Annotated in this window: 53 protein-coding genes (2 of these 53 cut by a window edge); 37 read left to right on the forward strand and 16 right to left on the reverse strand. The window is 34.5% G+C overall.

Annotated features, from left to right (window positions below):
* Positions 1-1,104 carry the 5' portion of an aminomethyl-transferring glycine dehydrogenase gene (gene gcvP / locus GJV76_RS03915; RefSeq protein ID WP_155091335.1) on the reverse strand. It extends 1,746 nt beyond the left edge of the window, so 1,104 of the gene's 2,850 nt are visible here — the first part of the coding sequence; it begins with the start codon at positions 1,102-1,104; the stop codon falls past the left edge of the window.
* A 123-nt stretch (positions 1,105-1,227) separates the two neighbouring features.
* Here gcvP and GJV76_RS03920 point away from each other — a divergent pair, with 123 nt between their 5' ends.
* Positions 1,228-2,058: a UbiA prenyltransferase family protein gene (locus tag GJV76_RS03920; RefSeq protein ID WP_155091336.1), complete on the forward strand. Its 831-nt coding sequence runs from the start codon at positions 1,228-1,230 to the stop codon at positions 2,056-2,058.
* A 23-nt stretch (positions 2,059-2,081) separates the two neighbouring features.
* Here GJV76_RS03920 and GJV76_RS03925 read toward each other — a convergent pair whose 3' ends face one another.
* The gene (locus GJV76_RS03925) at positions 2,082-2,291 is read right to left on the reverse strand and encodes a helix-turn-helix domain-containing protein (RefSeq protein ID WP_006259555.1); all 210 of its coding nucleotides are present in this window, start codon (positions 2,289-2,291) and stop codon (positions 2,082-2,084) included.
* A gap of 10 nt (positions 2,292-2,301) precedes the next feature.
* The gene (locus tag GJV76_RS03930) at positions 2,302-2,928 is read right to left on the reverse strand and encodes a DUF2975 domain-containing protein (RefSeq protein WP_155091337.1); all 627 of its coding nucleotides are present in this window, start codon (positions 2,926-2,928) and stop codon (positions 2,302-2,304) included.
* A gap of 293 nt (positions 2,929-3,221) precedes the next feature.
* Between GJV76_RS03930 and GJV76_RS03935 the strand changes: the two genes are divergently transcribed.
* Positions 3,222-4,613 (forward strand): leucyl aminopeptidase family protein, encoded by a 1,392-nt coding sequence (locus tag GJV76_RS03935; RefSeq protein ID WP_155091338.1) that lies wholly within the window; start codon positions 3,222-3,224, stop codon positions 4,611-4,613.
* Positions 4,614-4,665: 52 nt separating this feature from the next.
* On the opposite strand, the gene GJV76_RS03940 is transcribed toward GJV76_RS03935, so the two are convergent.
* Positions 4,666-5,514 carry an RHS repeat protein gene (locus tag GJV76_RS03940; protein ID WP_160340088.1) on the reverse strand — a complete coding sequence of 283 codons (849 nt, stop codon included), beginning with the start codon at positions 5,512-5,514 and terminating at the stop codon, positions 4,666-4,668.
* Between the two features lie 166 nt (positions 5,515-5,680).
* Here GJV76_RS03940 and GJV76_RS03945 point away from each other — a divergent pair, with 166 nt between their 5' ends.
* The 4 genes from GJV76_RS03945 to GJV76_RS03960 all read left to right on the forward strand — a co-directional run bounded on the left by GJV76_RS03945 (position 5,681) and on the right by GJV76_RS03960 (position 8,180).
* Complete coding sequence (locus GJV76_RS03945) at positions 5,681-6,193, forward strand: GNAT family N-acetyltransferase (RefSeq protein ID WP_155091340.1); 513 nt, start codon at positions 5,681-5,683, stop codon at positions 6,191-6,193.
* A 164-nt stretch (positions 6,194-6,357) separates the two neighbouring features.
* A complete protein-coding gene (locus tag GJV76_RS03950) occupies positions 6,358-6,906 on the forward strand; it encodes a HugZ family pyridoxamine 5'-phosphate oxidase (protein ID WP_155091341.1) in 549 nt (182 codons plus the stop codon).
* 106 nt (positions 6,907-7,012) lie between these two features.
* Positions 7,013-7,327 (forward strand): hypothetical protein, encoded by a 315-nt coding sequence (locus GJV76_RS03955; RefSeq protein ID WP_155091342.1) that lies wholly within the window; start codon positions 7,013-7,015, stop codon positions 7,325-7,327.
* 499 nt (positions 7,328-7,826) lie between these two features.
* Complete coding sequence (locus GJV76_RS03960) at positions 7,827-8,180, forward strand: hypothetical protein (protein WP_155091343.1); 354 nt, start codon at positions 7,827-7,829, stop codon at positions 8,178-8,180.
* Between the two features lie 109 nt (positions 8,181-8,289).
* Here GJV76_RS03960 and GJV76_RS03965 read toward each other — a convergent pair whose 3' ends face one another.
* Positions 8,290-9,192, reverse strand: coding sequence for a DMT family transporter (locus GJV76_RS03965; RefSeq protein WP_155091344.1), 903 nt, complete (start codon positions 9,190-9,192; stop codon positions 8,290-8,292).
* 231 nt (positions 9,193-9,423) lie between these two features.
* Here GJV76_RS03965 and GJV76_RS03970 point away from each other — a divergent pair, with 231 nt between their 5' ends.
* From GJV76_RS03970 to GJV76_RS03995, 6 genes are all read left to right on the forward strand, one after another.
* Positions 9,424-10,125, forward strand: a complete 702-nt coding sequence (locus GJV76_RS03970; RefSeq protein WP_230381496.1) for a hypothetical protein — start codon at positions 9,424-9,426, stop codon at positions 10,123-10,125.
* Between the two features lie 23 nt (positions 10,126-10,148).
* Positions 10,149-10,838, forward strand: coding sequence for a hypothetical protein (locus GJV76_RS03975; protein ID WP_196216215.1), 690 nt, complete (start codon positions 10,149-10,151; stop codon positions 10,836-10,838).
* On the forward strand, positions 10,831-11,493 hold the full coding sequence (locus GJV76_RS03980) for a hypothetical protein (RefSeq protein ID WP_155091346.1): 663 nt from the start codon (positions 10,831-10,833) through the stop codon (positions 11,491-11,493). Before GJV76_RS03975 ends, GJV76_RS03980 begins: the two co-directional genes overlap by 8 nt.
* Before the next feature lie 289 nt (positions 11,494-11,782).
* Positions 11,783-12,463 carry a hypothetical protein gene (locus GJV76_RS03985; protein ID WP_155091347.1) on the forward strand — a complete coding sequence of 227 codons (681 nt, stop codon included), beginning with the start codon at positions 11,783-11,785 and terminating at the stop codon, positions 12,461-12,463.
* A gap of 140 nt (positions 12,464-12,603) precedes the next feature.
* Positions 12,604-14,160 (forward strand): M20/M25/M40 family metallo-hydrolase, encoded by a 1,557-nt coding sequence (locus GJV76_RS03990; protein WP_155091348.1) that lies wholly within the window; start codon positions 12,604-12,606, stop codon positions 14,158-14,160.
* Positions 14,161-14,321: 161 nt separating this feature from the next.
* Positions 14,322-14,711 (forward strand): hypothetical protein, encoded by a 390-nt coding sequence (locus GJV76_RS03995; protein WP_155091349.1) that lies wholly within the window; start codon positions 14,322-14,324, stop codon positions 14,709-14,711.
* Between the two features lie 325 nt (positions 14,712-15,036).
* On the opposite strand, the gene GJV76_RS04000 is transcribed toward GJV76_RS03995, so the two are convergent.
* Positions 15,037-16,020 (reverse strand): alkaline phosphatase family protein, encoded by a 984-nt coding sequence (locus GJV76_RS04000; RefSeq protein ID WP_155091350.1) that lies wholly within the window; start codon positions 16,018-16,020, stop codon positions 15,037-15,039.
* 290 nt (positions 16,021-16,310) lie between these two features.
* Between GJV76_RS04000 and GJV76_RS04005 the strand changes: the two genes are divergently transcribed.
* From GJV76_RS04005 to GJV76_RS04015, 3 genes are all read left to right on the forward strand, one after another.
* On the forward strand, positions 16,311-22,418 hold the full coding sequence (locus GJV76_RS04005; protein WP_155091351.1) for an alpha-2-macroglobulin family protein: 6,108 nt from the start codon (positions 16,311-16,313) through the stop codon (positions 22,416-22,418).
* Between the two features lie 137 nt (positions 22,419-22,555).
* Positions 22,556-23,434 carry a pirin family protein gene (locus GJV76_RS04010; RefSeq protein ID WP_155091352.1) on the forward strand — a complete coding sequence of 293 codons (879 nt, stop codon included), beginning with the start codon at positions 22,556-22,558 and terminating at the stop codon, positions 23,432-23,434.
* A gap of 149 nt (positions 23,435-23,583) precedes the next feature.
* Complete coding sequence (locus GJV76_RS04015) at positions 23,584-24,132, forward strand: hypothetical protein (RefSeq protein WP_155091353.1); 549 nt, start codon at positions 23,584-23,586, stop codon at positions 24,130-24,132.
* A 186-nt stretch (positions 24,133-24,318) separates the two neighbouring features.
* On the opposite strand, the gene GJV76_RS04020 is transcribed toward GJV76_RS04015, so the two are convergent.
* Positions 24,319-26,346, reverse strand: a complete 2,028-nt coding sequence (locus tag GJV76_RS04020; protein WP_155091354.1) for a M3 family metallopeptidase — start codon at positions 26,344-26,346, stop codon at positions 24,319-24,321.
* 265 nt (positions 26,347-26,611) lie between these two features.
* On the opposite strand from GJV76_RS04020, the gene GJV76_RS04025 reads away from it, so the two are divergent.
* Positions 26,612-27,676, forward strand: a complete 1,065-nt coding sequence (locus GJV76_RS04025) for an acyl-CoA dehydrogenase family protein (protein WP_155091355.1) — start codon at positions 26,612-26,614, stop codon at positions 27,674-27,676.
* 273 nt (positions 27,677-27,949) lie between these two features.
* On the opposite strand, the gene GJV76_RS04030 is transcribed toward GJV76_RS04025, so the two are convergent.
* From GJV76_RS04030 to GJV76_RS04040, 3 genes are all read right to left on the reverse strand, one after another.
* On the reverse strand, positions 27,950-28,318 hold the full coding sequence (locus tag GJV76_RS04030) for a four helix bundle protein (RefSeq protein ID WP_155091356.1): 369 nt from the start codon (positions 28,316-28,318) through the stop codon (positions 27,950-27,952).
* A 114-nt stretch (positions 28,319-28,432) separates the two neighbouring features.
* Positions 28,433-28,912: a 5-(carboxyamino)imidazole ribonucleotide mutase gene (gene purE, locus GJV76_RS04035; RefSeq protein WP_155091357.1), complete on the reverse strand. Its 480-nt coding sequence runs from the start codon at positions 28,910-28,912 to the stop codon at positions 28,433-28,435.
* Between the two features lie 5 nt (positions 28,913-28,917).
* Positions 28,918-30,072, reverse strand: a complete 1,155-nt coding sequence (locus GJV76_RS04040; RefSeq protein ID WP_155091358.1) for a 5-(carboxyamino)imidazole ribonucleotide synthase — start codon at positions 30,070-30,072, stop codon at positions 28,918-28,920.
* Between the two features lie 1,476 nt (positions 30,073-31,548).
* Between GJV76_RS04040 and hpt the strand changes: the two genes are divergently transcribed.
* The 13 genes from hpt to GJV76_RS04105 all read left to right on the forward strand — a co-directional run bounded on the left by hpt (position 31,549) and on the right by GJV76_RS04105 (position 45,309).
* On the forward strand, positions 31,549-32,082 hold the full coding sequence (gene hpt / locus GJV76_RS04045) for a hypoxanthine phosphoribosyltransferase (protein ID WP_155091359.1): 534 nt from the start codon (positions 31,549-31,551) through the stop codon (positions 32,080-32,082).
* 29 nt (positions 32,083-32,111) lie between these two features.
* Entirely contained in the window at positions 32,112-32,687 is a 576-nt protein-coding gene (locus GJV76_RS04050) for an adenylate kinase (protein WP_155091360.1), read from the forward strand.
* 82 nt (positions 32,688-32,769) lie between these two features.
* Positions 32,770-33,774 (forward strand): GTPase ObgE, encoded by a 1,005-nt coding sequence (obgE, locus tag GJV76_RS04055; RefSeq protein ID WP_155091361.1) that lies wholly within the window; start codon positions 32,770-32,772, stop codon positions 33,772-33,774.
* A 160-nt stretch (positions 33,775-33,934) separates the two neighbouring features.
* A complete protein-coding gene (mbhE, locus tag GJV76_RS04060; protein ID WP_155091362.1) occupies positions 33,935-36,253 on the forward strand; it encodes a hydrogen gas-evolving membrane-bound hydrogenase subunit E in 2,319 nt (772 codons plus the stop codon).
* Positions 36,231-36,674 carry a Na+/H+ antiporter subunit B gene (locus GJV76_RS04065; protein ID WP_155091363.1) on the forward strand — a complete coding sequence of 148 codons (444 nt, stop codon included), beginning with the start codon at positions 36,231-36,233 and terminating at the stop codon, positions 36,672-36,674. The genes mbhE and GJV76_RS04065 overlap by 23 nt, the downstream gene beginning before the upstream one ends.
* Positions 36,675-36,685: 11 nt before the next feature.
* Complete coding sequence (locus tag GJV76_RS04070) at positions 36,686-37,039, forward strand: Na+/H+ antiporter subunit C (protein ID WP_155091364.1); 354 nt, start codon at positions 36,686-36,688, stop codon at positions 37,037-37,039.
* Entirely contained in the window at positions 37,036-38,547 is a 1,512-nt protein-coding gene (locus GJV76_RS04075) for a proton-conducting transporter transmembrane domain-containing protein (RefSeq protein ID WP_155091365.1), read from the forward strand. Before GJV76_RS04070 ends, GJV76_RS04075 begins: the two co-directional genes overlap by 4 nt.
* Positions 38,548-38,554: 7 nt before the next feature.
* Positions 38,555-39,037: a Na+/H+ antiporter subunit E gene (locus tag GJV76_RS04080; RefSeq protein ID WP_155091366.1), complete on the forward strand. Its 483-nt coding sequence runs from the start codon at positions 38,555-38,557 to the stop codon at positions 39,035-39,037.
* Entirely contained in the window at positions 39,034-39,309 is a 276-nt protein-coding gene (locus tag GJV76_RS04085; protein WP_155091367.1) for a cation:proton antiporter, read from the forward strand. The genes GJV76_RS04080 and GJV76_RS04085 overlap by 4 nt, the downstream gene beginning before the upstream one ends.
* Positions 39,302-39,673, forward strand: a complete 372-nt coding sequence (mnhG, locus tag GJV76_RS04090) for a monovalent cation/H(+) antiporter subunit G (RefSeq protein ID WP_155091368.1) — start codon at positions 39,302-39,304, stop codon at positions 39,671-39,673. Before GJV76_RS04085 ends, mnhG begins: the two co-directional genes overlap by 8 nt.
* Before the next feature lie 94 nt (positions 39,674-39,767).
* Positions 39,768-41,921 (forward strand): S46 family peptidase, encoded by a 2,154-nt coding sequence (locus tag GJV76_RS04095; RefSeq protein ID WP_155091369.1) that lies wholly within the window; start codon positions 39,768-39,770, stop codon positions 41,919-41,921.
* Positions 41,922-42,011: 90 nt separating this feature from the next.
* Entirely contained in the window at positions 42,012-43,025 is a 1,014-nt protein-coding gene (locus GJV76_RS04100; RefSeq protein WP_155091370.1) for a hypothetical protein, read from the forward strand.
* On the forward strand, positions 42,985-45,309 hold the full coding sequence (locus GJV76_RS04105; protein ID WP_155091371.1) for a hypothetical protein: 2,325 nt from the start codon (positions 42,985-42,987) through the stop codon (positions 45,307-45,309). Before GJV76_RS04100 ends, GJV76_RS04105 begins: the two co-directional genes overlap by 41 nt.
* Positions 45,310-45,364: 55 nt before the next feature.
* Here GJV76_RS04105 and GJV76_RS04110 read toward each other — a convergent pair whose 3' ends face one another.
* Both GJV76_RS04110 and GJV76_RS04115 read right to left on the reverse strand, forming a co-directional pair.
* The gene (locus GJV76_RS04110; protein WP_155091372.1) at positions 45,365-45,745 is read right to left on the reverse strand and encodes a hypothetical protein; all 381 of its coding nucleotides are present in this window, start codon (positions 45,743-45,745) and stop codon (positions 45,365-45,367) included.
* Between the two features lie 14 nt (positions 45,746-45,759).
* A complete protein-coding gene (locus tag GJV76_RS04115) occupies positions 45,760-46,194 on the reverse strand; it encodes a DUF4190 domain-containing protein (protein ID WP_155091373.1) in 435 nt (144 codons plus the stop codon).
* Between the two features lie 168 nt (positions 46,195-46,362).
* Between GJV76_RS04115 and GJV76_RS04120 the strand changes: the two genes are divergently transcribed.
* The 3 genes from GJV76_RS04120 (at position 46,363) to GJV76_RS04130 (ending at position 49,298) form a co-directional block, all read left to right on the forward strand.
* The gene (locus tag GJV76_RS04120) at positions 46,363-47,721 is read left to right on the forward strand and encodes a UDP-N-acetylmuramate--L-alanine ligase (RefSeq protein ID WP_155091374.1); all 1,359 of its coding nucleotides are present in this window, start codon (positions 46,363-46,365) and stop codon (positions 47,719-47,721) included.
* A gap of 128 nt (positions 47,722-47,849) precedes the next feature.
* A complete protein-coding gene (gene radC, locus GJV76_RS04125; protein ID WP_155091375.1) occupies positions 47,850-48,542 on the forward strand; it encodes a RadC family protein in 693 nt (230 codons plus the stop codon).
* A gap of 60 nt (positions 48,543-48,602) precedes the next feature.
* The gene (locus GJV76_RS04130; protein WP_155091376.1) at positions 48,603-49,298 is read left to right on the forward strand and encodes a YjjG family noncanonical pyrimidine nucleotidase; all 696 of its coding nucleotides are present in this window, start codon (positions 48,603-48,605) and stop codon (positions 49,296-49,298) included.
* Between the two features lie 25 nt (positions 49,299-49,323).
* Here GJV76_RS04130 and GJV76_RS04135 read toward each other — a convergent pair whose 3' ends face one another.
* Positions 49,324-50,601 (reverse strand): replication-associated recombination protein A, encoded by a 1,278-nt coding sequence (locus tag GJV76_RS04135; protein WP_160338884.1) that lies wholly within the window; start codon positions 50,599-50,601, stop codon positions 49,324-49,326.
* Positions 50,602-50,757: 156 nt separating this feature from the next.
* On the opposite strand from GJV76_RS04135, the gene GJV76_RS04140 reads away from it, so the two are divergent.
* On the forward strand, positions 50,758-51,516 hold the full coding sequence (locus GJV76_RS04140; RefSeq protein ID WP_155091377.1) for a rhomboid family intramembrane serine protease: 759 nt from the start codon (positions 50,758-50,760) through the stop codon (positions 51,514-51,516).
* Positions 51,517-51,526: 10 nt separating this feature from the next.
* Here GJV76_RS04140 and GJV76_RS04145 read toward each other — a convergent pair whose 3' ends face one another.
* The 3 genes from GJV76_RS04145 to GJV76_RS04155 form a co-directional block, all read right to left on the reverse strand.
* Positions 51,527-52,606 carry a hypothetical protein gene (locus GJV76_RS04145; RefSeq protein ID WP_230381497.1) on the reverse strand — a complete coding sequence of 360 codons (1,080 nt, stop codon included), beginning with the start codon at positions 52,604-52,606 and terminating at the stop codon, positions 51,527-51,529.
* A complete protein-coding gene (gene rlmB / locus GJV76_RS04150) occupies positions 52,581-53,315 on the reverse strand; it encodes a 23S rRNA (guanosine(2251)-2'-O)-methyltransferase RlmB (protein ID WP_155091378.1) in 735 nt (244 codons plus the stop codon). The genes GJV76_RS04145 and rlmB overlap by 26 nt, the downstream gene beginning before the upstream one ends.
* A gap of 452 nt (positions 53,316-53,767) precedes the next feature.
* Complete coding sequence (locus GJV76_RS04155; RefSeq protein ID WP_155091379.1) at positions 53,768-54,622, reverse strand: AraC family transcriptional regulator; 855 nt, start codon at positions 54,620-54,622, stop codon at positions 53,768-53,770.
* A gap of 84 nt (positions 54,623-54,706) precedes the next feature.
* On the opposite strand from GJV76_RS04155, the gene GJV76_RS04160 reads away from it, so the two are divergent.
* From GJV76_RS04160 to rpsG, 4 genes are all read left to right on the forward strand, one after another.
* A complete protein-coding gene (locus GJV76_RS04160; RefSeq protein ID WP_155091380.1) occupies positions 54,707-56,089 on the forward strand; it encodes an MFS transporter in 1,383 nt (460 codons plus the stop codon).
* A 2-nt stretch (positions 56,090-56,091) separates the two neighbouring features.
* A complete protein-coding gene (locus GJV76_RS04165; RefSeq protein ID WP_155091381.1) occupies positions 56,092-56,490 on the forward strand; it encodes a hypothetical protein in 399 nt (132 codons plus the stop codon).
* Between the two features lie 399 nt (positions 56,491-56,889).
* A complete protein-coding gene (gene rpsL, locus GJV76_RS04170; RefSeq protein ID WP_002987523.1) occupies positions 56,890-57,270 on the forward strand; it encodes a 30S ribosomal protein S12 in 381 nt (126 codons plus the stop codon).
* A 26-nt stretch (positions 57,271-57,296) separates the two neighbouring features.
* Positions 57,297-57,671: the 5' portion of a 30S ribosomal protein S7 gene (gene rpsG, locus GJV76_RS04175; protein WP_155091382.1), read on the forward strand. The gene runs 102 nt beyond the window's last position; 375 of the gene's 477 nt are visible here — the first part of the coding sequence; the start codon lies at positions 57,297-57,299; the stop codon falls past the right edge of the window.

Genomic DNA, 57,671 nt, shown 5'->3' on the forward strand with positions numbered 1-57,671 from the left:
AGCTACAGTTACTGCTTTTGCATGGATTAAAGAAGCGATGTTAGTCAATCCTTTAGGTCCGTGGTAAACAGCGTAGAAACTAGCCATAACAGCTAATAATACTTGAGCAGTACAGATATTAGATGTAGCCTTCTCACGTTTGATATGTTGTTCACGAGTTTGTAAAGCCATACGCAGTGCGAAGTTGTCATCAGCATCTTTAGATACTCCGATGATACGACCTGGCATGCTGCGCTTATATTCTTCTTTAGTAGCGAAGAAAGCAGCGTGAGGACCTCCGAATCCTAATGGAATACCAAAACGTTGAGTAGTACCTACTACTACGTCAGCACCCATTTCTCCTGGAGGAGTTAATAATACTAAAGACATGATATCAGCAGCTACAGCTACTTTAATGTCTTTTGCTTTTGCTTGGTTTATAAAGTCAGCATAGTCAGCTACGATACCGTGTTTACCAGGGTATTGTAAGATAGCACCGAAGAATTCTTCTGAGAAGTCAAACTCTTCGTGGTTACCTACTACTAACTCTACACCAAATGGAGTAGCACGAGTCTGTAATACTGATAAAGTCTGTGGTAAGATTTCTTCAGAAACGAAGAATTTCACTACGTTATTTTTCTTTTGATCTCTTGTTCTTACGTCGAATAATAAGATCATAGCTTCAGCAGCTGCAGTTGATTCATCTAATAGAGAAGCATTTGCAATCTCCATACCAGAAAGCTCGATAACAGTAGTTTGGAAGTTTAATAAAGCTTCTAAACGACCTTGAGCTACTTCAGCTTGGTAAGGAGTATAAGCTGTATACCATCCTGGGTTTTCAAATACGTTACGGATAATAGCAGCAGGAACTACTGCCTCATTATATCCTAAACCAATGAAAGAACGGAATATTTTATTTTTGTTTCCTAATGCTTGAATGTGAGATAAGTACTCATACTCAGTCATTGCAGGGGCAAGGTTTAAATCTTCTTTAAGACGAATAGCGTCTGGGAAAGTTTCGTTGATTAATTGTTCGATGCTATCAGCTTTCACTGTTTTAAGCATCTCTGCGATATCCTCAGGACGAGGACCAATGTGTCTTAGAGCAAATGCGTTTGTTTTCATTTGGACAATAAATAAAAGTTGTGTTTAATCACACAAAAATAACCATTAATCTGACAATTGTGTCTTTATATCAATTAATTTTGAAAAGTGTATAAGCATAACAGTAGAAGACTGATAAATAATATGGATTTGTTAAAAAATAGAATAGTTGCTCTTTATTTAAACGGAAGTATTCACGTTTCCTTAGCAGTATTTGCTTTGGCACAAATGACATTTTATTTCTGTCACCTTCCATTTGATGCAGTTGTGTCTGTATTGGCTTTTACAGGAACATTGTTTTCGTACAACTTCATTAAATATGCTGAGGTAATCTATAGGCATAAAACTCCATTTACGCTTCGGTTAAAGGTCATTATTGGGATAAGTATTATTGCGTTGCTGATAGGGACTATGGCTTTCTTTATGTTGAAATGGAAGGCACAGTTGGTCACTTTGAGCTTATTGGTGTTGTCAGTTTTATATGCTATACCTATTAGTAGTAATCGAAGTAATCTGCGCAACCTGGCAGGGCTTAAAGTATATATCGTCTGTCTGTGTTGGGCTACTGTAACGCTTATAGTACCGGTGATGAATGCGGATATACCGGTCAGTTGGGATATTGTAGTTAAGTTTATACAGCGTTTTATCTTAGTGTTTATTCTAATCGGGATATTCGAAGTTGTTGACTTACAATACGACGACAAGTATTTAAAGACCTTACCTCAGATGCTTGGAATAGCTAATACCAAGTGGTTGTTGGGATTGTTATTAATTCCTTTTTATGTTATCGAATTTTTTAAGGTAGGGTATCAACCTATACAAGCGTGGAATAACTTATTGATTGTTCTTCTTACGCTGTTCTTTATTTATTATGCATCTCCTAAGCGCACCAAATTCTTTACGCTATTTTGGGTAGAGAGTGTGCCTATTGTTTGGTGGTTAATTGTTGTAGTTCAGGGAAATGCCAGTTTATAAGAATAAGAAAGACCAAGCAGTGCTCAGTCTTCATTTACATATTCTAGTATATCAGCTGGTTGACAATCTAACTCTTTACAGATTGCCTCCAATGTACTAAAGCGTATGGCTTTTGCCTTATTGGTCTTGAGTATGGATAGATTACTCACAGTGATACCTACACGCTCAGCCAACTCATTAAGCGATATCTTTCGCTTAGCCATCATGACATCAAGGTTTACTATTATTGGCATATCGTGGGGGTTATATGGTTAGATCTGCATCTTCTTTTAGACGCAAATGTTGTTTCAATACTTCTACAATCATCAACAAAATTAAGGGAATAAAGAATAATGTGATGTCGTATGCTGTAGTTTTAACAAGTGTTAAGTTATAGAAACTGGCAATACTCTGTTGTTCAAGTTGAGTGAAGTACACGATAGTGTTCCCTATTATAGCGAATGTAATTTGTATATAGGCTAAGAATTTTAGACGTCCTATTTGATCAGCATCTACAATAGTTCCCTTGTATAAATTCTTAAAGAATTTGAATAAAACAATTAATAGCATAGGTATTATAAAGAGACTTATTAGACCTAATAATCCCAATAAAAAGCTTGTCATTGTTGATTTTGTTTCAGAAACTTCAAATGTGATAGTTTCTTCTACAGTTGTCACTTGTGCCGTGATTGATTGGCTGTTTTCTTTACTAACTAACGTTTTGTTTAAATTAGGTGTTTTATCTGATTTCACCACTATAGTGGCATAGTCTTTTCCTTCTTTAAATGCATTATTTCCTTCCTTTAATCCTTCTGTAAAATCTTTGAAGTGAGAGGTAAATGAAAAAATATAGGCAATTAAGAAAAGTACAGTAAGTAGTTTTAGTTTCATAGTATTGATTTTTTAAAATACGATATCAATTACCCATTCACAAAACGCTACTAAAAGTGTCACCCAATAGAATAATAATTTAATCATAGTAGTTTATTTGTTTGGTTTTACAATGCTTCAAAAGTAATAGTTTTTTTTTATAAAACAAGAATAATTTATTGTTATTCGATAAATAGTTATCTTTAAACGTAAAATATATCTATTAGAATATTTATGGATTAGATTAGAGTTTTGCGGAAAGCTCTTTTTTAGTTGTGTCTAAAAATGTATCTTTGTTGTAAATTATAAAAAGGATGATAAAATTAATTAACGAGCTAAAAACAAATAGTAATATTGTTTTTGTTATTGGAAAAGAAACGATTGATACTACAAATTTTCCTGTAGTAATTTTTGATTTTGCAAAAGAGTTTCAAGCAAGCGATAAAGAGGAGGACTTTGCAAAGATTGGTGGTCAGTATTTCTTCTTTGTCAAAGAAAATGAGAACTTAGAAAAGATGCGTTTGGCAGGTTTTAACGTTCGCAAACAGCTTGACAAGAAAGCTAATAATATCACAGTGGTAGGTAATGGCACTGGGACGTTGGCAGTGGTAGAAGGATTAGCTTTATCAAATTATCAATTCTTAAAGTACTTTAAAGAAGCAGCTGAAATGAAGTATGCCTTAGAAACAATTGAGGTTAAAGGGCAGTTTTCAGTTAAGGAAATAGAAGATCTTCAAAACACGATAAAAGCAGTTTATTGGGCTCGTACAATGGTAAATGAACCAGTAAACTTTTTGAATGCTACACAGTTGGCAACTGAAATAGAAGTTTTAGGTAAAGAAGCGGGATTCAGTGTGAAAGTTATGGAGCGCAAAGAAATCGAAGACCTAAAGATGGGTGGTTTATTGGCAGTTAATAGAGGTTCTGTAGAGCAACCTACTTTTACGATTATGGAATATAAGCCTGCTAAACCAGTAAACGCTAAACCGATAGTTTTAGTTGGAAAAGGTGTGGTATATGATACAGGGGGATTGAGTTTGAAACCAACAGCAGGATCAATGGATTCTATGAAGAGTGATATGGGAGGAGCTGCTTGTATGGCAGGTACTATCTATGCTGCTGCTTTGAACAAATTGGACGTACACGTGATTGGGTTAATTCCAGCTACTGATAACCGTCCAGGAGGAGATGCTTATGCACCAGGAGATGTGATCACGATGTACGATGGAACAACAATCGAGGTGTTGAATACAGATGCTGAAGGACGTATGATTTTAGCAGATGCTATTGCTTATGCGACTAAGTATGATCCACAAGTGATTATTGATGCAGCTACACTTACTGGAGCAGCATTAGTAGTGGCTGGAGATACGGCATCTTGTATTATGGGTAACGATGAGCAGATTATCGATGCTATCATCGCTTCAGGATACAATGTACACGAGCGTTTAGCTAAGTTACCTTTCTGGGATGACTATAAAGACTTGTTGAAATCTAACGTAGCAGATATGAAGAATATCGGTGGACGTTTTGCTGGTACTATCACAGCAGGTAAGTTCTTAGAACACTTCGCAAAAGCACCTTATGTACATATCGATATCGCTGGTCCAGCATGGATGGATGCACCAAGAGATTACAAAGGTAATGGTGGTACAGGAAGTGGAGTACGTACTCTAGTTGACTTCTTGACTAACTACAAAGGATAATATCTGATTAGGATATAAAGTAAAAGGCGTTCGAAAGAACGCCTTTTTTTGTTTATTTTTTCACAAGAACTTTAATTGTTTTGTAAGTGTATTTTATCTCCGATACTTTACCTCTATTATTTACTGTGCTTATTACAGTCGAAGTTTCTAGATAATCATCCTTATCATATGTGTTTTGATGAGTAAACTTATCATTGTAAGTTTGGTCTGAAGGCTTATAATCAAAGGTAGTTCCTGTTACGTTGTGAGGACTACGAATTAAAAACTGCTCTTCAGTTTCAAAAAATTCTATTGAATAGGCTTGATCGCTTATATTCATATTAGTATAAGGGGATTTTTTGTCGTCATAAGTGATAAGTTCTATTATTCCATTACTATTAACTTCAATAAGATTTCCTCTATCGTCATATTTGTAAGTCGTTTCTTGATCAGTTTTGTCTGTGGAATTTTTTGTTCGAATTAGCTGTCCTTTTGGATTGTAATAGAATGAGTATAATGATTTATTTCCTTCAGTTTCATTTGTAATTGCATCTGCTTTAACTATTCTATTATTTTCATAAATGTACTGTAAATCCCAATATTCGTATTTTTTATCAGTAGTGTAGGTTTCTAATGTCATAGCAAAAGGGAGATTATTCTCATATGTGTATGTAAGTATTTCTTTTTCTACTTCATTTTTTCCATCAAAGGATTTAGTGATTTCCTCTGTATTATTAACAGTACCATCTTCATTGTAAAAGAATGTAATAGTGATATCTTCAATGTGTTTTTCATTATCATATGAAGAGTATACGAAGTTGTCTATTACTTTTAATTCTTTGATCTCTATACCTGGATCTACTTCTTCTTTGCCTGGTTCTGTAATAGAATTGTCATCAGAGGAACAGTTTACCGCAAACATACCTACTAGGCATAGTGCTAGTATTCTTAAATTGTTTTTCATATTTAAATTTTTTAACAAAATTAACTAAAATATCCTTATTGTCAAAAGAAGGGTAAATTTTGTATCTATAAGCCGAGTTCAGTGTATTTATCATATTTTTGTCATCTTATAAAAAATTATAACAATGATTAACTTAGCAGAAACAACCACGTTTATACCTGTAGATAAAGATAATATACACTTAATTCTTCCTTTAGCAGAGAAGATATGGGAGGATACTTACCTTCATATTATCGGGCAAGAACAGATAGACTATATGCTACCGATGATGTATAGTGACGAGCGTATCTTAGGTGAACTAAAAGAAGGGTACCAATGGGAACTGTTAATGCAAGGGGATGAGTTATTAGGCTACACGAACTATAAGCTTATGGAGGACAATCGTGTGTTTCTTTCTAAGTTGTATACTAATGTGTATAAACAGGAAAAAGGCTTGGGGCATTTTATGTTTCAGCATGTAGTAGACTATGCTAAACGAGAGGGAGCTACTGCTGTATATCTTACAGTAAATAAAAATAACCAACGCGCTATAGATTTCTATATCCGCAATAATATGAAGTGTATAGAGTCTAAGACTTTTGATATCGGTTGTGGATATGTAATGGATGATTATATCTATCAGTTAGATTTATTATAACAAAAAAGGTTAGCCATTGGCTAACCTTTTTCTATTTTACCACTGTTTTATTTGTTTATCGAAAAGAGTTAAAAGGATCTACATGTGATAAAAGATTGTTGGTTTATTATTTTTATTTAGTTTAAATAATTTATTATCTTCGCTTGAAATTAAAACATTAAACTATGAGATCATCAACAATAAATCCTGATTTCGATCAACATAAAGTAAAGCCTAAAGCTCCTAAAATAGAAGAATTAGTAAACTCTGTAAAGTCAGTAATGCTTGCGACGATTAATGAGGATGGTACTCCTTTAGTAAGTACAGCTCCTTATTCAAGAGTTGGCAATGAATTTCAGGTTTTGGTTTCCTTCATGGCCAAACACACTAAGAACTTGAGAGATAGAAAAACGGTATCTATCATGTTCGTTGAAGATGAGAGTACATCTAAGCAGTTGTACGCTCGCCACCGTTTAACAATAGACTCAGAAGCAGTTTTAGTGGAAAAAACAAATCCTCTATATGATAAAGCTATTCAAGATCTTAGAACAAGACATGGTAAAGTAGTAGAAGTCCTTGATAATTTGGAAGACTTTATTATGTTTAATTTTAAGGTAATTAAAGGATCTTATGTGAATGGATTCGGTAGTGCATACTTCGTAGATGAGAATTTAGAAGTGATGGAGCACAGAAGAGGTGCTCATGGTCAACATAATATTGATGTGAAAAAATAGACAATATTTAGTTAGAATATAAAAGGTCTTTATGCGTCTTGTCATAAAGGCCTTTTTTTGTTTTGTCGTAAAATAATGTAGTTTTGAAGGAATTTAAAAAATAAGTATGTCATCAGAAAAAGTTCATATTCGCTGCTCTCATTGTGGAACGTTTAGTGTAAATGCGGAATACTGTACGCATTGTGGACAGGCGCTGAATATTGTAAAACAACGAGAGGAAAGGAGAAAAGATGACGAGAGGGACCGCATTGCTAAAGCCTTAGCGGAGGAGCCTTCTGCAATAGAAAAGTTTTTACTCAAGATGACTAAGCACCCCTGGTTTGTGATACGCGTATTTTTTAAATTGATATATGGGATATGGTTTGTTGTGATGGCTATTGCAATGTTCTTGGCTTGGTTAATCGGTATGATTGTAGCATGAGTGTATTAAAGAGTTGGTTTTTTATCTTGATAGTGCTTATTGGATCTAGTGTATATACTTTACAAAGAATTGGTGTCGTCCTACCAGTGTTTGTAAACAATTACTTGAATGATATACTTTCTATCCCTATTGTTTTATCAATTATTCTCATCGTCGTTAGATTGATTAGAGGCAACTCCTTTCAGTTGTCACTTTGGATGATTATTAGTGTAGTACTTTATTTTAGTTTTTATTTTGAATACTATATTCCCCAATTTAACCCTCGCTACACTGCAGATATTTTAGATGTAGGCTGTTATCTGTTAGGGGGAATTACTTTTTATTTTGCACAGCGTTATTGTATACCTACTTAAATTTATTTTGAGTGCTATTTCTGTTGATTGAAATAAAGAAAATAACAAGTGTATGAACAACAAAAAAAGAAATACCTTTAGCCTTGAAATTTTGACTAAGTCGAGTAGTCAATCTTAAAGTTTAATATCAATAGCTAAAGTGACGTATGATAAAAGTATTTTATACTGATTATTATGAGAATATTGCCGAAGAAAACCTTGAGTTATCTTTAGACGAATGTGTGGAAATATTCGAAGAAACAATTCATCTCGTGGATAATTTTGTTGGAATTCAAGTAGGAAAACACACCATGATGTTTCACCGTGATGAAGAACAAATTTTAGTTGAGGTGCTCAATCCTCCTACTTTGGTAAATCCACAGATGTATGCAAGCAAAGAACAATGTCTTACAATAATTCAAGAGATTTACGCTAAAGAGCAACTCTTTGTTTATCCTCAAATGAAGTTAGTTGATGTTAGAAAAGAGAGTCTAAACGATGTGTTAGAAAGAGGGGAGTAAATAGGGTTTTTATCTTTTCGCAAGGTAATACGCGATTTTAAATAAAAAAATGACAGTTAACAACTTTTATATCATGTAGATATAATTTGTTAACTGTCATTTTTGAATATTAAGCCTGTTGGTTTTTATTGCTTAAGATGACTAAAGTCACGGCTCCAAGAACGAAAAGTAGTCCAGTAGCAGACATCCAGTCGAAGTGCTCTGCGAAGAATAAGGTACCTACTAGTACAGCTACTACTGGTTCCATAGATCCTAAGATAGAGGTAACGGTGCTACCTGCGTGCTTCACTGCTAGTACTAGACATAAGTCAGAAATGAAGGTAGCGAATACTCCTAATAGGATAAGATTAATCCAATCACTCGTTAGTGTCACCGTCTGTATTCCTGTCGTGAAAAGACAGTAGAATAAGAAGATTAAACACCCCATTAACAATACATAGAAGGTCAATGAATCAAAGTTCATCTCTGATATTCTAGATTTATTTAAGCCTACGATATACAGTCCATAAGTGAATATTGTCAGGGCAGAGAGTACTAGACCTGTGATCAGTGAAGGTGAAGCCTCACCGTGTATACACATCATACCCACTCCCACTAGAGATAGAATAGATGCTACCAAGAGTGCGATAGACTTCTTCTCCTTATAGAACATAATCATGACTATACTGACGAATATTGGGTATAAGAAGTGTACAGTAGTGGCTAGTCCACTATCTATATACTCATACGCATCGACTAAGAATTTGGCTGTTGCGGCATACAATAACGCCAAGAAAAAGACGACTGCTAGATCTTTAATAGAAATTTTTAAGCTTGTTTTTTTGTACAAACATACTGCGCCCATAGTCACAGATGAAAATAAGAATCGATAAAATAGAATGGTCGGTATGCCTATAGCAACCACTCCTTCTGGTCGCAAGTTCGGCAGTATCAATGGTAAGGAGAACAAAGGCACCAAACCAAATGTACCCGAAGAAATCAATGCGAATAGAATTCCTTTAAGGTTTTTCATTGTTTTAAAAATCTTTTAATTAAAAATCTGCGCAAAGGTACATTTTCGAGACGGAGTATAAAAGTAGGTGGTATATTATTGTTAATCTCTTGTTTTACTTGGGATAGGACCGTTTATTTTGATAAGAGATTTGGTAGAGAAAAATTAAGATGATAACGTTTTTCGTAATAATTTTAGAATAAGATAATGAAGGAATAGCGTATCTTTAACATAAAATTCGATATGAGGAATATGTTGATATTGGCCTTTATACTTATTTCTGTCTCTTGTTTAGGGCAAATACCTACAGATTGGCAAGTGGATGGGGTAAAGGGAAAGGTGAAGAATATGGAAATAGTTATGAATGGGGTAGGTGAAAGTGCATACTTTAAAGAAGTAAATGTTTATAATGAAGAGGGGTATTATCTATCTAAAAAAATGTCAGTTTCTGATGATAAAGCACCTGATGTTACTATGTTTTTAAATATGATGGAGAACTATGAACCATATAAAGGTAATAAAAGAAGTACGACAAGCTTTTTAGGTGATAAAGTAGAGATAGCTAAGGGGACAGAAGAGTGGCAGTCAGATAGTGTTCGCCTTAATATTAGTAATGGCATTTCGTGGGGAGAAAGTAGTGAAGAAAAAGAAGTTTTGATTAACATAACTACTGAAACATTTAATGAAAAAGGACTTTTAGTAAAAAGTTTGTACGAAGATGAATTTAGAAGTTCAACCGATTTGCCAGGTAAAAGATTAGAGACAGTTAATACGTTCAATACAGAAGGATATTTAATTAGTTTTAGAGTAAATGATTTAAATAAAAATACATCTACAGAGTTGAAAGTGGTAAATGTAGAACTAGATATTAAGGGAAATGTAATAGTACAAAAGCATTACGAGGATGATGTATTAGTGCTTAATAAAACCTTCACCTACGAATATTACGATTAATAAAAAAGGCTAAAGTAAAGGAAATGAAAAAGTGTTTACTGTTTATGCTAGTGTTAGTACTAACGAGTTGTACTAAAGATACCATTACCCCTATACCTGATACGCAGTTAGAAGGGTTAAATGGAAAGGTGAAGAGTAGAGTGGCTAATAGTTTCGTTGCTTTATTAGGAGCAGCAAGTAAGCAAATCACTCTGTATGATGAGCAAGGATATAAGATATCAGAAGAGGTGCTCTTAGATGAGACTAAGACAGGAGAATATTCTTTATTGGCTAGAATGGAATATACATCTTATCAAGATAGTACTAGAATTAGTAAAACGTATGGGGCAGATCATAAGTTATATGATGTGACAACAACTAAGTGGCTTACTAGGGATGAGTATATGACAACGATAGATAATGAAGAAGAAAAAGGACAGATACATAAGGAGGTAGTAAAGACAGATGATAAGGGGAGACAATCCTATAAGGTAGTATTAAGAGAGTATATAGGTAAAAGTCAGGTGGATACTATATCTAGGAATATATTCGAGTATGATGAGAAGGGGTATAAAGTGTTGGAGAAATCAAGTTTTATGACTGAGTCTTATGGTAAGATTAAAGTAACTAATTTAACATTCGATAAGTATGCTAATGTAACAAGACAAAAAATATCTAGTGAGGACATAGATGCTAATTATGAATTAGAGTATACCTATGAATATTATGAATAAGATAGTAACGTTACTGTGTATAATGCTGTTTGCGTCTGCACAGGCACAACCACTCACGGATTGGCAGTTGATGAACCTGAAGGGTAAGGTCAAAAGACTTAAAGTACATACTTATACTGATAGATCAAATATTAAATGGGGTGATGATACAGATTATAACTTTGATGATAAGGGGTATATACAATCTGTAACAGCATATAGTATAGGTGAGAGTACGGGGCTAAAAATTATTAAAAAGAGTTTAGTCTATGGTGCCTATGAGAATCAAAAAAGAGAGATTAAAGGAATTAGCGGTTTTACCAATAGAGATTATCATGAAGTACAGGAATGGTTATACCCTACTGAGTATCGCAGTACTATTTATGCAGTTTTTCCATCGAATAATAATAAAACTATATTGGGCAGATGTGATGCTGAAGGTAGACTGATTTATGAAACGAATAAGACGCATGATATGGGTAGCGAAGAAATGTATGAATATAGTGAAGAAGGACAGCTCGTGTGTATAGTCATTACCACTGATGATTTATTCGTTCAGTATACTGAGGTAGCACAAGGAGCATTAGATGCTATGGGCAATCCTATGGAGACAGTCTATAATCACCGAGATGGTTTTATAACTACGATAACTTATACCTATGAATATTATGAATAAGATAATACCGCTTTTGTGTATACTGGTATGTATAGTTAACAGATATAAGCACAGTACCTATAGACTTACAATTATCAGGTATAAAAGATAAAGTAAAGTCTATGCTATAGTTAAGAATTTTACCAGTGGGTATAAATCACGGCCCCCTAAATCTAAAAAGGGAAATGAAGTGCTAAATCGAAGATATGGAATATATAAGATCTTAGGGGGATTTATTTGTCTATTAAAGTATTTTTTTATTTGGAGTAAAAGTGTTAATTTTCTATGTTAAAAATAATATATAAAAGATATGAAGAAGTTAGTGTTATTGTTGTTGTTAATATCGGTGGCCAGTTGTAAGACGGAAGATAGTAAGGTTCAAAATGATTTACAAGTAGAAGGATTACAAGGGAAAGTCAAAACGTATACAAAAATAACTACAGATTTACAGAAGTTTGAAACTCAAAAAAGTGTTTACCACTTTAATACAGATGGGTTTATTACAAGTGTAGAAGGCTATTTAGTTGTTCAAGAACCAGAGGTTGGAAACGTTGATTTGTCCGTTTCAAAGATTGATTACGAACCATATAAAGGAAACAAAAGAGAACTGAAAGTAAAAGGGATAGAGGGTGTTTCTCCGATTATATCTACAGAGGAATGGAATTCAAATAACCAGTTAATCACCTATCAAAAGAATGGAGATTTTATATCTAATAAAATACATTCTTTCAACGATAAAGGACAATTGCTATCTATTGAAAGTAATGGAACTGTCTCTGATATAGCGTTTAACATAGTGGAAAGTTATTATTATAATGATGATAATACAATCCAGAAAGTGATCAGAGAGGATAGAGATAGTGAACAAAAGCGAGAACAAACCTATAAAGTATGGGGCAAGGATAAAGAGGGGAATCCTGCTGTGTTAGAAAAATCAGTAAAGGATCTTGTCGTATCAAGAGTTCTCTATGAATATGAATATTACGAATAGATATAAGGTGCTTGAAGCACCTTTTTTTATGTGAATTTGTTAAAGATTGTCACTTTTTATAGATAAGTGAGTAGTTCTGTTGTACTTAAGGTACTAATTGTGTATTTTGCTGGCCTATAATTTTATTAAAACTAACCAAAATGAGAATTAACAAGGCTATAAAAGTAGGAGTACTTGGAGTAACTTTATTTTCAAGTTCATTTATTTTTTCGCAAACAACACAAGACCCAATTGTAGAAGCAATTGTCAAAGAAGGGACAGCTAATTCCCAATTAAAGAATTATGCATTTGAACTAATGGACGTCATTGGGCCTCGCTTAGTGGGAACACCACAAATGATGCAAGCACATAATTGGGTAAAAGACCAATATATCGCTATGGGATTAGAAGCTCGTAATGAAGAATATGGAACTTGGAAAGGATGGGAAAGAGGTACTACTCAGATTACGATGACCTCTCCAAGGTTAAAAAGCCTTGAAGGAACGCAGTTAGCATGGAGCCCCGCAACTAAAAAGCAAGGAGTTGAGGCAGAAGTAGTTTTACTTGTGGATGCAAAGAACACTACAGAGTTTAACTCTTGGTTATCTACGATTAAAGGCAAGTTTGTCATGATCTCAATGCATCAGGAGAGTGGAAGACCAGACTATCAGTGGAAGGAGTACGCTACAGAAGAATCTTATACAAAAATGACAGTAGCAAGAACCGCAGCATCAAAGGCATGGTCTCAACGCCTTAAGAATACTGGGTTTACTGAAAAGGAATTACCTAAAGTATTAGAAGATGCAGGTGCTGTAGGAGTAATAAAGTCATCTTGGAGTGGGGTAATGGGAGCGAATAAAATATTCGGAACAGATACTAATAAAATTCCAGTAGTAGATTTGTCATTAGAAGATTATGGACTACTCTACAGATTGGCGGAGAATGGAATTACTCCAAAGGTAAATATCAATGCGCAGTCTAAGGATCTTGGAACTGCCAAAACGTATAATACCATAGCAGAGTTTAAAGGAAGTGAAAAAGCAGATGAATATGTTGTTCTTTCTGCACATTTAGATAGTTGGGATGGTGGAACAGGAGCAACTGATAACGGCACTGGAATTATCACGATGATGGAAGCAGTTCGTATTTTGAAAACAGTTTTGCCGAATCCTAAGCGTACCATTTTGATTGGAAACTGGGGAAGTGAGGAGCAAGGATTGAATGGATCTCGTGCATTTGTTGCAGATCACCCAGAACTGCACGACAAGATTCAAGTAGTTTTTAATCAAGATAATGGTACTGGACGTATTGCAAATATTTCGGGACAGGGATTCTTACATGCTTATCAATATCTATCAGATTGGTTATATGCAGTACCTACTTCGTTTAAGCAAGATCTTAAAACACATTTTCCTGGTTCTCCTTCTGGAGGAGGGTCTGATCACGTTTCATTTGTGAGTAAAGACATACCAGGTTTTATGTTGAGTTCATTGAGTTGGGGATACGGACAATATACTTGGCATACCAATAGAGATACTGCAGATAAAATCGTGTATGACGATATACAAAATAATGCTATCTTGATAGCTATATTAGCCTATAAGGCGAGCGAACAAGAAGAATTAGTTTCAAGAGAAAAGGTTGTTCTTCCTTTAAATGAAAAAGGTGAACGTCAACAATGGCCTGTTTCTAAGGGACCAAAACGCAAACAAGAGTAAAGAAAAGGGATACTGAACTCAGTATCCCTTTTTTAGTTTTATTAGAAAGTAGCCGTATTTGATCTCTTTTGGATACTTTTACTTGATGATGTGTTAAAATGTGTTCTGTTTAAGAGGTATTGTGAATTTATTTTTTTTATTTTGTGTTAAAATGAGATAATATGAAAAAAATAGCTTTGGTTTTAACAGTGGTATTAAGTAGTTTGGCTTTTAGCTGTTCTTCTGATGACGGTGGAATGACAGTAAACGATAAAGATGTAACTGCGGATTTTATTAATACTCATATGGTAGATAAATCTGGAAAAGAGTATACCAGTTTTAATTATAAAGTCGTGTCTACAGCAAATTTAGCACTGGATGGACGATTGGAATTAACGACAGTAAAGAATGAAGTATTTAAGTCTGACTATTTTCAGATTAGACCTAATGGCAACGTAGTTGTACCTGTTTTGGTTGAAGGTAAAGTAGGAGGTGAAGAATACATTAAAAGTAAAAAAGTATATGTAAGTCCAGCTAAGCCTATCACAGATCCGATTTATCCTAAGTTATAGGTAAACTTGGTTTGCAAAGATGGCTATTTTACTGTAAGGTAACATAATATGCAACAATTGTAAAATAGATAAATGAAAAAGAGGGCATCTAAATTTTAGATACCCTCTTTTCTTTTGGACAGTGATATATTGCCTTAATTATCTTAAGCTTCGATTATGTGTTAGCCCATTAGGAGAAGATGATTTTGATTTAAAGCTCATTTATTAGTTTGTTAATATTACTATAGTGCGCTTATTATCAATAAATGCAAACTCCATGATGCATATAATGACCTTTTGTTTATGGGTTTATCGTATAATCGAGAATGATCTCTTTTTGTATAGCTTATTTAAAAGCATCTTTTATTACTTTTCCTTTTGCGTATTCTAAAGGAAATTCTAATAATTCAGCTACAGTGCTTGCTACGTCAATTTGCTCGTAGTTTCCAGTTGAAATAGTAGCGTTTTGTTTAAAATCAGGTCCCATAGCAAAAAACTCTATATGACGACATCCTGTACAATCATCTCCGTGATCTTTAAAACCTGTTTTGTGCCCGTCAATGTGTCTTCCATGGTCATTAGATACGATTAATGTTGTTTTGTCTTTGTATTGAGGTAGTGCTTGGATATAGTCCCAAATATCCTTAATTGATTGGTCAGTAATTTGAATAGATTCGATGTACTTCTTCCAATTATTTCCGTGTCCATAAGAATCGACATCCTTTAGGTTAACTACGATTAGATTTGGAGAATGTTTAACCATGACATCTCTTAAGTTATTCATGGTAACCATATCTTCTCTATATCCTGTTCCGTTACCTGCTATACCAGCATCCGTTGCAGGCATATATTTATTGTTCCACTCTTGTTGTTTGCTATTGTTTAGTACAGCTAATTTATCTTTAGAAACGATTACCCATGCTTTTAGGGAGTCTGCTTTGCTGTGTTTTAACCACTGTTGTAGAACAGAAGGATAAGTAGGTAATTCTTTACCATTGTTACTTATAGTATCGTACACTCCCGTTATAAGTGCAGTATGCCCCGCATTCGTATTCGTCATACCATTGTTTTGGAAGTTGTTGATAAACACCCCTTGCTTGAGTAGTTCTACGCGATTTGGGATGTATTGTTGTTTTTCTTCTAACCATGTCTCAGACATTCTTGGCCCGTCAATTGAAAGAATAATCACATTTTCTGTTTTGTACTTTTTGCCTGGTTCTTCTGGTTTCTCGATTGGTTTTTCGTTGTCAGTGATTTTAGTGCTGTTGTCGTCACTTGAGCATGCCATCAAGGTAAAAAGTGCTGAAAATAGAATAATTGTTTTTTTCATTTTTTATAATTTTTGTTTCATCAAAGTAACCAAGTATAAATGTGAATAAAGAGATTTTAGTATTATCAAATTGTGAAGTATTAGTTGGGAAAAAAGGGGTATTGTTTCTAAATTATTAATAGATCTCTTGTATTTAATAAGGGGATATTAAGAGATGCGAGTATATTATTTAAAGGTGTTAAACCACAATTCTTTTCGACAAATCTCGTTTTCTTTTTGAAGAAGTGATGAGATATTGGTAATGTCATTTCTTATTATAGTAACTTTATAGAATATTATAAAAAAGAATTATGAAGAATATAGGGATGTATTTAATGCTTTTTGCTCCTATTATTACATTTGGACAGGGGGGAAGTAATAATGAGCTTTCTAAACTTTGGAAGAACGTTCTGGATAAAGAGCGCAATTATGAAGTTAAAGAAATGAGGTCTGAAGTAGAACAGATTATTGACTTATCTCGTAAACAAAAAGACCAAGCAAGTCTTTTGAAAGCGATGTTTTATAAGGCGAAAATCATGATTACTACGGAGGCTGAACAAGATTATAATGTCAACGTAATAATGGATTCTTTTGAAGACGAACGCAAAAGTGCAAGTGGTATTTATGCTGCAGTTATAGATGCGTATATAGCTAAACTTTACGTTATCTATAAAAGTGAAAATCTCTATACAATTTCTAATAGGACAGCATTAGCAGATAAAAATGACAATAGCGATATTCGCTTTGCTACTATAGAGATGTTAGATCTCCAAATAAACAAGTACTATAAGAGTGCAATCGCCTTGAGTAAGCAATATCCATTTACTTTAGTAGAGGATTGGCAATTATTGTTTTTATACGACAAGAAGTCTTCTATTGACTTATCCTATTTTTCAGTTTACGAAGCTATTCGTTTAGACTATGCTAATTTCTTAAAGTTTAGTTATGACTATACTTTAAGTGAAAAAGACATTGAGGCTAAAACGTTAGAAGGAGAAAAATATGAAAAAGAAGTAATCAGTGATTTGCAGAAGAGAAATCAAAAAGATTTGGTACTTTATGTCAGCTTGTATCAAGTTCAGAATAATCATCGTTTGACTTCAGTGGATAAAAAGGCACTTTATGAACAATTGCTGAAGGAGAACGCAACTCATGTCGCAGTCAATAAAGTGTACGCTCAGTTTCTTTACGATAATTTTTCTCAGTATTCTGTGACAAATGACTTTAAAGTTGAAGGACAAGAAGTATTGGCTTTTGCAGATAAAGCTTTGTCTACGCTAAAGGGAAAAATCACAGTTGAAGAAGAAAAGTTCTTTACAAGTATTAAACAGAATATAAGTAATGCCAAAATTGCAATAAGAACTTCAACTTATGCACTAGAGAATAAACACATTCCCCTATTTGTAGAGTACAAAAATACAGATAAGGTATATGTACATATTTATGCCAATGAAAATAAGAACAATAGCAACGAGTTCGAATTTGATCTACATCAGAAAGAGGGGTATTCATATTTAACAACGCAAAGTACGCGTGTAGATTCGTATGAATTGTCATTAAAGAAATATGATGACTATAAGACACATGCATCACACGTCGCTCTTCATGCTCTAACAGCAGGTAAGTATTTCATCGTTGTGAGTTCTTCTCCATTTGATAAGTTAATCGACGGAAAAGACAACGTAGAATACATTCCTGTAAATGTAACTGATAAAGTTATTGTCTTTGGGAAAAAGTCGTTGCGTGCCTATAATAGAGTAACAGGTGAACCATTGGCAAACGCTCGTATTAAAGTGGCAAATTCGAGAAGTGATAAGGATGATAAGAACTATTGGGAAACAATTATAGTGACCGATAGTAAGGGGGAGCATGACTTGTCGTTAGATAAACAAACAGGAAATAGAAATTTCTCTTTTGAAGGCGATAATATTATTTATTCAAATAGATATTATAAGAATGACTACTTAAATGAAATAGAAGATAAAAAGTATTCTTTGGCAAAGACTTTTTCTGATAGAGCAATTTACAGACCAGGTCAAATAGTATATTTTAAAAGCATATTGACCTCTCTTGTAGGGGTGAAAGAAAAGATAGAACCAAATAAGCAAGTAGAGGTTATATTGAAGGACGTTGACAACAATTCAGTAGCGACACTTAAGTTGACTTCTAATGAGTTTGGTTCAATTCAAGGATCTTTCGTATTGCCTAACAGTGGAAGATTGGGCAGATATAGTATTGAAGTACAAGGGGCAAATGGAGTACAGTATTTGAGCGTAGAAGAATACAAGCGTCCAAAGTTTGAGGTAAAAGTAGACAAGGTTAAAAAACCATATCAAATTAATGATAAAGTTACGGTGACGGGAGAAGCAATCGCTTTTTCAGGAGTGAAAATCAGCAATGCTAAAGTTGTCTATCGCATTGATCGATCTATAGAGTACACTTTTATGCCATGGTATAAGCGAATGTCTATACCTTATTATCCTATAGAGCAAATTAAACAAGGCGAAACAGTTACAGATCAGGACGGAAAGTTTACTGTTGACTTTAAAGCTATTCCGGAGAAAGAAGAAGTAGATAAAGACAGCACGCAAACTTATCTATATACCGTCAATGTTGATGTTGTGGATGAAACAGGAGAAACACATTCTGTTTCAAGTATAGTAAGAGTAGGTAATAAATCAGTTATGCTTGATTTTGGTTTAGGAAATGTATTAACTCCAGAGGATTTAGCTCGTTTTACAATATCAACTAAGACTTTAAATCAGGAAGACTACCCTACAACAGGGGAGGTTGCCTTGTATGAGCTGAAATCCCTATATCCTACACGTGTCCTAAACAAAAAGCATTATCAGTTAAGTGACGAAGAAGTATATTCTTATAGTGAATTTGTGAAACTGTTTCCTTATTTGCCATATGGTAATGAATTGGATAAGAAAAAGTGGAAAGAGGGAAAGGCAATCTTTACAAGAGGATTTAATACCAAGGAATCAAAGGAAATTACTTGGAAAGAATCGAATACAATTAAGTCAGGGTCTTATGTCTTAAAAGGTAAAGTAATCGGAGCAAATGGCGAATTGATAGAAGTTGATCAGCTTGTGCAGGTGGTCAATAAGTTAGATACTACTTCACCATTAAGTGATTTAATTCAAGTAGAAGAAACGCAAGGTACTTATACAAACGGAGGCTCAGCCATTTTTAAGTTGAGAGCTGCCATTAATCAGACAAAAGTATTGGTGGAGCTTTATGCATTGGGCGAGCGTAGATCAAGTAAATTGGTTGTGATTGACAAGGGAATTACGAATATAGAACTGCCAATTAAGAAAGAATACAAAGGAGAAGCAATCGTTTACTTTACAGCAGTTAAAGATAATTTATATCAAACGGAGTCTATCAGTATTACTGTGCCACAAGATAGAGAAAGTATCTCGATCGAAATGGGAACGTTCAGGGATAAGTTGGCACCAGGTCAGCAAGAATCATGGAGTTTGACCATAAAAGGAGAACAAAAAGATAAAGTATTTGCTGAGGTTTTAGCATCTATGTATGATAAATCGTTAGACGAGTTTACTTTTCACTCCATGAATCATAGTTTTGTGAAAAGAAAAGAATATTATGATAATAGTAACTACTACTCATTTAGGAAAGTATTTGATAATATAAATTATCCTACAACTATCTTATATACTATTGATAGTTATGAATCTTATTATATACCTGAATTAATAAAACTAAACACTTTTGGTTTTTCGTATAATTATTACTCTATTGCTGAGGGGAATAACATTTCTTCTGATGCTATCTTAGCTTCTGCGCCACCAAGTCCTGTTAAGGGGGGAGCTGTTATGGCTTCCGCTATGGCTGAACCAGGTATTGGAAGAGTAAGACCAAAAGGTGCAAAAGGTGTAGGTCCTTCACTTGAAGCAGGAGAATTATATGTTGTAGATGGAGAAGTAAGAACAGAGTTGCCTGCAGCAAATTTAATTGCAGAAATGAATGTCTTAGAAGGAAATGAAGCTACTGCTTTGTATGGTAGTAGAGCAGCAAATGGTGTAATCTTAGTTACTACGAAAGAAGCAGCTCTACAAGAGTTAGCGCAAATTGAAAGTAGAAGTAATCTGAATGAAACGGCATTTTTCTATCCACAACTTAAAACAGATAAAGATGGGAATATTGTGTTTGAGTTTAAGGCACCAGAGGCTTTAACTCAGTGGAAGTTTATGGCTTTTGCACATACGAAAGACTTGAAGAGTGCCTATATTGAGAAAATAGTCCAAACGCAGAAAGAGCTAATGGTTATTCCTCATACACCGCGTTTCTTGAGACAAGGAGATAAATTGAATATTTCAGCTAAAGTGGCTAATTTAAGTGGTAAGGATCTGAATGGAACAGTAGCTTTAATGTTTTTCGATGCTGTGACAATGCAGCCAATAGATGAAACTTTTGCTAATAGCGAGAATCTAAAAGCATTTGCAACAAAAAAAGGAGAATCTGCTGTAGTAGAATGGGCTATCAGTGTTCCTGAAACCACACAAGCAGTTGTATATAGAGTTGTAGCTAAATCAGGTGAGTATTCAGATGGTGAAGAATCTGTATTACCTGTATTAACTAATAATATATTACTAACAGAGGTGATGCCTATTTACGTGAAAGAAGGACAAGATAAACACTTTAATTTCGATCGCTTAGAAAGTGGCAGAACCAATACAACGCAAGATTATAGATTGACTTTTGAGATGACTACAAATCCGCTGTGGAATGCTGTATTCTCCTTGCCAAGTCTGAGGGATAATGACGTAAAAAATACAGATGGCATATTCCGTCAACTTTATGCCAATGTTATCTCTACAGGGATTATAAATAGCAATCCTAAAATCAAAAGAGTATTTGATCAATGGAATAAGTCAGGTGAAATTACATCGCGTTTAAGTAAGAATGAAGAACTACGCTCAATATTGTTAGCAGAAACACCTTGGTTAGTTCAAGCAGAGAAAGAGGAAGATAGAATGAAACGCATTGCTTTGTTATTCGATTTGAATGAGATGCAATTAGACCGTAAAGATAAGTTTACTAAGTTAGCTCAACTGCAAAACAATGATGGAGGTTTCCCTTGGTTTGCAGGAAGTGATTCAAACTTGTTCATTACGCAATCTATCGTAGAAGGTTTTGGAACCTTAAAAAAGATGGGAATGTTATCAGGTGATTTGGGCTTTGATTATAAAACGATGTTGTCTAATGCTATTCAGTATATTGATGGAGAACAATTCAAGAGTTACCAACGTCAAATGAAAAACAAGAAAGAAAACTATGCTCCTATAAATGCACAGTATTTATACGTTCGTTCGTTCTTTATTGACGATATCAAAATCAAGGAGGAATATACAACGATGTTTAATTACTACTTGAAAAATGCTGAAGATGCAGATGTTGCTGAAGATGTCTATACAAGAGGGGTACATGCCATTATTGCTAACCGCTATGGGAAGACCAGTAAAGCAAATAAGTTGTTGAAGTCTATCTTTAGTCAAGCAGTGGAAACGGATGAAATGGGTACCTATTGGAAGAACAATAAATCAGGGTATTTATGGTATCAATTGCCTATAGTAAATCAAGTTTTATTACTTGAGGCAGCTAATGAGATTAACCCGACCAAGTATGAGAAAGAAATCGAGAATATGAAAGTATGGTTGTTGAAGAACAAACAAACAAATGGATGGTCTTCTGATCATGCAACAGCTAAAGCAATTTACGCTTTAATGGGAATTGGCAAGTCATGGATTGATGCAGAGCAAGGAGTTAGTATTAAGATAGGAGGGGAACCTTTAGATATTGTAAAAGAAGAACAATTAACGAATGGATATGTTAAACAAGCTTGGTCAAAAGGAGAGATTAATCCATTGATGAAGTCGGTTGAAGTAAAGAAAACTTCTCCAGGGATAGCCTATGGGGCAATGTATTGGCAATATTTTGAAAATATAGATAAGATAACTTCTTCGAGTACAGGAGTCCGTTTTAATAAACAATTATTTATCAAGGTAAATACTGATAAAGGAGAAGTGTTACAAGAAATCACAGCTGCTACTCCTGTTAAAGTAGGGGATAAAATTACAGTACGCTTAGAAATTGAGATAGATAGGGATATGGATTATGTTCATATCAAAGATATGAGAGCAAGTGGATTTGAACCTACAACGGTATTGTCTGGATATAGATGGGGTAGAGAATTGTCGTACTACGAAGAAACAAGAGATGCTTCAACGAACTTTTTTATCTCAAGAATGCAAAGGGGAACCTATGTTTTTGAGTATGATTTGAGAGCGAGTTCAAAAGGATCATTCTCTAATGGCATTACTACAATGCAAAGTATGTATGCTCCTGAGATGAGTGCACATAGTGAGGGAATTAACGTAGAGATTAAATAAGATTATTACTGTTTAATATAGAAAAAAGGAGACTTACATCGTAAGTCTCCTTTTTTTATGCGATTTGCTTCTTGTTGTAGGTTAAGTGTTTAAGGAGATTGTTGGTCGTAAATTTGTAATACAAAAAACAAAGAGATATGAAAACAAAAAGCATAGAACAAATCGTAGCACCGCAACCAGCTCACTTTGTAGGAGATGGTTTTAGAGTACATAATTTTATTCCAAGCATGCCTGGAATGAGTATGAAGCGAATGGATCCATTCATTATGTTAGATTACAATTCTAAGTATGAGTTTGGACCATCAGAAATTCCGAGAGGTGTAGGTGTTCACCCTCATAAAGGATTCGAAACAGTAACGATCGCTTATAAAGGACGTGTAGAACACGGTGATAGCAGTGGAGGTGGAGGTATTATTGGAGAAGGTGATGTGCAATGGATGACTGCTGCTTCTGGAGTATTGCACAAAGAGTTTCACGAAACAGAATGGAGTAAAACTGGGGGACTGTTTCAGATGGTACAGTTATGGGTTAACCTTCCAGCAAAGGATAAAAAAGGTCCTGCTAAATATCAGGCGATAGAGCATTCAGATATGAAAAAGTACGCTCTAAAAGATGGTCTTGGATTTGTAGAAGTTATTGCTGGAGAATACGAGGAGACAAAAGGTCCTGCATCTACATTTACTCCAATTCACTTATCAAATTTAAAAGGTAAGGTTGGGGCAAAGGCTCATTATACTTTTCCAGATCACTATAATACTGTATTGTTAGTAATCGAAGGAGAAATAATTGTCAACGGGGAATATGCTGTTCCAACCGATCACGTTGTTGTTATGCAACACGATGGTGAGAATTTTGATGTAGAAGTTAGCAAAGATGCAGTTGTGCTTGTCATGGCAGGTGAACCAATTAACGAACCAATCGAGCACTATGGTCCTTTTGTAATGAATACAAGAGAAGAGTTGATAGAAGCCGTAAATGATTTCAACGCTGGTAAATTTGGGGATTTAGAGGATTAATGAATTTGAGTACTCAATTTATGGTTGTTTTGTTTGAATAAATGGAGAGGTAGAGTAATCATCTCTCCATTTTTATTTTCGAATTAGCTGTTTATAGCTATTGTCTCATGGATAGGTTATGATTTACATTTGTTTTTTAAATTAGATATATGAGACACTTAGGATTAACCTTATTGATGTTATCACTTTTCACTGTTGGTTGTAAAGACAAAGCAGTAAAAGTTGCTGTAATTGAAAAAGAGAGTAAAGTTGAGGTAATACAAGAACAAGTAAAAACAAATGAACTGAGGTTAGCCGTAGAGGATATGGAAGCCTATATGGACTCAGAAGATAAAATGATGGCTTCTTTAGGAGATGCAGATCAATTGCGTTTACAGAAAGCTATACAGATTATTGGAAATTACAATATTGTCTATAGTGAAGATGACGGTATAGATAATGATAAAACCGATGCTGTTTTTTTAAAGTTGGTAGGCGGTAAGATATTTAGTGAAGTCTGTGAATTAGCAGAGGGATATTTGCGTGAAGATAAGCAAAGAGAATTAGATCGCATTCAAGCACTTTTGGGCAGTATTAAAACCCCAGAGGTAGATTCTGAAGTAGAGCGCTTTAATGAGGCACAACAAAATCTAAAAGAGGCAGATAAGATGCCAATTACTTTGGATGATTATGAGTATAATGAAGAATGTTTTTTATAGTTTACAATTGATGGTTAGTAATTTGCTTTAGAGACGGCAATAGATTGCCTCTGCTATCTAATAACTACAATATAGGTTATCTTCTATATAAAACAACTAAGCCCATTGCACTGCAATGGGCTTAGTTGTTTTGTGATTATAGTTAAACGGTCTACAGCTGTTAACTGTAAACCGTCCACCGTTAACTTATAACAATCCCGCTCTTTCTAATAAAGCATCAGGAGTAGGTTCTTGACCTCTGAAATTTTTGTATAATGTCATTGGGTGATCAGTTCCCCCTTGAGATAAAACATAATCTTTAAACTTAGTAGCTACTTCTTTATTGAAGATGCCATTAGCCTTAAAGTATGCGAATGCATCAGCATCTAATACCTCTGCCCATTTATAGCTGTAGTATCCAGATGAGTAACCACCTTGGAAGATATGGGAGAATGAAGTACTCATTGCATTCTCTTTTACATCAGGATATTGTTGTGTAGAAGCAAATTGTTTTGTTTCGAAGTCTTTTAGACTTGTGATAGCAGTAGGGTCTTGACCATGCCATCCCATATCTAATAGACCGAAGCTCAATTGACGTACTGTAGCTATTCCTTCTAAGAAGCTCGCACTCTCTTTGATCTTTGCTATTAATTCCATAGGGATAGTTTCACCAGTTTGGTAATGTTTAGCGAATAGCTCTAAAGCTTCTTTTTCATAACACCAGTTCTCCATCACTTGACTTGGCAATTCTACGAAGTCCCAATATACATTAGTTCCAGATAACGATGGATAAGTTGTATTTGCTAACATACCATGTAATGCATGTCCAAACTCGTGGAATAGCGTTGTTACTTCGTTAAATGTAAGTAATGAAGGCTTAGTAGCAGTTGGTTTAGTGAAGTTACACACGATAGAGATATGCGGTCTTTCATTGATGCCGTCTTTGATATATTGGTTTTTGAATGAAGTCATCCAAGCACCGTTTCTCTTTCCTTTGCGTGGGAAGAAGTCTGTATAGAACACAGCTATAAAATCTCCTTGCTCATTCGTTACCTCGAATGTACGCACATCTGCGTGGTACTTCTCTATAGTCTGTACTTCTGTAAACACTAATCCGTATAGCTTATTCGCTACTTGGTAAGCACCGTCTAATACATTCTCTAATTGAAAGTAAGGTTTAAGTAATTCGTCATCTAAGCTAAAGCGCTCTTGTTTTAACTTCTCAGAGTAGTATGAACCATCCCATTTTTGCAATACATCAATGTTGTCTATCTTCTTTGCAAAAGCAGTTAATTCAGCAAACTCTTTATCAGCTGCAGGCTTAGCCTTCGCTAACAACTCCTCTAAGAAAGCATTTACCTTATCAGGGCTCTGTGCCATGCGCTCTTCTAATACGAAGTGTGCATGTGTAGCATATCCTAATAGATTAGCTCTTTCGTGACGTAGGTTCACAATCTTTAAAACATTAGCTTCATTGTTGTGTTCGTTGTCTTGAAAGGCTTTCTTACCAGCTGCAATAGCCATCTCCTTGCGCAATTCACGATTATCAGCATAGGTCATAAAGGGGATATAACTTGGATAGTCTAATGTGAATACCCACCCCTCTTTACCTTCTTGTTCAGCTAAAGCTCTTGCTTCTTCTACAGCACCTTCAGGAAGACCAGCTAGGTCTTTTTCCTCCGTAAGGTGTAGTTGGTATTTATGCGTTTCTGCTAATACGTTTTCTCCAAACTTCAACGCAGTTGTAGATAACTCTGCATCTATTGCTCTTAATCTTTCTTTTTTATCTTCTGATAACAATGCACCATTGCGGACAAAGCTTTTATAATTCTTTGTCAATAAGGTTTCTTGTTCTATAGTAAGGTTCAGTGTCTCTTTTTGTTCATAAACTGCTTTTACGCGTTTAAACAATTCCTCGTTTAAAGAGATATCATTGCTCAATGCTGATAGCATAGGAGCAACTTCTTGTGCTATTTTCTGCATCTCATCATTTGTCTCAGCTGAGTTCAGGTTAAAGAAGATATTAGACAATATATCTAATTCCATCCCTGAGTACGCTAAAGCCTCTAAGGTATTTTCAAAGGTAGGTGTTGCAGCGTTAGCAGTAATAGCGTCTATCTCTGCTTTTGTATTTTGTATTGCTTTTTGGAAAGCAGGTATATAGTCTTCCGTTTTAATTTGAGTGAATGGAGCTGTTCCATGGACTGTGTTAAATGGATTGTTCAATGCCGACATATCTTGTATAATTAATTTTTATTTAAAGTATAAAAGTACGTTATTTTCAAGGAATTTGTTGTTAAATCTATATCAATGTTTCTGTAGTTTGGCTTGTATGAGAAGCCTTTAGTTTTTTATGATAGGTAAGATTGTATATTGATAATATCTTCTTTTGCTTTAGAATTGTCAAAAAACAGCAGAAGTGTTTGTTAAGTCTTTATTTGTAAAGGTTCTCTGTTTAAAAAATGATAGATTTGTATTCAATCAAAAAACATGATAACAAATGAGTAATAAAATATCTTTGGAGGATAGGAATATCTTGCGAAAATTTGTTCCTCAAGCTGAGCAACAAGGATACTTGACAAAAGAACAATTGGCAATCCTGTATGAATATAATTTGTTTAATCTTTTTGTACCTAAGGAGTTTAATGGATTAGAATTAGACTTTATAGAAGCTCTGGAGGTAGAGGAAGAGTTAGCTACTATTGATGGTAGTCTTGGGTGGACTGTGACATTGTGTAGTGGCGCAAATATGTTTGTAGGGTATTTAGATAGTAGTTTTAGCCAAACTCTTTTTAGCAATCCCAAAGTGTGTTTAGCAGGAAGTGGTAAAGTGGGAGGAGTAGCAATTGAAATAGAGGAAGGGTATATCGTAACAGGACATTGGAAAGTCGCAACTGGATTGCACCACAGTACTGGTTTTACTGCGAACTGTCGTATTGAGCGCAATGGTACATTCGTGACAGATGCTGATGGGAATCCAATCTACAAGTCTTTTTGCTTTTTACCTGAAGAAATTGAAGTTGTCAAAGAATGGGATACAATAGGGTTAATCTCTACGGGTAGTGATTCATTTAACGTAAAAGGAGTTAGGGTTGGTAGGGAACGTGCTTTCTCTATTGCTAAAGAAACTAAGGTTATCAACAATGATGTTTTTAGCTTTCCCTTTTTGCCCTTTGCTAAGTTTACTTTAGCTGTAAATCACATTGGGATGCAAGCTCATTTTATTGAATTGGCAGAAAATTACTTTGACAGTTTATCTAATAAGGAATATATCATAAAGCACAAGAGTATTATTGAGAATATGAAATCTTCTTTTTTGAACCGCAAGATTATGTTTTATCAGAAGGCGCATGAAAGTTGGGAAGTAGTAAAGGAAGGTGGTGATATTTCATGTAAAATGTCAGAAGAAATTGACAAGGTATGTGAACGCATTGTCTTTAAAGGGCGTGAAGATGTAATGAATTGTTTACCGTATTTGGGCTTGGACGTAATTAATAAGAACTCAGAAATTAATAGAGTTTTTAGGGATTTGATCGCAGCAGGTCAACACAGCCTGTTTCTTTAATTACGATTTTCAAATTACGAATTACAAATGGTTTGCCTACGGCATTAAGTATATATATCACTTCTAATCTATATCTAATATTTTGGGGTGTACGCTATATATTCAATAATAGAGATCGATGAGTATATTCATCGATTATGTATTTTTGAGGGTAATGAAAGATCACATCCTTATGTTTAATTACTTCAAAATAAGAATGACATTTTTTAGATGAGGTATATTGATGTAAATGAAGTGTTTTTTATTGAAAAGAATAACTTTGAGTTGTAAATATTATTTGGCACTTTTTAGTTTAGCTTTAAGTGATATTTGGATGCTACCTATGAGTTTTAGTAATTCTTCAATATCTTTTAATAAACTGTTTTTTTCTTTAGGTGTAAAGTAATCTGTTTCTGCTAAAAGGCATATCCAATAATGGGTTTCACGAGCTTCTTTATAAGCAATAGATAATTTAGAAAGAAAGTCTTTTTCACTTTGCGCACCAATAGTTTCTTCTATGTTAGCACCAATAGAAGTGCCTGAACGAAGTAATTGTTTGCTTAATATGTACTCCTTCTTTTCAGTTGTTAAATGTTGGTAAACTTTAATGATTCTTACAGCGAATTTGAAGCTCTTAATCTGTATAATATTGTCTTCTTTCATGCTTTTGATTAAGCTATAGAGGATTGTTTTATTTTAAGTATTACGGCGCTCTTCATATTAACTGCGATTACCTACGTAATTCGTAATTAGCTCGAAGAGCGCCGTAATTTGTAATTATTTAATTGACTCTGCTGCTTTAAGCACCGCTTCTCTTAATCCATTTTTATAATCTACCATCTTATTGAGAAGGTCTTCATTTTGACTACCTAATATCTGTATTGCCAGAAGACCTGCATTTTTAGCACCATTAAGGGCTACTGTAGCTACTGGTACACCTCCAGGCATCTGTAAGATAGATAGTACGCTATCCCATCCATCGATAGAGTTGCTCGATTTAACAGGTACTCCAATCACAGGAAGTGGAGACATTGAAGCTACCATACCAGGTAAGTGTGCTGCTCCTCCTGCTCCTGCGATGATCACATTAACACCGCGCTTATGAGCATTAGAAGAAAAGTCTACAAGTTTCTCAGGTGTTCTATGAGCAGATACGATATCCACTTCTACTTCTACACCGAATTCTTTAATAATATTGATTGCATCTTGCATGACAGGCATATCCGATATGCTGCCCATTACTACTGCTATTTTCATAAGATTTATTTGCTGATTACTTTAATAGTTTCTTTTACTTGCTGAGCTATTTCTCTCGCTTTAGTCATATCACTATTGACAATTGTTACGTGTCCCATTTTTCTAAAAGGACGAGTTTCGCGTTTACCATAGATATGAGGAGTCACACCCTCTATCGCTAAGATATCTTCCATTCCTTCATAGTACACTTGTCCAGTATATCCTTCAGCGCCTACTAAGTTTACCATGATACCAGCCACTTTGCTATCCGTATTCCCTAAAGGTAAATCTAAAATAGCACGGATGTGTTGTTCGAATTGGGAAGTATAACTCGCCTCTATAGAGTAGTGTCCAGAGTTATGAGGGCGAGGAGCCACTTCATTCACTAATACATCGTCATCTTGCGTTTGGAACATCTCCACAGCTAATAAACCTACATGATTAAATTTCTCAGAAACTTGTAGCGCAATAGCCCTTGCCTTATCCGCTACAGCGCTATCGATACGCGCAGGACAGATCACATATTCTACTTGGTTAGCTTCTGGGTGGAACTCCATTTCTACTACAGGGTATGTTTTGATTTCTCCAGAAGCAGAACGGGCTACGATCACAGCTAATTCGTTTTTAAAAGGAACCATTACTTCTGCGATACACTCTACATTAGGTAGTACATCTAAGTCAGTAATCGAGCGAACTACTTTTACTCCATTGCCATCATACCCAAACTGAGCTGACTTCCATACGAATGGCATCGTTACTTCATTAGCTGTAGCTGCTGTTTTTAGAGCTTCTATATCTGAGAATCTCTTATAAGGAGCAGTTGGGATATTATGAGTAGTATAGAAATCTTTTTGATTTCCTTTATTTTGGATTAATCGAAGTGTCTTAGGAGAAGGGAATACTTTAAGCCCTTCTTCTTCTAACTTATCAAGTGCATCTAAGTTGACATTTTCTATTTCGATCGTTAAGACATCCACTGTTTTACCAAAGCGATAAACAGTTTCAAAATCCATTAAATCCCCTTGGAAGAACTGATGTGCTCCATACTGAGAAGGGGCATCTTTGCTGGGATCTAGTACATTGGTAGCGATGTCAAATTTACGAGTGTCATATAGGAGCATTTTACCTAATTGACCTCCTCCTAATATTCCCAAACGGAAATCAGTAGAAAAGTAATTCATTGTGTAGTTGTATTGTTATTAAGGCAAAGATAATTTAAAAAAATATAAAATGAATCATATTGCTATTCGTCTTGTATTGCTTAACTCAATCTAATTGTTGTTCAAGAGAATTTGTTGTTTTTGAAATCAGAATTATTGGTAAAGAATAGGTCTTTTTAAGGCTTAAGTACTAAGATGTTGAGGTTTAAGTCCTGAATATAGTGTGTTTTTCATTTGAGTTTAATGCGAGTTCGATATTAGAATGGCAATTAGACTATCGCCTTCGATTTAGTAATTTATATGTATTTATTCACTATAGAAGATTATCTCTTTTTTATCTATTGACGAAATTACCGAAAATGATGATCAAGTTGTCGAATTTTAAAAAGCAGATTAATCTATTTTATTCGAGGGGTTAGCTTGCACTTTCTTGGAGATTGCTTGCGCTTTTCTTGGAGTTTTCTGGCTTAGAGAGCCTTTTTGTCGAAGAAAGGTGCAAGAAAGCCCCAAGAAATGTGCTTGCATCTCGCTACAAAGCTATAGGAAGATTGTCAATTAATATCAGGTAGTAATTAACTGCTGACTTAGATCGAATTCAGGTTTTTTAACAGAAGGAGGGAGGTCATTTATACAATCTATTTATTAGTTGATTGTTTTGTTTTAGGCAAATGTATTTCTCTTTTAAACGATAAGTAGTCATTGCTGTATTTATGCCTTATTTGCATAAGTTCTTCACAGCAGCTTCAACATTTTTCCGAGATAATACTACTTGAAGGAGGGGGGAAGAAATGTTGAAGGAGTATTAAGGAGATTTTGAATATAATAAGCATAGGTGTAGTGGTTGATGATGTTGTTTTAGTTTTACTGCTTGTATTGGCTGTTTGACTTGTATCTGAATAATTCTTATCAATCTTTTGATCTTGTGGTTGATGATGCCATGAGGTGTCAGTAAAAACACATTCGACAAATGGTTTGAAGTACGGTCCTTGTATTCGTTTGGTTAATTTTATGATATTGTGTTTTTTTGTTTTATTTAAGTGTAGTTTTTTATATTTATAATATTTATGTCTTATTTTTATAAGATATATTTTCATATTTTACAGATGTATTGGTTATTATTCTTTTTTAAGATATTGTTTTGCTAATAAAAAGTTAATTTCTGTTTTGATTTTAATAATAAATTGCGCTATATTTGAAAGGATAGAAATTACAATAATGTTTTTGTAAGATATTTAAAAGTAATCTCAACGATAAGACTCTACTTTGGTTTTAGAGTTAGATTGAATTAGTTTGTTTTAGACGTAGCGTTGTGAAGCGCTACGTTTTTTGTTTCTATTTTTTTGAATAATTGATAAATTTGAATGTTTTTATTTTAGAGAAAACGGAGTTTAAAGAGGAATAATAAGATTATTTATGTGTTTATGTAATTCCTTTGTTAATAAACTGATATAGGTTTTTTCTTTTTGTATATTTGCAAATTATCAATAACACAACACAATGGAAATACAAGTTTTAGACAAAACGTTTGTGCCGTTTATATCAGCAGAGCGTATCCAAAATCGATTAGAAGAAATTGCAACTCAAATAGAAAGAGATATGCAAGGAGACATTCCTGTATTTATTGGAGTTCTTAATGGATCTTTTATGGTATTTAGTGACTTGATAAAAAAGTATAAGGGAGACTGTGAGATGAGCTTTGTGAAAATGGCATCTTATATTGGAACTCAATCTAGCAATCAAGTGAATCAGTTACTTGGTTTAGATATAGACGTGACTGATCGTACAGTTGTAATCATTGAAGATATTGTAGATACAGGTAATACATTAGTAGCTTTAAAAAAGCTATTTGATCAACAACGTCCGAAACAAGTTAAAATATGCACACTTTGTCTGAAGCCAGAGGCATATAAAAAGGATATTCCTTTAGACTATGTCGCTTTTGAAATAGAAAATAAATTTATCGTAGGGTATGGTATGGACTATGATAAATTCGGTAGAAATATACCAGAGATATACCAAATTAAAGAATAATAATACACTAACAGGATAAACAATACATAATGATTGCAATCGTTTTATTTGGAAAGCCAGGTGCAGGAAAAGGAACACAGGCTGAATTTCTTAAAGAAAAATATAACTTAACTCACATTTCAACAGGTGACGTGTTTCGTTACAATTTGAAAAATGGAACAGAGTTAGGTAATCAAGCTAAAGTATTTATTGATAAAGGGGAACTAGTTCCTGATTCAATTACGATCAATATGTTAGCTGATGAAGTAGCTAAGAATATGGATAAAGCTGGGTTTTTATTTGACGGATTCCCAAGAACGATAAAACAAGCAGAAGCTTTAGAAGCATTGTTGGAGGAGAAAGGTATTGACTTTGTAGGTACAATTGGTCTTGATGCTAATGATGAGGTATTAGTAGCGAGAATCTTAGAAAGAGGTAAGACAAGTGGTAGAGCTGATGACCAAGATGAAACTAAAATCAGAAACCGCTATAAAGAATACAATGAGAAAACAGCACCTCTTATTGAGTTCTATAATAATAAAAATCAATATGCTGCTGTTGACGGGATTGGATCAATAGAAGAAGTGACTGAGCGTCTAAGTAAAGTTATAGATACTTTAGTATAAGCACTTTTGTATTTGAAAAAATACTATTTTTGCAGCCCAAAACTTTTTACATATTGTAAAGAGTAATAATAATAAAAGAAAGATGACTGAAGGGAATTTTGTCGATTATGTAAAAATATATGTTGCCTCTGGAAAAGGAGGTAGAGGATCTACACACTTACACCGCGAAAAATTTATTGAAAAAGGAGGACCTGATGGAGGTGATGGAGGTCGAGGTGGACATGTTTATATTGTAGGTAATGAAGGTCTTTGGACTTTGTTTCACTTAAAATTCATGCGCCATATTAAAGCAGGACATGGAGGTGATGGTGGTAGTTCAAGAAGTACTGGTGCTGATGGTGAAGATAGAATTATCGAAGTACCTCTTGGAACAGTTGTAAAAGATAAAGAGACAGGAGAAGTTCTATTTGAAATTACAGAACACGGAGAAAAACAAATTGTAGCTTTAGGAGGTAAAGGTGGTTTAGGTAACTGGCACTTTAGATCTTCTACTAATCAAACACCGCGATATGCTCAGCCAGGATTATCTGGACAAGAGTTAGATGTGATTTTAGAGTTAAAAGTGTTAGCAGATGTTGGACTAGTTGGATTTCCAAATGCAGGAAAATCTACACTTCTATCTGTTTTAACCTCTGCAAAACCTAAAATTGCGGATTATCCGTTTACAACTTTGAAGCCTAATTTAGGTATTGTGGCTTATCGCGATTTTAAATCTTTTGTGATTGCAGATATACCTGGTATTATTGAGGGTGCTGCTGAAGGAAAAGGTTTAGGACATTACTTTTTAAGACATATAGAACGCAACTCAACTTTGCTTTTTATGGTGCCGGCAGATGCTGATGATATCAAGAAAGAGTATGAAATTTTAGTTGATGAATTGCGTAGATATAACCCAGAAATGTTAGATAAAGATCGTCTTTTGGTTGTTACTAAGTGTGATATGCTGGATGATGAATTGAAATCTGAGTTAAAAGAACAACTTGATTCTGAATTAAGCGGAGTACCGTATATGTTTATTTCTTCTGTGGCTCAGCAAGGGCTTACAGAATTAAAAGATAAACTATGGGAAATGTTGAATAAAAAATAGTTAATTAAGGATATTCTATTTTAATCCTTAGAGCCAAGAAAAAGTGTAGAAAAATTAGCGTTAATTATTGTTCTACGGCAAGTTGCAGTCATATTTTTATTTTTTTTTGTCTATATTTACCACTAAACTGGAAATATGTAATTAGAGAAATATAACTTATATGCTAACATTAATTTTTCTCACTTTTGTACTTGCTTTTATAGTACTATTTTTGAAAGAGTTCGTAAGAACTAAATATGTTGCAATAATATCCCTACTTCCATTTTCAATTTTTTTATATCTATTATCTTTTTTACCAACAATAAAAGATGGTACAAGTAGCCTAATTTATACGACTGACTGGGTTCCTTCATTGGGAATTAGTTTGGATTTTAAATTTGACGGATTATCTGTTCTTTTTGGGTTATTGATTTCAGGAATTGGAACATTGGTATATTTATATGCAATTTCTTATCTAAAGGGGCATCCGCTCTTACATCGCTTTTTATGCTACCTCACTATATTTATGGGGGCCATGTTAGGTGTTGTTACTTCAGATAACCTTATCACACTGTTTATCTTTTGGGAATTAACGAGTATTAGTTCCTTTTTCTTGATAGGATTTAACAATGAGGAAGAAGAATCCCGTAAAAGTGCTTTATGGGCTTTTTCAATCACTGGTTTAGGAGGTTTTTTCCTTTTGTCTTTTGGGATAATTGTTGGAACTATTACAGGAACTTACTCTATAAGTGAGTTGCTAAACCACAGTGATGTATTAAAAGATAGTCCATACTATTTATTAATCATCTTATTTTTGTTTGTGGCTGCTTTTACAAAGTCAGCTCAATTCCCTTTTCACTTTTGGTTACCTGGAGCAATGAAGGCTCCGACACCTGTATCTGCTTATTTGCACTCCGCTACAATGGTGAAGGCAGGAGTGTTTTTAGTGGCGAGGTTTACTCCTATTTTAGGAGGGGAGTTTTACTGGAATACAATTTTACTTGTGGTAGGAGGAGTGACTATGTTGTTTGGTGCTTTTCACAGCGTGTTCCGAAAGGATATGAAGGGTATTTTAGCTTATTCGACTATATCTGCTTTAGGTTTGTTGATGTTTCTATTGGGAATCGGAACAGAATTAGCAATGTATGCTATGGCGGTATTTGTGTTAGCGCACGCGTTGTATAAAGCTGCCTTTTTCTTAATCACAGGTATTGTTGATCACGCGTTACACACAAGAGATATCAATGAGTTGAGTGGACTGCGTAAGCACTTTCCTTTGCTTGCAGTAACAGCTGTTATTGCAGCTTTATCATGTGCGGGAATTCCTTTGACTTTTGGTTTTATTGGTAAGGAACTCATTTATGAAAGTGGATTGCACTTTTCGGATGACAGTTGGATATTGCTCATTACTGGAGCACTCTTTATTACCAATGTATTTTTGACTGCATCAGGTTTTTTAATTGGGTTTAAACCCTTTTTTGGCAAAGGTATGAAGAAGGTGCGCATTGCTCATAAGCCAGATTGGATGTTATTGACTCCTACGATAGTATTGAGTTTCTTTACTTTGTTATTGGGTATTTTTCCGATTATCGCCTATAAGGAGATTATACTTGCTGTTTTTGCTTCTCTTAATAGAGAAGTAGTTGAGATGCCTTTAAAGATTTGGCATGGTGTTAATAGTAGTTTGCTATTAAGCGGATGTACGATACTATTAGGAAGCATTATTTATTTTGTATTCAAAAAGTGGAAGAATCCGATGTGTTTTGTCCAGCGTTTTGATCGATTAGCTCCTCAGCATATTTTTTCTATACTGGCAGAAAAGTTCAGGTTACTCGCTTATAAGTATACTTTTATCTTTCACAGTAGTTATCTGAGATCGTATTTGGCTGTAATTATTGTTTTTTTCATCGGCTTGGTAGGATATAAATTGTTTACAGACGTGCCTTTGCGAGTGAATACAACAGGGCTATCGGAGTTTAGGATCTATGAGTTAGTTGTATTTTTGATAACGGTAGTGGCTGTAATATTTGCTATTAATACTTCTTCGCGATTGACTGCTATTGCAGCTACAGGAGTTGTAGGATATTGTATTTGTTTGATATTTGTCTTTTACGGTGCTCCAGATCTTGGTATGACACAGTTTGCAATCGATACGTTGACAACTGTTTTGTTTGTATTGGTCTTGTTCAAGCTTCCGCCATTTCTAAGATTCAATAATCGAAGATTACAGATTCGTGATGCTGTTATTTCTATCTCATTTGGAGTGTTAATCTCTATTATCACTCTTCAAGCACTTGTCTCTCCAGCAGATAAGGATATAAGTAGGTTTTATGCCGAGAATGCTTATGTACTTGCGAAAGGGAAGAATGTAGTAAATGTTATTTTAGTTGATTTTAGGGGGTTTGATACAATGATTGAAACTATTGTGTTGTCAATCGCTGCATTAGGGGTTTTCAGTATGTTAAAATATAAAGAAGATGAAGAAGAACTCGAGAATTAGAAAGAGAAGGTTAGACACTACGATTTTGCGAACGGCAACCAACTATTTGTTACCGCTCTTGCTGTTGTTTTCTTTGTTTGTATTACTTAGAGGACATTACCTTTCGGGTGGTGGATTTGTAGGAGGGTTGATCGCATCTATTGCTTTTGTTTTACACTCTTTTGCATATAGTACAAGACGCACACTGAGATTGTTTCAAGTGTCGCCTTTATTGTTAATACCTATAGGACTAACGTTGTCATTTGTCAGTGGCTTTTTACCAGTTATTTTGGGTTCTCCTTTTTTGACCGGTATTTGGTTTGCTGATTCAGTGGCTGTAATTGGTTCTGTAGGAACAGCACTTTTTTTTGATATAGGAGTGTATTTAGTAGTAATTGGAGTAGTATTGACAATATTGTTTACTATTTCAGAAAATGTATAAGAGAGAAGAATATGGAATTACTTTTAGTAGCATTAGTAGGTATTTTATATTCAGCAGGAATATACTTAATACTTAGAAGGAGTATGGTGAAATTACTTTTGGGGTTTATGATGCTTGGAAATGGAGCTAATATTCTCATTTTCTTGATGGGAGAACTGACCAAAGGTAGAGCGCCAATTATAGATGGGGATAGTATTCATTTTACGGATGTGTATGCAGATCCTGTACCACAAGCGTTAATCTTAACGGCTATTGTGATTAGTTTTGGATTAACAGCTTTTGCAATTATTCTATTGAAGAAAGTTCACGCAACAACAGGTACTGATGATCTCGATTCTCTTAATGTACAAGATTTAGATATATGATTTCGAACTTTATTTTAGCACCTATACTTGCACATATGTTAACTGCTATTGTCTTGATGTTCTTTTGGAAGAATGTGCAAGCGCAGAAGACAATTAGCGTTATTGGAAACTGTATTGCTTTCCTGGTTAGCTTGAGATTGTTTGCATTGGTATGGGAGAATGGAAATATGACAATGCAAATGGGAGGTTGGCAAGCTCCATTTGGAATCACTTTTGTTAGTGATACGCTTAGTGCAACAATGGTTGTACTAACTGCTATTGTATCTTTGGCTGTAGGTGTATATTCTACAGCAGCAACAAATATTAGTAGGATAAGATATGGGCACTTTTTTATTTTCCATTTTCTTATTATGGGATTAATGGGAGCCTTTTTGACAGGTGATATCTTTAATCTCTATGTTTGGTTTGAAGTTGTGATTATATCTTCATTTGTGTTGTTAACCTTAGGAGGTAAGAAAAGGCAAATGGAAGGGGCTGTAAAGTATGTAACCATGAATATGTTGGCCTCCTCTATATTTTTGACTGCTATCGGGATTTTATATGGAATCACGGGTAGTTTGAATATTGCGGATTTGCCAGAGCACGTAGCAGCGGTAGAAAACAGGGGATTGGTGACAGTAACTGCTTTATTGTTCTTCGTTGGGTTTGGTATTAAATCTGCGGTGTTCCCTATGTATTTCTGGTTGCCATCATCCTATCATACTCCCCCTTCAGCGATTGGTGCTGTATTCGGTGGGTTATTGACAAAGATGGGGGTTTACTCTATGTTGCGTATTTTTACTGTTGTCTTTGAACCAGATGATTTTATCCTTGGTGTGTTTATTGTTATTGCAATTTTAACGATGATTAGTGGCGCATTAGGAGTAATCAATAAAAGGAATATGCGTCGTATATTTTCCTATTTCATTGTATGTCATATAGGGTATCTGATTGCTGGTATTGGTATCTATACGGAGTTGGCTTTAGTAGGAGTAGTGTTTTACTTGATTCACGATGTGATTGTCAAGAGTAATTTATTCATGATGAGTGGAATCATTCAAAAGATTCGAATGACCCAAGATGTGTACCGCTTAGGTGGTTTCTATAAAGATTACCCAAGGTTATCACTTGTTTTTGCTGTTATCTTGTTTTCACTTGCAGGTATTCCACCTTTATCAGGTTTTTGGCCCAAGATAATGTTGTTTCAAGAAGCATTTAAACAGGAGAGTTATGTGTTGTTGGCGACGTTGATTTTTGCCAGTTTTATTACCTTGTTTATTGTAGCCCGTATATGGTCTGAAGTTTTTTGGAAAGATCTGCCAAAACCTAATGCAGAAGAGATTGACCACTTTGCTACTTTTCACAAGAGAGGAAAGATTGCCTTGGTTTTACCTGTAGTAGGATTGGCGATGGTATCTTTGTTTATAGGTTTGAAGGCATCATTCGTTTTCGAAATAACCGAACGCATTGCTTATGAATTAAAGAATCCAAGTATTTATATAGAATCAGTGATGCATCACTTAAAATAGGGAGAGTATGTTAAAGTATTTTTTATTAAACTTATTACTGGCATTTGTTTGGGTTGCTCTAACGGGACAGCTGAACTACTCTAACTTTATATTTGGTTCCGTAGCAGGTTTCTTTATTTTGTGGATGCTGACGCGTAGATCCAATATGGCAGAGAAAGAGTATTTCTATCGCGTACCTAAAATATTAGTTTTCATTCTGTATTTTTTATATGATATGATGGAAGCAAATTTAAGAGTAGCTATTGATGTAATGACACCGAATTTCCACACAACTCCAGGTATTATTAAGTATCAACTGGATGCCAAAACGGATTTTGAGATTACAATGCTGACAAATATTATTGCACTAACGCCTGGTACAATGGTAATGGATATTGCAGATGATAAGAGCTATGTGTATATACATACGATGTATTTGAAAGACAAGAAAAAGTTCGTCAAGAATATGAAAGAACGTACGGAAACTAAATTATTAGAGATATTGCGATGACAGTAGATGATTATTTATTATATGTTATAATGCCTATTATCAGTTTGTCTTTGATATTTATTTTTATCAGATTTATTAAAGGACCAACTGTTGCAGATCGCGTAGTCGCTTTAGACTTATTGATTACGGTGGGTGTAGGAGTGATAGGTTTATTCAGTTTGATTGCTGATAACCCTATATTTTTGGATGTGGCTATCATTTTGGCTCTAATTGCCTTTTTAAGTACAGTAGCCTTTGCATTTTATTTAGTTAAAAGAAATAGAGATGATTGATATTTTTATAATGATACTTTGTACGGTAGGGGCTATCTTCGTGTTGATCGCTTCGATAGGAATTGTGAGGATGCCTGATTTTTACACCAGGTTATCTATCACTATTAAAGCTGCGACCTTGGGTATAGGATGTATTTTAGCAGGTGCTGCAATTCATTTTTCTGAGTTTTCTACTACTACAAAAGTGTTGGCTATTATATTTTTCTTGTTTATTACATCTCCAGTAGCTGCATTTCTTATTGCGAGAACGGCCTATATTACTGGAATTAAATTATGGGATAAATCTGTAGTCGACGAACTACAAGATCGCTATGATAATAACAATAACATACCGAATAAGGGGTGTAAAGAAGACGAGGAGTAAAGAGTCTTGTTTAGTAGCGTTTGAATTATTTTTTTTATTGTGAAGAAATCTATTGAATTACTTTTATCTTCGCAATCTAACATCTATAACAATTATGAAAAAAATCGTGTTATTTTTATCAGCATTATTATTTGTATTACCTGTAAAGGTTAAGGCTGATGAAGGAATGTGGTTCTTGATGTTTCTTGAGCGTTTGAATCAACGTGACATGGAAAAAATGGGACTACAATTAACTGCTGAAGAAATCTATAGTATTAACAATCATTCATTAAAAGATGCTATTGTGCAATTTGATGGAGGTTGTACAGCGGAAATCGTATCAAGTCAAGGTTTAGTTTTAACAAACCACCACTGTGGATATGATAAAATTGCTAATCTATCTACGCCTGAAGATGATATTCTAACAAATGGATTTTGGGCAAAGGATAAGCAATCTGAAAGAGAGGCAAAGGGACTATCTGTTCGCTTCTTTGTTCGTATGGATAACGTTACAGACCGTATTTTATCTGTAGTTGATGACAAGATGTCTGAATTAGATAGAGAAAAAGCAATTAACAAGGAGATTGCTAAGATTCAAAAAGAGAATGATGAAGGCGGAAAATACACTGTTTCTGTTCGTTCTTTTTTTCAAGGAAATGAATTTTACTACTTTGTTTACCAAGATTACACTGACGTTCGTTTAGTAGGTACACCTCCAAATAGTATTGGAAAATACGGTGGTGATACTGATAACTGGGAATGGCCAAGACATACAGGTGACTTCTCTATTTTTAGAGTATATACTGATAAAGAGGGGAACCCTGCGCCATATTCACCAGAGAATATTCCAATGGCTCCTAAGCACTATTTACCTGTTTCTACAGCTGGTATTAAAGAGGGAGATTTCTCTATGATCCTTGGATATCCAGGACGTACAAATCGTTGGATGCCTGCTCAAGGTGTTGAACAAAATATCAAGTTTGCGTATCCTGCTTGGGTTGAAGGGTCTAAGTTAGGTATGGATGTAATGAAAAAGTATATGTCTGAAAATGACGAAGTACGTTTGAATTATGCCTCTAAATATGCTGGTGTTGCAAACTATTGGAAAAATAGACAAGGGATGATTGATGCCTTAACACAGCATCAAACTGTAGCAGTAAAAACGGAGAATGAAAAGGCATTTGACAGTTGGGCTAACAAAGAAGAAAATAAAGCAAAATATGGCGATGTAATAAATGATATCAATGCGTATTATGCTGCGACTAATGAAAAAGCACGTCATGATAATTATTTGATCTCTATGATGAGAACATCTTCTATGGTGGCTATTCCATACAGATTGGCTGGTGGAGTTGAGAAATTTGCCTTAGGAAAAAAATCTACTCGCGATGAAATGCGTGGAGAGTTTGAAGATTTTGCATCAAATTTATATAAAGGTAAATATGAACCTTTAGAAAGAGAAATGTTGGCAAAACAATTAGAACTTTACGTTTCTAAATCCGAAGGATATGAGATTGCACCTTATGTAGCTCAGATTCAAAAGGAGTATAAGGGCGATTTTACAAAGTTTGTCAATGAAGCATTTTCAAAGAGTATTTTTGCTAATATCAATACATTAAAGGCATTTTTAGATAAACCAAAAGGTGTCGTTATTTCAAGAGATCCGTTGTTTAAATTGTCTTTGGCTTTAATGGAGAAAAGCAGACATAAAACAGAGGAATTAGCTAAGTTAGAGGACAAGTATCAAAAGGCATTTAGATTATTAGTTGACGGATTGCAAAAGAGTAATCCTGATAAAAAGTATTACCCAGATGCAAACTCAACCCTGCGTTTAACTTACGGTACTGTTAAAGATTTACCAAGAGGAAAGAAGGTGAATGATGCAGCGGAAAATTGGTTTACTACTTTGAAGGGAACAGTTGCTAAACACATACCAGGCGATGAGGAATTTGAAAATCCTCAAAAGTTAATTGATTTGTACAATGCAAAAGATTATGGACCTTATGCGGATAAAGCGGGACATCTACCAGTTAACTTCCTAACTAATCACGATATTACAGGAGGTAATTCAGGATCTCCAGTGTTAAATGCAAAAGGAGAATTGATTGGTTTAGCTTTTGATGGTAACATTGAAGCTATGGCAGGAGATGTTATTTACGACCCAGAACTACAAAGAACAATCAATGTGGATATTCGCTATGTACTTTTTATCATTGATAAATTTGCTGGAGCTAAACACATCGTTGATGAAATGACAATAGTAAAGTAATTTGATTTACAGAAAAATATTTATCTTAAGAGCACCTGATTTCAGGTGCTTTTTTTTGCATCTTTGTACCGTGTAACCTAAGTTTAAGGTATGAAATTCATCTTTTTTTTATCCTCTTTTATTTTATTGATCAGTTGTAGTAAGCAACCCAATAAATTAGAAGGTGAAACCAAGCTCTCTTACTACTATTGGAAGACTACTTTCGAATTAGATAGTATAGAGAAACAATCTATTCAAGAGCTTAATGTCACTAAATTGTATATGCGTTACTTTGACGTTGCAATGCAAAATGACGTGGCAATACCTATAAGTCCTATCCTATTTAAAGAGAAAGTGAGTGAAGGTATTTCGATCGTCCCTGTGGTTTATATTAAAAATGAAGTGATGCTTCGAAATAATATTAATCTTCAGGCGTTAGCACAGAAGATCGTTCACTTCATTAAGCAGGTGAATGAGCGGAATGCACTCTCCATTACAGAAGTACAACTTGACTGTGATTGGTCATTACAATCTCGAGAAAACTTTTTTACTTTAATAGAAGAAATTAAGAGAATAGAACAGTGGAAAGTTTCGTCTACTATTCGCTTACACCAGATTAAATATGCTGAGAAAACAGGAATACCCAATGTTGATCATGGTGTCTTGATGTATTACAATATGGGTAGTATAGCTGCGGATAGCCTTAACTCAATCTACGATAGGAATATTGCAAATAAGTACATCGCTTATATCAAAGGATATCCTCTGCGCCTAAACTATGCTTTGCCAATCTATTCTTGGTTGATTCAGAGTAGAAAAGGTAAAGTTGTTCGGATGATTAGCCGCATACGCTTAGAAGATGTGTCAGCAAATGACGCTTTTAAATTAGTGAATGCTAAGCAGTTTGAAGTGGTCAAAACAGGGGATTATTTCGGACAGTTTTTTAGACAAGGTGATCTTATTAAGATTGAAAGTATTACTTCAGAACAGTTGTTAGAAATGAAAAAGGACCTATTAAAGGTGAGTAATGCTTGTCCCAATGAAATTATATTATACGATTTGAATTCAAAAAATATAAACTCTTATGAAAAAGAAGTATTTAAAGAACTTATTACTTGCAAGTAGCTTCTCTGCAGTTGTAGGTGTAGGTATTTATAGTTATGCTTGTGCAGATGGGTATTGGAGTTACGCTATGACTTCCTCTTTTACGCCTGAAGCATTCGTTGATAAATCTTATCAACCCATGTTTTTTGCTCCTTACGAACGGTTTTACAATAATCAATATATTTCGAATACGGATGTTTTTCACAATAATATTGTAGAAGATTGGAGTGTGTATTTAGGAAATAAGGTTTCTAAAGAAGCTATTGCTTATTACCTATTGGATGATTCAGATAGTGAGAATAATAGTCGATTACTGTATTTAGATTTGAATAAGAAAAAGAATAAATCAGGTAAATACGGTTTAGATTTAAAAGATGAAAGAGTAATGAATTTTGTTACTTTTTTGAATATTGCAAAACGGATAGATGCCTATAGTAGTCGTACATATGATTATTGGAATTATTCAGAGTATGTAGAAATTCCTGTGGACAATGATATTGTGACTTTATCACAGCAATTCTACGATAAAATGAATAAGTCAGATAAGTTTTTTAGTAACCGCATGTGGTTTCAAGTGCTAAAAGCAAAGTTTTATTCGGGTAATCGTCAGTCTGTCATAAGCTATTTTGAGCGTACAGCACATAAACAAGAAAAGAACACATTGTATTATAGAGGACTTGGCTATGTGGCAGGTGCTTATTATCAAGCTGGAAATTATGAAACCTCTAATCTATTGTATGCTGAAATTTACAATGCTGAACCTCAATTACGTCAAATAGCCACTTATAATTTTAAACCATTAGATAACACTGCTATCCAAAGGATAGTAGAAATGACAGATGATGTTAATGTACAAACTGCTATTTGGGCTATCATGGGGTATTATAAAGATGAGATTAGCAGCATGAAACAAATTTATGCTATTGATCCGAGTAGTCCACATATTGATTATTTGTTAACGAGATGGGTTAATGTACAAGAGCAGGAAGTCAATATTCCTACGGAGCATAGGTTTAAATCTAAAGCAGATTATTTTAAATCTGTCGAAGGAAAGATTGATCAAAGTACATATCAATGGATAAGGGATGTTAGCAATAAAAAACAGAAACTACACAATCCTGTGTTGTGGAAATTAACGCTGGCCTATTTAGATATTTTTCAAGGAAACTTTAGCAGTGCATCAAAGTATTTGGAGGATGCTAAAGCGTTAGTGAAAAGTGATGATGTAATGATTCAAGATCAGATACGTTTATTTTCTTTAATCAATGCTGTTTCTCAAGTTGAAAAAGTGGATTCAAAGGTGGAGGCACGTCTTTTAACTGAAATGCAATGGTTGTTTCAAAATTTGAATACGCGTGATTATTCAGATCCTTTTAGATATGAATATGCAGCACATTGGGTGAAACGCTTTCTTTCAACAGTGTATAAAGAGAATAATAATACTATTATGGCTGAAGTATTAGTTTCAGAAGGACCTTCTTATTACAGTAATTTGAAGCAATCTCGTGAAATGGAAGAGTACCTATTGAGCAAGAATAAAAGTGCTTTCGAACAATTGTTTGTTGATAGTTATGGGTTTAATCTAAGTGATATTTATGAAAGTCGTGCGCTGTATTTTTTCTATCAAGATAAAATTGAGGAAGCTATTGTTGAAATGGAGAAAGCACAGCCTGTCAAGAGAAAAAATGCTTATTTTTCTAATGAATATGAGACCTTATTATATAAGGATACTGAATTATTAGGAAATCCATTTAACGGAAATATCAAAGATTGTAACGATTGTGATCATCAAGCAAAACAAAGAGTGAAGTATACCAAGCTTTCTTTCTTGAAAAAAATCAAGGAAATGAAAGATAAGATTGCAAAGGGAGAAGATGTTTATAATAATGCTCTTTTATTAGGTAATGCGTTTTACAATACGACTTACTTTGGAAATGCAAGGGTGTTTTATTACAATAGTATCCTAAACGAATATGGCAGTAACTCTATTAGTAGTAACAATAAAGCTATCTTATTAAGTATGAAGTTAGCTGAAAAATACTATGCAATTGCCCAAAAACAGGCTACTACAAGAGAACAAAAAGCGAAGTTAGCCTATTTCGAAGCAAAAATTGAGCGAAACAATTTTTATGTAAAAGAATACCATAGCAAGGATTATTATTACGGCGCGTGGGGGGATGATATTATGTTTAAAAAGTGGAAGGGATTCGCTAAATTGAAAGAACAGTATAGCGACACGAATTTCTACCAAGAAGTAATTCAGGAATGCGAATACTTTGATCGTTATCAGGCAAGTAGAAGATAATGTTTTTTATTTATAGGGTAAATAGTATTTATTATCTGTATTTACATGTGTTACTTTACCCAAGGAGTAAGGGAAAGAATGCATACGCAAATAAGAGTGTAAGCACCGTTATATCTAATATAAAAACTTTTTTACTCGTGAACCATTGCAAGACAATTGTGCTGAGTATTCTCGTAACAAAGGCATAGATGAAGAATGTAAATATGCGTTGACTATATGGATTAATGTATATGGTCTGGCTATACCCCTTTTGCATAATTGAGATAAAGTCTCTCGTCAAACCTCTACTTCTACAATATTGGATAGGCATTCCTTCACAAGAGGAACGTATATGGATTCCACTTATGTCTGTAAAAGCTAAGATGCTGATATAGCCAAATAAGATTGCAAGTAAGGCAGCGAATATACTATTGATCAGTACGTATTCTCTCTTCAAGATATTAATTGTATTTAATCGTCTTCTTCTGTATCTTCTGTCCAAATGTATTCTGTATCTTCTTGTATGCTATCCGTTTGATATTCATCTTGATATAGTGTATTGTCGTAGTATGAGTTTGTATTATCTATATCTCTGGCAACAGAAGTTAATGCCGCAGCAAATATGGTATGCCAGACAATACAAATAAGCATTCCTACACTGCCAACGACTGTGGCTGCGATAGCAAACCCCTTAGGAGTACGGTTTTTTGTAGTCTTGCTAATCGCTACGATTCCAAGTATTAATGAAGGAATTAAAAACAACAGAGCAAACCAGTAAAAACATGGGATAAAAGAGGTGATTAAACCTATAATACCCAGTACTAAACTGATAATCTCTAAAGTGTAGTCAGGTGATCTTTGGGGATACTGGTTGTTATTTTGGTATTCGAAATTTTGATTTTCCATAGTTTTAAATTTTTGTTAAAATTAAACAATAAAATTGATTTTCATTCTACTGCATTTTTATTTCTAAAAAGCGTAATTTATACCGAAATAGTATACTTCATTTCAAAAAGTGTTCATGTTCAAGTTTAAAGTATTAATTTTACATTTCAAGTTTAAAAAATATATAAAATGCGTGTACATTTTATCGCAATAGGAGGGAGTGCAATGCACAATTTAGCTTTGGCATTACACGATAAAGGTGATCAAGTGACAGGTAGTGATGATGCTATCTTTGAGCCATCTAAATCAAGATTACAAGAGAAGGGACTTTTACCTGAAAAGGAGGGATGGTTTGAGGAAAAGATAACAGGTGATATCGATGCTGTTATTTTGGGAATGCATGCTAAGAACGACAATCCTGAATTGATTAAAGCAAAAGAATTGGGTTTAAAAATTTACTCTTACCCAGAATTTATATATGAACACTCAAAGAATAAAACAAGAGTTGTAATTGGTGGATCTCATGGGAAGACGACGATTACTTCAATGGTTTTACACGTAATGCATTATCACGATAGAGAAGTTGATTATTTAGTTGGAGCACAGTTAGAAGGTTTTGACAGGATGGTGAATTTAACAGCGGAAAATGACTTTATGTTGATTGAAGGTGATGAGTATTTATCTTCTGCTTTAGATCTTAGACCTAAATTTCATTTGTATCAACCTAATATTGCTTTGTTGAGTGGAATCGCTTGGGACCATATCAATGTGTTTCCTACATTTGAAAATTATGTAGAGCAGTTTAAGATTTTTATTGATAAGATTGTCAATGGTGGAATACTTGTGTACAATGAAGAAGACCCTATTGTTGAAAAACTTGTCGAAGAAACAGCTAATCCCATTCGAAAGATAGCTTATAATACTCCTGCTTATTCGATTGAGAATGGAATTACTTATCTTGAAACTTCAGAGGGACCTATGCCACTTGAAGTTTTTGGAGCACATAACTTAAGTAATTTGAATGGAGCCAAGTGGGTATGTCAAAATATGGGAATAGATGAAGATGACTTTTATGAAGCAATAGCTACCTTTAAAGGTGCTTCTAAGCGATTAGAAAAGCTATTCGACAAGGGAGGGGCTATCGTCTATAAGGATTTTGCTCATTCACCAAGCAAGGTGATTGCAACCACAGAAGCTGTAAAATTGCAATACCCAAATAAGAAAGTTATTGCATGTCTTGAACTACATACTTACAGTAGTTTGAATGTTGACTTTTTGCAACAGTATAAAGGAGCCTTAGATAAAGCAGACGAAGCAGTTGTGTTTTATTCTTTGGATGCATTGAAGATCAAACGTATGCAAGAGATTTCCTCTGATCAAATGCTAAGTGCTTTTGCAAAAGAGGGATTGAAAACTTATACTAATGCTGAAAGTTTTAAATCTTACCTTTATGCTTTGGATTTATCTGATACTGTATTGTTATTTATGAGTTCAGGTAACTATGGAGGGTTAAATATGGAAACCTTTATTTCAGAAAGATTACAATAATTTTATTTTAAAAGTATAAATACTTAAAGCTTCTAATTGAATTCTATTAGAAGCTTTTTTTATAACGATCCGCAAGTTTTAACAGGCTTGATTTTTGTTGCTCTTGTACAAGTGTTAATCTAATATGTATGGAGCAAACTAATTTTACTATTAAACATTGGGCAGAAGATGATAGACCAAGAGAAAAATTGATTCTCAAAGGTAAGGCTTCTTTGAGTGATGCAGAACTTCTCGCTATTCTGATTGGATCGGGAAGTAAGCAGGAAACAGCAGTGGAATTATCAAAGCGATTATTGCAATTCTATAGCAATAACTTAGCTTTACTCGCAAGACAAGGAGTAAAGCAATTAACCACCTTTAAAGGGATAGGAGAAGCTAAAGCTGTTTCTATTATAGCGGCCTTAGAAATTGGTCAAAGAAGAAGATCTGCAGATCAGCTGACTCAGGATCAAATTACTTGTAGTCAAGATGTATTTGAAATTATGCAACCTGTTTTAGGTGATTTAGATCATGAAGAATTTTGGGTTTTACTTTTGAGTAATTCGAATAAGGTTAATCACAAATTATCTTTGAGTAAAGGAGGAATGACGGGAACAGTTGTCGATGTTCGCATTCTTTTTAAGTCGGCTTTAGACTATCGCGCAACAGGATTGATTCTTGTTCATAATCATCCTTCGGGTAAGCTAAAACCAAGTGAGGCAGATATTGCGATTACCAAGAAGATTAAGGAAGGTGGGAAAATCATGGATATCTCTTTGTTGGACCATGTGATTATAACAGAACACAGCTATTATAGCTTTGCGGATGAAGGTTTAATGTAACTTGTACAAACAGTATTTAATTTTAAGTCTTACTTTTGCAGTTATTAAAAATAACGAGTTATGAATTATCCTTTTAAGGACAAGACAGATATATTTTTTGATTTAGATCATACATTATGGGATTTTGAACGCAATTCGGCTTTGGCTTTTGAACAAGTTATCGACGAGATGAAATTTCCCTTTTCTATTGAAGACTTTCTGAAGTTTTATGTAGATATCAATGCAACATACTGGGATAAATACAGTCTTAATCAAGTGTCACAAGAGGAATTGAGAATTGGCAGAATACGCGATACGTTTGACCAATTAGGTTATTCAACTACGACTACAAAACAACTTGAAATGGGAGATAAGTATTTGAACTATTTACCTAATTACAATTATTTGTTTGATGGGGCTATCGATCTCTTAGACTATTTACAAGAGTCCTATCGTCTACATATAATTACAAATGGGTTTAATGAAGTTCAGAACAGAAAATTAATAAACTCTGGTATCTATGATTACTTCCAGACAATTACAAACTCTGAGAATGCTGGGGTTAAGAAACCGGATCCTAAAATATTTCAATACGCGTTATCTCAAGCACAGGTTCACGTTGGCAAGACTGTCATGGTAGGAGATAATCTCTTAGCAGATATCGAAGGAGCAAGGAGTGTTGGTATGGATGCTATTTACTATCATCCTCAAGAAGTTGTTAGTGATAAATCTCTTGTCCAAGTGCAAGAGTTACTACAAATAAAAAACCTGCTTTAACAGCAGGTTTTTGGTTCTATATATATTAGTATTCATATTTGATCTCCCATCTGTTTTTCAGAAATTCACGTGTACTCTTTTCTCTTGCATTATCTCCTGGTTCATAAAATACTGTACCACTTAAATCATCTGGCAAGTATTCTTGAGTGATGAAGCTGTTATTAAAGTTATGCGGATAGTCATACTCCTCCCCATAACCAAGCTCTTTCATTAATTTTGTAGGAGCGTTTCGCAAGTGGATTGGAACAGAGAGGTCTCCAAACTGTTTGACTGCTTGTTGTGCTTTGCCAATCGCCATATAAGAGGAATTGCTCTTGGGAGAAGTAGCCAGGTAAATAGTACATTGACTCAGTAATATTCTACTTTCTGGATAACCAATGACAGATACAGCCTGGAATACATTAGTTGCCATAATCAGTGCAGTCGGATTAGCTAATCCTATATCTTCAGATGCGTGAATTACTAAGCGTCTTGCTATAAACTTCAAATCTTCACCTCCTTCAATCATCCTGGCTAACCAATATACAGCACCATTGGGATCACTTCCTCTTATGGATTTGATAAAAGCAGAAACTATATCATAGTGTTGTTCTCCTGTCTTGTCGTATAGTACAGTATTTTGTTGTACTACTTTGAGCACCATCTCATTATTGATTTCTATATAGTCACCACCTGTAGCATTGATGATAAGTTCAAAAGTGTTTAGCAGCTTCCTACCATCTCCTCCCGAAAGCCTAAAGAGAGCTTCGGTTTCTTTTAATACTATCTTTTTTGTTTTTAACACCTCGTCTTGGGTAATTGCTCTTTCTAACAAGGCTTGTAAGTCGTCTTTGCTAAAAGCATTCAAGGTATAGACTTGGCATCTGGAAAGCAGTGCAGGGATAACTTCAAAACTTGGATTTTCAGTAGTAGCACCTATTAAAGTAACCCATCCTCGTTCGACAGCAGCAAGTAGTGAATCTTGTTGTGACTTGCTGAAACGGTGAATCTCGTCAATGAATAAGATTGGATTTTTCGTCGTGAATAATCCTGTGTTTTGCTTGGCTTTCTCAATTACTTCTCGAACATCTTTTACTCCTGAATTGATTGCACTTAGCACATAGAAAGGACGTTCGCTTTGTTTAGCAAGTATTTCTGCCAATGTGGTTTTACCTGTACCTGGAGGTCCCCAAAAAATTAGGGACGGTATAAAGCCCATTTTCAATTGGTTTGTTAGTATTCCATTTTCACCTACCAAGTGAGCTTGGCTGACGTAATCTTCTAAGTGATTTGGTCTTACTCTTTCTGCTAATGGTGCATCCATCATAATCATATTCTTAGTAATTGTAGAAACAAAAATACAATGCTTTTTGAAACTTCCTTTCATTCTTGAAAAGACTTTGTTCGATTAATTAAAGTACTGCGGTTAGTAGCCGGAGTTTTGAATGGATTTTATGAATAAATGTCTTACATTAGTTTTATGAAGAAAGTGCCTGCCTTTTCAATAAACATCATTTTATTGCCCCTATTTTATGTTTTATTCATATGGGGTGCCTTTTGGTGTGATTGGACTTACTTCTTAGAATTGTATGAATATGGTGTGTATCCAAGGACTTGGTCTGGGTTAAGGGGAATCTTTTTTAGTCCTTTTATTCATGGAGGGTTAAAGCATTTGTACAATAATTCGGGTGCATTGTTTATTCTACTTATCATCCTGCAGTATTTCTATAAGAGGCAAACGTGGAAAGTTGTTGTTTTGGGTATTCTGCTGTCGGGATTTGGTACTTGGTTGTTTGCAAGACCAAGTTATCACATTGGAGCAAGTGGTCTTGTTTATGTGCTCGTCAGTTTTATTTTTTTTAAGGGGATGCAGACGCGTTATTATAGATTAATGGCTGTGTCGTTAGTCATTGTAGTCTTGTATGGAGGAACTGTCTGGTATATGTTTCCATCTGTAGAAGAAGGGATTTCTTGGGAAGGTCACTTGAGTGGATTTATCGCAGGTTTAATTCTTAGCTATGTGATTGAAGAACCTGAAATACCTGAGAAATACTATAAGTACGATTGGCAAAAACCTAGTTATGATGCCTCGCAAGATCCCTTTATGCAGTGTTTTGATGAAAATGGTAATTTTATTGTAATCCCGAAGGAAAAACCTATTGATTATTCTAACTGTTATCGACCTACTTTACCCATAGTTTACGTGGATTACCTTCAGAAGTATAGGGAGTATAAATAAAAAGCGTCTTCTAAAAGACGCTTCTGTAATTCTTAATTGTAAACTTTATTGCCGTTTCAAGTATCTCTCCCATATTGTTACAATACTTAAAAGCTTTTTCATGAACAAAGTCATACATCTCCATTTTTAATTGGTCAATGTGCTCTTTAGGAGCTATTGTATCTTGTTTCATGACATTGAGTATGTCTTGAATCCTGTCTTGATTACTTATAACCCTTCTCACTAATACTGAGCGAATCTCTTTTCTATATTGTTCTATAGAAATATCTTTAAACTTATCTAATACTAATTGTACGATTGTGTTATTCTCTTTAAAGAATTGAGGTAGATAGAACTTTAGATTGCCCTCATAACATTGTTGATCAAAGTCAATTGGTCGTATGCGATAGACAACGTGATCAAAATCGTGAGTGGGAATAATGACATAATTGTACGAACGCATATCACCTAATAATCCAATTAGACAACGCTCGTTGAACTTTACGTATTCCTTTGCGATTTGTGATTTTTCTAACTCAGTACATTGAGGCAAATACTCTTTGATGAACACATCTCCTGGTATTCCCATGATGTGTTCTTCAATCAATGTATCTTTGTGTACAAGGTAGTTTACGGTATTTGGAGACATCATTTCTTCTAATTCTAATCCGTAGATACGAGAGGCATCTGCTTTTTTGACGTAGAAATTAGTATAGATGTCATTTAATTTGTTTCTAATTTTAATGCGGAACGGTTGTGAGTTTCCAAAAGAACAAAAGTCTATGGTATCGACCACCAAGTGCTCTAATAGGGTCACATCTCCATCAGAATGAAGTAAAGTGTACACTTTCGCAAGATTGGCTTCGATTTCTGCATATTCATGTTCTGGATAATAAACTCTGTACCACAGCGTGTCATTACCAAATTTATCTTCCACGCTTACATAGCCACTAAAGCGCAACAAGTCCTCATATAAAATACTAATCTTTGTAGTACGTTTATACTTTTTAAGGTACCTCGCTAAATCATCTGATACAGGATAGCTTGGTTTGCGCATTTGTCTTTTAGCGGGTTGTTCCATTTGTCTATCTTCTTTGACGAATTGCTTCATATAAGAATGCTCCACATGCCACAGAAACATTTAATGAATCTATTGTGCTAAACATAGGTAATTTTGCTTTCTCATCTATGATTTTAAGTACAGAGGGGTTAATACCTTTATCTTCACTACCCATAATGATTGCTAAAGGAGTATTAAGATCTATATCGTAGATTTCTTTTTCTGCTTTTTCTGTCGCTCCTAATGTAATAACTCCAGAACCTTGTAAATAAAAGACAGCGTCTTTGATGTGGTCTACTTTACAAATAGGTATATTAAACACTGCTCCTGCAGAAGTCTTTACCGTATCACCATTCACAGGTGCTGCACCATTTTTAGAAACAATGATTCCATCTGCACCACAGCATACAGCTGTACGGATAATCGCTCCAAAGTTACGAGCATCTGATATTTGGTCTAAAATAACAAATAGAGGTTTCTCTTTTTCTGCTAATACACCTTCTACTAATGTTTCTAACGAGACAAAAGAAATGGGAGCAATACTTGCTATTGCGCCTTGGTGATTCTTTTTTGTTAATCGATTTAGTTTTTCAATTGGAACATATGAGAAATTAATGTTGTTCTTTTTAAGTGCTTTAAGCAGCTCATTCATTAATTCTCCACTTGCTTCTTTTTGAATAAAAACTTTGTCGATATCTTTTCCTGCCTCTATGGCTTCGATAATTGCACGAATACCAAATATTTGATTGTCCTGTTCCATGGTGCAAATGTAATATAAAATGTTAGGTTATATGACTGTACAATTACTGAAGTTAAAACTTAGTAATATACGACTACAAAATTACTGCGTATATATAGGATAATCAAGTGAAAAAAGAGGATGCGTATAGAGCGCCTTTTAATTCGATTACTTGTCTGCTCTTGCAACTTTTTGAGATTATTATCCTTTGAGCGGTATACAGTTACTAAAACTGAAAAAATAGTCAATTAACTAATTATACTGTTTGTAGAGAAATGCAATATAAAATCATCGATAAAGAGATATACACTGTACGTGTTATCAATAATTAATATAATGATTTTATTAGTTGAAATAGTATCGTGAAGGAATAAGTAAAATAGATTATCGATAATATCTTAATATATTTACTACTGAAACTATTCAATGTCTTGTACATAGACTAGATGCAGTATGATTGTTTGCATGTGTTTTTACTTTTCCCTGTGTAAGTTTCTATATTGTGTTGGGCTTAATTGTGTATGCTTTTTAAAGAATTTAGATAGATGACTCTCGTCATTGAAGTCTAATTCAAAGGCGATTTCCTTTAATCGCATTGTACTGTACTTCAGTCTTGTTTCTACTAGTTTTAGTTTGTAGTTTAAGATATAGTCTTGTAGGGATATACCTATTTGCTTTTTGAAGTATTCTCCGAAGTAGTTTTTTGAAATTCCAAAGGTGTTTGCTAAGACCTCTATGGATAGTTTCTCTCTATCCTTAATATTCTTTTGTACATAGGTGATGATACTCATGACATCTTGTACTTTCTTGTTTTCGTTTACTTGTTTGTAGTCACACTGTATAAGATTGCGTGCAATAAGATTGAGCAAAATAGACACACTCTGTCTGATAATTAAATAATCCAGTGCTTGCTGTTGGTACTCTCTCTGTATATTTCTAAGCAGGTGCTCTGCAAATGTTTCGTCTTCTTTGCTATGGAAGACACATCCTCCTTTTGCGTGATAGTTGTGGGTGATATAGGTTAGCTTGTTGATATTATCACAAGTCTCGATGCGGTCTGCCTCCATGCGTATCTGTGTGATGAAGGTTTGAGGGCATTCGATGACTAGTAGGGTACATTCTTTACTCAAGAAGAGGTAATGCGTATTAAAAGGAATAACGTATAGTTTTCCTTTTTGGAAAGGTACTTCATGGGATTCATATACACTGACTCCTTTGCCCTGTAGGATATAAACAAGCAGCAATTGGGAAGTGGATTGTATTTCTACACTATCTTCATGTAGAGTAATCTCTCGTATAGCTATTGATTCAAGTGTGTCGTAACGCATATTTCCGTACTAGAAAAACCTTTTATAGTACAATTAATTTTGTACTTAAGGTGCTTTCTTTGCAAAGGAATAAAAAAAATGAATATGAGTGCGTATAAAAATAGATGGAGTGTATTGCGCTATTTAGTAATCGGTGCTTTTCTTTCTCCTTTAGACTATTTTATTGTGAATATGGCTTTACCTGCAATAAAGGATTCTTTTGAAGCAACAGAAAATCAATTGCAAATGGTTATTGCTATTTATGGACTGACGTATGCTGCCTTAGTGGTGTGTAGTGGTAAGTTGGGGGATATATATGGTAGACGTACCATTTTTACTACTGGGCTTTGGATATTTCTATTGTCTTCTATAGCGTGTGCTTTTTCCCCTACGATTAGTTTACTTATCTTTTCTAGGTTTCTACAAGGTATAGGAGCATCGCTATTGGCTCCTCAGGTATTAGCATCTATTCGACTCCTATTTGATGATTCAGAGCGAGCAAAGGCATTAGGCTTTTTTGGTTCTGTATTTGGATTAGCTGCTATTGTAGGACAATTGTTAGGAGGTGTATTATTGAGTGTTCATTTGTGGGGAATGACTTGGGAGATTATCTTCTTGGTTAATGTACCAGTGGCAGCAGTTTGTTTATATGGGATATATACGCATATGTCTAAAGAAACATTAAAGAAACAGCCCTTAGATATAGGTGGTGTATTGTTAGTAATAGGAGCACTACTGTGTTTTATTACACCTTTAATATATGGGCGCGCTTATCAATGGGCTTGGTGGATTTTTGCGATTATTGGATTGAGCATTGTTCTATTGATTGGCTTTGTGCAATATGAATGTTATCGAGAACGACACGCTTACCCTGTATTGTTGTCTATGAAATTGTTTGACAATAAAGGTTTTGCTTTTAGCTTACCTATTATCTTGTTCTATAATTTTACAGCTGGACTCTTTGTTTGTTATCCTTATTATTTACAATCCTATTTGGATTGGGGAGTATTAGCGTCTGGATTGGCTATTGTTCCTTATGGAGTAGGATTTTTCTTTGGGCCAATCTTATTTGCGAAAGGAGGGAGAAAGAGTGGGTTTTGGATTAAGTTAGGTTTAGGGTTGTTGCTTGTTTCATTTATCCTCTTGGGAGGATTGTTTAGTAAGTATGAAACACCAACATTAGGAATGCATTTGATTTTCTTATTTGCTGGATTTGGACACGGAATCATTATGCCTGTGATGATGAAAGAGAGTATTCGATACATTGAAGTGGATCAAGTAGGACAAGCATCTGGAATAGTAAGTACTGTCATTCAAGTGGGAAGTGTCTTGGGTGGGGCTATTATAGGAACATTGTTTTTCAGTTTAAAAAGTGTATGTGGCTATTCTCAGGCTTTTGCAATTGCTTTAATAGGTTTAGGTGTAGTACAATTAATAGGTATAGTATTTTATAGCATGTTGAATAGAGAAGTTAATAAAAGTAAATAATTATGTATACAACAAAAGAAATAGGGTTAGGGGTACAACAAGTGCAAGACTTTTGTAAAAACATAGAGATGTGGTTCTGTGGAGAGTTAGCTAATCAAGATGAAGTATTAGGCCGTATAACAAGTACATTCGATCAGTCATTTGTTATGGTCAATGGAGATGAAAAGCAAATGGACTACGCAGCGTTTGTACAATGGTTGCCTTCTGTTTATGGAAAGTTTCCAGGAAGAAAAGTGTTTTTAGAAGATGTAAAAGCTAGTGCTACATTCTCACATATACTTGTTCAGTATAAAGAAATTCAAGTAACAGGAAAGGATAGAAATGAGCGAAAATCTTCTGCGGTATTTAGAATTATTGAGGGTAAAGCTTTGTGGTATCACTTAGTGGAAGTATGGCTATAATCTTAATGCTTGTGTAAGTTTATCAATCGGAAACCTATTTATACTATTTTGTATGGATAGGTTTTCTTTTTTACAAAAGAGTAACTATATGTATCTATATAATTACGCGGTGAGAACGTATTCTTTTGTATAAAAGTGCTATAGAATTGCTTGAAACGCAATAATATTGAATTTGGTTGCTTTGCATATAATGATTTAAATGAAGGTGTTTGATAATATTAGTTTAGGAGAAAGCTAATTTTTAATAGCAAAGCGCAATGAAATAAAATGATTTAAAAAAAAAGTTTAATATGATTGAAAATTAATGAATTGAGTTTTGAATAATTCAAAAAAGTTTTTACATTTGCAACCCCGTATAGTGTGCGGGAAAATTATTTGTGGAAATTATTAATAAACATTATGCCAACAATTCAACAATTAGTAAGAACAGGGAGAACCCAATTGACTAAGAAGAGTAAATCGGTTGCTTTGGATTCTTGTCCTCAAAGAAGAGGAGTTTGTACGCGTGTTTATACTACTACACCTAAAAAACCAAACTCTGCAATGCGTAAAGTTGCAAGGGTACGTTTAACAAATGGTAATGAAGTAAACGCTTACATCCCAGGAGAAGGACACAATTTACAAGAGCACTCGATAGTATTAGTTAGAGGTGGAAGGGTAAAAGACTTACCAGGTGTTAGATACCACATCGTACGTGGAGCTTTGGATACTGCTGGAGTAAACGGTAGAACTCAAAGAAGATCTAAATATGGTGCTAAACGCCCTAAAGACAAAAAGTAATCGTATAAACGTTTAAGAAGGAAGACATGAGAAAAAGACAGGCTAAAAAGAGACCTCTTTTACCGGATCCGCAATTTAATGATCAATTAGTTACGCGTTTTGTGAATAACTTAATGTGGGATGGTAAAAAGTCTACAGCTTTTAAAGTGTTCTATGATGCTTTAGCTATCGTAGAGGAGAAAAAACAAGACGAGGAGAAAACTTCATTAGAAGTTTGGAAAGATGCATTGACAAATGTTATGCCTCACGTAGAAGTACGTTCTCGTCGTGTTGGAGGGGCAACTTTCCAAATTCCAATGCAAATTCGTCCGGATAGAAAGATTTCTATGGCGATGAAATGGATGATTTTGTATGCGAGAAAAAGAAATGAAAAGTCAATGGCTGCAAAATTAGCTTCTGAA

The sequence above is a fragment of the Myroides albus genome, assembly GCF_009711045.1.
Lineage (GTDB): Bacteria > Bacteroidota > Bacteroidia > Flavobacteriales > Flavobacteriaceae > Flavobacterium > Flavobacterium album_A.

What these genes read in the sequence shown, in the direction of transcription:
- GJV76_RS03920 (WP_155091336.1), top strand. Translation starts at nt 1,228, where the DNA reads ATGGATTTGTTAAAAAATAGAATAGTTGCTCTTTATTTAAACGGAAGT.
- GJV76_RS04165 (WP_155091381.1), top strand. Translation starts at nt 56,092, where the DNA reads ATGTATACAACAAAAGAAATAGGGTTAGGGGTACAACAAGTGCAAGAC.
- GJV76_RS03940 (WP_160340088.1), bottom strand. Translation starts at nt 5,514, where the DNA reads ATGTTTGCGGTAAACTGTTCCTCTGATGACAATTCTATTACAGAACCA.
- GJV76_RS03995 (WP_155091349.1), top strand. Translation starts at nt 14,322, where the DNA reads ATGAAAAAAATAGCTTTGGTTTTAACAGTGGTATTAAGTAGTTTGGCT.
- GJV76_RS04040 (WP_155091358.1), bottom strand. Translation starts at nt 30,072, where the DNA reads ATGAATTACTTTTCTACTGATTTCCGTTTGGGAATATTAGGAGGAGGT.
- purE (WP_155091357.1), bottom strand. Translation starts at nt 28,912, where the DNA reads ATGAAAATAGCAGTAGTAATGGGCAGCATATCGGATATGCCTGTCATG.
- GJV76_RS04080 (WP_155091366.1), top strand. Translation starts at nt 38,555, where the DNA reads ATGTTAAAGTATTTTTTATTAAACTTATTACTGGCATTTGTTTGGGTT.
- mnhG (WP_155091368.1), top strand. Translation starts at nt 39,302, where the DNA reads ATGATTGATATTTTTATAATGATACTTTGTACGGTAGGGGCTATCTTC.
- GJV76_RS03965 (WP_155091344.1), bottom strand. Translation starts at nt 9,192, where the DNA reads ATGAAAAACCTTAAAGGAATTCTATTCGCATTGATTTCTTCGGGTACA.
- GJV76_RS04015 (WP_155091353.1), top strand. Translation starts at nt 23,584, where the DNA reads ATGAGACACTTAGGATTAACCTTATTGATGTTATCACTTTTCACTGTT.
- GJV76_RS04065 (WP_155091363.1), top strand. Translation starts at nt 36,231, where the DNA reads ATGAAGAAGAACTCGAGAATTAGAAAGAGAAGGTTAGACACTACGATT.
- GJV76_RS03980 (WP_155091346.1), top strand. Translation starts at nt 10,831, where the DNA reads ATGAATAAGATAGTAACGTTACTGTGTATAATGCTGTTTGCGTCTGCA.
- GJV76_RS03970 (WP_230381496.1), top strand. Translation starts at nt 9,424, where the DNA reads ATGTTGATATTGGCCTTTATACTTATTTCTGTCTCTTGTTTAGGGCAA.
- GJV76_RS04075 (WP_155091365.1), top strand. Translation starts at nt 37,036, where the DNA reads ATGATTTCGAACTTTATTTTAGCACCTATACTTGCACATATGTTAACT.
- GJV76_RS04160 (WP_155091380.1), top strand. Translation starts at nt 54,707, where the DNA reads ATGAGTGCGTATAAAAATAGATGGAGTGTATTGCGCTATTTAGTAATC.
- GJV76_RS04000 (WP_155091350.1), bottom strand. Translation starts at nt 16,020, where the DNA reads ATGAAAAAAACAATTATTCTATTTTCAGCACTTTTTACCTTGATGGCA.
- GJV76_RS03930 (WP_155091337.1), bottom strand. Translation starts at nt 2,928, where the DNA reads ATGAAACTAAAACTACTTACTGTACTTTTCTTAATTGCCTATATTTTT.
- GJV76_RS04145 (WP_230381497.1), bottom strand. Translation starts at nt 52,606, where the DNA reads ATGAAGCAATTCGTCAAAGAAGATAGACAAATGGAACAACCCGCTAAA.
- GJV76_RS04115 (WP_155091373.1), bottom strand. Translation starts at nt 46,194, where the DNA reads ATGGAAAATCAAAATTTCGAATACCAAAATAACAACCAGTATCCCCAA.
- GJV76_RS04010 (WP_155091352.1), top strand. Translation starts at nt 22,556, where the DNA reads ATGAAAACAAAAAGCATAGAACAAATCGTAGCACCGCAACCAGCTCAC.
- GJV76_RS03955 (WP_155091342.1), top strand. Translation starts at nt 7,013, where the DNA reads ATGTCATCAGAAAAAGTTCATATTCGCTGCTCTCATTGTGGAACGTTT.
- GJV76_RS03925 (WP_006259555.1), bottom strand. Translation starts at nt 2,291, where the DNA reads ATGCCAATAATAGTAAACCTTGATGTCATGATGGCTAAGCGAAAGATA.
- rlmB (WP_155091378.1), bottom strand. Translation starts at nt 53,315, where the DNA reads ATGGAACAGGACAATCAAATATTTGGTATTCGTGCAATTATCGAAGCC.
- GJV76_RS04070 (WP_155091364.1), top strand. Translation starts at nt 36,686, where the DNA reads ATGGAATTACTTTTAGTAGCATTAGTAGGTATTTTATATTCAGCAGGA.
- GJV76_RS03990 (WP_155091348.1), top strand. Translation starts at nt 12,604, where the DNA reads ATGAGAATTAACAAGGCTATAAAAGTAGGAGTACTTGGAGTAACTTTA.
- GJV76_RS03985 (WP_155091347.1), top strand. Translation starts at nt 11,783, where the DNA reads ATGAAGAAGTTAGTGTTATTGTTGTTGTTAATATCGGTGGCCAGTTGT.
- GJV76_RS04030 (WP_155091356.1), bottom strand. Translation starts at nt 28,318, where the DNA reads ATGAAAGAAGACAATATTATACAGATTAAGAGCTTCAAATTCGCTGTA.
- GJV76_RS04130 (WP_155091376.1), top strand. Translation starts at nt 48,603, where the DNA reads ATGAATTATCCTTTTAAGGACAAGACAGATATATTTTTTGATTTAGAT.
- GJV76_RS04105 (WP_155091371.1), top strand. Translation starts at nt 42,985, where the DNA reads ATGAAAAAGAAGTATTTAAAGAACTTATTACTTGCAAGTAGCTTCTCT.
- obgE (WP_155091361.1), top strand. Translation starts at nt 32,770, where the DNA reads ATGACTGAAGGGAATTTTGTCGATTATGTAAAAATATATGTTGCCTCT.
- GJV76_RS03960 (WP_155091343.1), top strand. Translation starts at nt 7,827, where the DNA reads ATGATAAAAGTATTTTATACTGATTATTATGAGAATATTGCCGAAGAA.
- GJV76_RS04120 (WP_155091374.1), top strand. Translation starts at nt 46,363, where the DNA reads ATGCGTGTACATTTTATCGCAATAGGAGGGAGTGCAATGCACAATTTA.
- GJV76_RS03935 (WP_155091338.1), top strand. Translation starts at nt 3,222, where the DNA reads ATGATAAAATTAATTAACGAGCTAAAAACAAATAGTAATATTGTTTTT.
- GJV76_RS04155 (WP_155091379.1), bottom strand. Translation starts at nt 54,622, where the DNA reads ATGCGTTACGACACACTTGAATCAATAGCTATACGAGAGATTACTCTA.
- GJV76_RS04095 (WP_155091369.1), top strand. Translation starts at nt 39,768, where the DNA reads ATGAAAAAAATCGTGTTATTTTTATCAGCATTATTATTTGTATTACCT.
- GJV76_RS03945 (WP_155091340.1), top strand. Translation starts at nt 5,681, where the DNA reads ATGATTAACTTAGCAGAAACAACCACGTTTATACCTGTAGATAAAGAT.
- GJV76_RS03950 (WP_155091341.1), top strand. Translation starts at nt 6,358, where the DNA reads ATGAGATCATCAACAATAAATCCTGATTTCGATCAACATAAAGTAAAG.
- GJV76_RS04100 (WP_155091370.1), top strand. Translation starts at nt 42,012, where the DNA reads ATGAAATTCATCTTTTTTTTATCCTCTTTTATTTTATTGATCAGTTGT.
- GJV76_RS04085 (WP_155091367.1), top strand. Translation starts at nt 39,034, where the DNA reads ATGACAGTAGATGATTATTTATTATATGTTATAATGCCTATTATCAGT.
- mbhE (WP_155091362.1), top strand. Translation starts at nt 33,935, where the DNA reads ATGCTAACATTAATTTTTCTCACTTTTGTACTTGCTTTTATAGTACTA.
- GJV76_RS04135 (WP_160338884.1), bottom strand. Translation starts at nt 50,601, where the DNA reads ATGGATGCACCATTAGCAGAAAGAGTAAGACCAAATCACTTAGAAGAT.
- GJV76_RS04020 (WP_155091354.1), bottom strand. Translation starts at nt 26,346, where the DNA reads ATGTCGGCATTGAACAATCCATTTAACACAGTCCATGGAACAGCTCCA.
- GJV76_RS04005 (WP_155091351.1), top strand. Translation starts at nt 16,311, where the DNA reads ATGAAGAATATAGGGATGTATTTAATGCTTTTTGCTCCTATTATTACA.
- GJV76_RS04050 (WP_155091360.1), top strand. Translation starts at nt 32,112, where the DNA reads ATGATTGCAATCGTTTTATTTGGAAAGCCAGGTGCAGGAAAAGGAACA.
- GJV76_RS04025 (WP_155091355.1), top strand. Translation starts at nt 26,612, where the DNA reads ATGAGTAATAAAATATCTTTGGAGGATAGGAATATCTTGCGAAAATTT.
- GJV76_RS03975 (WP_196216215.1), top strand. Translation starts at nt 10,149, where the DNA reads ATGAAAAAGTGTTTACTGTTTATGCTAGTGTTAGTACTAACGAGTTGT.
- radC (WP_155091375.1), top strand. Translation starts at nt 47,850, where the DNA reads ATGGAGCAAACTAATTTTACTATTAAACATTGGGCAGAAGATGATAGA.
- GJV76_RS04140 (WP_155091377.1), top strand. Translation starts at nt 50,758, where the DNA reads ATGAAGAAAGTGCCTGCCTTTTCAATAAACATCATTTTATTGCCCCTA.
- rpsL (WP_002987523.1), top strand. Translation starts at nt 56,890, where the DNA reads ATGCCAACAATTCAACAATTAGTAAGAACAGGGAGAACCCAATTGACT.
- hpt (WP_155091359.1), top strand. Translation starts at nt 31,549, where the DNA reads ATGGAAATACAAGTTTTAGACAAAACGTTTGTGCCGTTTATATCAGCA.